General features: G+C 36.9%; 52 protein-coding genes, 1 tRNA gene and 2 pseudogenes (2 of these 55 cut by a window edge). 34 read left to right on the top strand and 21 right to left on the bottom strand.

The annotated features are described in order from the left end of the window. On the top strand, positions 1-263 hold the final stretch of the coding sequence (locus tag Q0874_RS08785) for a DUF1254 domain-containing protein (protein WP_299161991.1). The gene continues 1192 nt to the left of window position 1, outside the view; only the last 263 of its 1455 coding nucleotides appear in the window; its start codon lies beyond the left edge, outside the window; its stop codon occupies positions 261-263. 22 nt (positions 264-285) lie between these two features. Then, positions 286-1839, top strand: a complete 1554-nt coding sequence (locus Q0874_RS08780; protein WP_299161989.1) for a DUF1254 domain-containing protein — start codon at positions 286-288, stop codon at positions 1837-1839. Positions 1840-2261: 422 nt separating this feature from the next. On the opposite strand, the gene Q0874_RS08775 is transcribed toward Q0874_RS08780, so the two are convergent. The 3 genes from Q0874_RS08775 to Q0874_RS08765 form a co-directional block, all read right to left on the bottom strand. Next, positions 2262-2750, bottom strand: coding sequence for a DUF4440 domain-containing protein (locus Q0874_RS08775; protein WP_299161988.1), 489 nt, complete (start codon positions 2748-2750; stop codon positions 2262-2264). A 214-nt stretch (positions 2751-2964) separates the two neighbouring features. Next, a complete protein-coding gene (locus Q0874_RS08770; protein WP_299161987.1) occupies positions 2965-4338 on the bottom strand; it encodes a D-arabinono-1,4-lactone oxidase in 1374 nt (457 codons plus the stop codon). A gap of 13 nt (positions 4339-4351) precedes the next feature. Continuing rightward, positions 4352-6082: a hypothetical protein gene (locus tag Q0874_RS08765; protein ID WP_299161986.1), complete on the bottom strand. Its 1731-nt coding sequence runs from the start codon at positions 6080-6082 to the stop codon at positions 4352-4354. A gap of 321 nt (positions 6083-6403) precedes the next feature. Between Q0874_RS08765 and Q0874_RS08760 the strand changes: the two genes are divergently transcribed. The 5 genes from Q0874_RS08760 to Q0874_RS08740 all read left to right on the top strand — a co-directional run bounded on the left by Q0874_RS08760 (position 6404) and on the right by Q0874_RS08740 (position 12115). After that, positions 6404-7705: a DUF418 domain-containing protein gene (locus Q0874_RS08760; RefSeq protein ID WP_299161984.1), complete on the top strand. Its 1302-nt coding sequence runs from the start codon at positions 6404-6406 to the stop codon at positions 7703-7705. A gap of 232 nt (positions 7706-7937) precedes the next feature. Beyond that, positions 7938-8657: a DUF6090 family protein gene (locus Q0874_RS08755; protein WP_299161982.1), complete on the top strand. Its 720-nt coding sequence runs from the start codon at positions 7938-7940 to the stop codon at positions 8655-8657. A gap of 398 nt (positions 8658-9055) precedes the next feature. Then, positions 9056-10165: an AraC family transcriptional regulator gene (locus Q0874_RS08750; RefSeq protein ID WP_299161980.1), complete on the top strand. Its 1110-nt coding sequence runs from the start codon at positions 9056-9058 to the stop codon at positions 10163-10165. Positions 10166-10248: 83 nt separating this feature from the next. Next, a complete protein-coding gene (locus tag Q0874_RS08745) occupies positions 10249-11133 on the top strand; it encodes a CPBP family intramembrane glutamic endopeptidase (protein WP_299161978.1) in 885 nt (294 codons plus the stop codon). Positions 11134-11368: 235 nt separating this feature from the next. Next, positions 11369-12115: a DUF2268 domain-containing putative Zn-dependent protease gene (locus Q0874_RS08740; RefSeq protein ID WP_299161976.1), complete on the top strand. Its 747-nt coding sequence runs from the start codon at positions 11369-11371 to the stop codon at positions 12113-12115. A 94-nt stretch (positions 12116-12209) separates the two neighbouring features. On the opposite strand, the gene Q0874_RS08735 is transcribed toward Q0874_RS08740, so the two are convergent. Further along, positions 12210-12620, bottom strand: coding sequence for a nuclear transport factor 2 family protein (locus Q0874_RS08735; protein WP_299161974.1), 411 nt, complete (start codon positions 12618-12620; stop codon positions 12210-12212). Positions 12621-13719: 1099 nt separating this feature from the next. Here Q0874_RS08735 and Q0874_RS08730 point away from each other — a divergent pair. Next, a complete protein-coding gene (locus tag Q0874_RS08730) occupies positions 13720-13935 on the top strand; it encodes a hypothetical protein (RefSeq protein ID WP_299161972.1) in 216 nt (71 codons plus the stop codon). Between the two features lie 205 nt (positions 13936-14140). Here the strand turns inward: Q0874_RS08730 and Q0874_RS08725 are convergent, their stop codons facing one another. Continuing rightward, the gene (locus tag Q0874_RS08725; RefSeq protein ID WP_299161970.1) at positions 14141-14500 is read right to left on the bottom strand and encodes a four helix bundle protein; all 360 of its coding nucleotides are present in this window, start codon (positions 14498-14500) and stop codon (positions 14141-14143) included. A gap of 242 nt (positions 14501-14742) precedes the next feature. After that, a pseudogene (locus Q0874_RS08720) lies at positions 14743-15450 on the bottom strand (YifB family Mg chelatase-like AAA ATPase); the annotation flags it as partial. Between the two features lie 31 nt (positions 15451-15481). Here Q0874_RS08720 and Q0874_RS08715 point away from each other — a divergent pair. The 5 genes from Q0874_RS08715 to Q0874_RS08695 all read left to right on the top strand — a co-directional run bounded on the left by Q0874_RS08715 (position 15482) and on the right by Q0874_RS08695 (position 17997). Next, a complete protein-coding gene (locus Q0874_RS08715; RefSeq protein ID WP_299161968.1) occupies positions 15482-16387 on the top strand; it encodes a hypothetical protein in 906 nt (301 codons plus the stop codon). Positions 16388-16533: 146 nt separating this feature from the next. Continuing rightward, complete coding sequence (locus Q0874_RS08710) at positions 16534-16695, top strand: hypothetical protein (protein WP_299161966.1); 162 nt, start codon at positions 16534-16536, stop codon at positions 16693-16695. 10 nt (positions 16696-16705) lie between these two features. Beyond that, the gene (locus Q0874_RS08705; RefSeq protein WP_299161963.1) at positions 16706-16870 is read left to right on the top strand and encodes a hypothetical protein; all 165 of its coding nucleotides are present in this window, start codon (positions 16706-16708) and stop codon (positions 16868-16870) included. Between the two features lies 1 nt (position 16871). Continuing rightward, positions 16872-17375, top strand: coding sequence for a hypothetical protein (locus Q0874_RS08700; protein WP_299161960.1), 504 nt, complete (start codon positions 16872-16874; stop codon positions 17373-17375). A gap of 163 nt (positions 17376-17538) precedes the next feature. Continuing rightward, positions 17539-17997: a hypothetical protein gene (locus Q0874_RS08695; RefSeq protein WP_299161958.1), complete on the top strand. Its 459-nt coding sequence runs from the start codon at positions 17539-17541 to the stop codon at positions 17995-17997. On the opposite strand, the gene Q0874_RS08690 is transcribed toward Q0874_RS08695, so the two are convergent. Together Q0874_RS08690 and Q0874_RS08685 are read right to left on the bottom strand one after the other, a co-directional pair. Beyond that, positions 17994-18647, bottom strand: coding sequence for a recombinase family protein (locus tag Q0874_RS08690; protein WP_299161956.1), 654 nt, complete (start codon positions 18645-18647; stop codon positions 17994-17996). The genes Q0874_RS08695 and Q0874_RS08690 overlap by 4 nt on opposite strands. 419 nt (positions 18648-19066) lie before the next feature. Continuing rightward, positions 19067-21475 carry a thrombospondin type 3 repeat-containing protein gene (locus Q0874_RS08685; protein ID WP_299161954.1) on the bottom strand — a complete coding sequence of 803 codons (2409 nt, stop codon included), beginning with the start codon at positions 21473-21475 and terminating at the stop codon, positions 19067-19069. 306 nt (positions 21476-21781) lie between these two features. On the opposite strand from Q0874_RS08685, the gene Q0874_RS08680 reads away from it, so the two are divergent. Then, on the top strand, positions 21782-22573 hold the full coding sequence (locus Q0874_RS08680; RefSeq protein WP_299161952.1) for a DUF6090 family protein: 792 nt from the start codon (positions 21782-21784) through the stop codon (positions 22571-22573). Between the two features lie 81 nt (positions 22574-22654). Next, a complete protein-coding gene (locus Q0874_RS08675) occupies positions 22655-22891 on the top strand; it encodes a hypothetical protein (protein ID WP_299161950.1) in 237 nt (78 codons plus the stop codon). Between the two features lie 330 nt (positions 22892-23221). Here Q0874_RS08675 and Q0874_RS08670 read toward each other — a convergent pair whose 3' ends face one another. Further along, positions 23222-24154: a hypothetical protein gene (locus tag Q0874_RS08670; protein WP_299161948.1), complete on the bottom strand. Its 933-nt coding sequence runs from the start codon at positions 24152-24154 to the stop codon at positions 23222-23224. Between the two features lie 25 nt (positions 24155-24179). Continuing rightward, positions 24180-25721 (bottom strand): thrombospondin type 3 repeat-containing protein, encoded by a 1542-nt coding sequence (locus Q0874_RS08665; RefSeq protein WP_299161947.1) that lies wholly within the window; start codon positions 25719-25721, stop codon positions 24180-24182. A 300-nt stretch (positions 25722-26021) separates the two neighbouring features. Between Q0874_RS08665 and Q0874_RS08660 the strand changes: the two genes are divergently transcribed. Together Q0874_RS08660 and Q0874_RS08655 are read left to right on the top strand one after the other, a co-directional pair. Continuing rightward, entirely contained in the window at positions 26022-26258 is a 237-nt protein-coding gene (locus Q0874_RS08660) for a hypothetical protein (RefSeq protein WP_299161945.1), read from the top strand. 133 nt (positions 26259-26391) lie between these two features. Then, a complete protein-coding gene (locus Q0874_RS08655; protein ID WP_299161943.1) occupies positions 26392-26652 on the top strand; it encodes a hypothetical protein in 261 nt (86 codons plus the stop codon). Positions 26653-26756: 104 nt separating this feature from the next. On the opposite strand, the gene Q0874_RS08650 is transcribed toward Q0874_RS08655, so the two are convergent. The 6 genes and pseudogenes from Q0874_RS08650 to Q0874_RS08625 form a co-directional block, all read right to left on the bottom strand. Next, positions 26757-28454: a recombinase family protein gene (locus tag Q0874_RS08650; protein ID WP_299161941.1), complete on the bottom strand. Its 1698-nt coding sequence runs from the start codon at positions 28452-28454 to the stop codon at positions 26757-26759. 196 nt (positions 28455-28650) lie between these two features. Further along, positions 28651-29490, bottom strand: a pseudogene (locus Q0874_RS08645) (YifB family Mg chelatase-like AAA ATPase); the annotation flags it as partial. A 111-nt stretch (positions 29491-29601) separates the two neighbouring features. Then, positions 29602-32001, bottom strand: a complete 2400-nt coding sequence (locus tag Q0874_RS08640) for a penicillin acylase family protein (RefSeq protein ID WP_299161939.1) — start codon at positions 31999-32001, stop codon at positions 29602-29604. Between the two features lie 155 nt (positions 32002-32156). Then, a complete protein-coding gene (locus Q0874_RS08635; RefSeq protein WP_299161937.1) occupies positions 32157-34157 on the bottom strand; it encodes a cytochrome c biogenesis protein CcdA in 2001 nt (666 codons plus the stop codon). Further along, entirely contained in the window at positions 34154-35461 is a 1308-nt protein-coding gene (gene tilS, locus Q0874_RS08630; RefSeq protein WP_299161935.1) for a tRNA lysidine(34) synthetase TilS, read from the bottom strand. The genes Q0874_RS08635 and tilS overlap by 4 nt, the downstream gene beginning before the upstream one ends. Before the next feature lie 116 nt (positions 35462-35577). Then, on the bottom strand, positions 35578-36111 hold the full coding sequence (locus Q0874_RS08625; RefSeq protein ID WP_299161933.1) for an NADPH-dependent FMN reductase: 534 nt from the start codon (positions 36109-36111) through the stop codon (positions 35578-35580). Positions 36112-36235: 124 nt separating this feature from the next. Between Q0874_RS08625 and Q0874_RS08620 the strand changes: the two genes are divergently transcribed. Continuing rightward, entirely contained in the window at positions 36236-37420 is a 1185-nt protein-coding gene (locus tag Q0874_RS08620) for an acyltransferase family protein (protein ID WP_299161931.1), read from the top strand. Between the two features lie 72 nt (positions 37421-37492). On the opposite strand, the gene lpdA is transcribed toward Q0874_RS08620, so the two are convergent. Both lpdA and Q0874_RS08610 read right to left on the bottom strand, forming a co-directional pair. Beyond that, positions 37493-38899 carry a dihydrolipoyl dehydrogenase gene (lpdA, locus tag Q0874_RS08615; RefSeq protein WP_299161929.1) on the bottom strand — a complete coding sequence of 469 codons (1407 nt, stop codon included), beginning with the start codon at positions 38897-38899 and terminating at the stop codon, positions 37493-37495. A 130-nt stretch (positions 38900-39029) separates the two neighbouring features. Then, positions 39030-39491 carry an Lrp/AsnC family transcriptional regulator gene (locus Q0874_RS08610; protein WP_299161927.1) on the bottom strand — a complete coding sequence of 154 codons (462 nt, stop codon included), beginning with the start codon at positions 39489-39491 and terminating at the stop codon, positions 39030-39032. A 153-nt stretch (positions 39492-39644) separates the two neighbouring features. Here Q0874_RS08610 and Q0874_RS08605 point away from each other — a divergent pair, with 153 nt between their 5' ends. The 8 genes from Q0874_RS08605 (at position 39645) to ribB (ending at position 49156) form a co-directional block, all read left to right on the top strand. Then, positions 39645-40871, top strand: coding sequence for an aminotransferase class I/II-fold pyridoxal phosphate-dependent enzyme (locus Q0874_RS08605; RefSeq protein ID WP_299161925.1), 1227 nt, complete (start codon positions 39645-39647; stop codon positions 40869-40871). A 65-nt stretch (positions 40872-40936) separates the two neighbouring features. Continuing rightward, entirely contained in the window at positions 40937-42415 is a 1479-nt protein-coding gene (gene nhaC, locus Q0874_RS08600; protein ID WP_299161923.1) for a Na+/H+ antiporter NhaC, read from the top strand. Positions 42416-42531: 116 nt separating this feature from the next. Further along, entirely contained in the window at positions 42532-43038 is a 507-nt protein-coding gene (gene tpx / locus Q0874_RS08595; RefSeq protein ID WP_299161921.1) for a thiol peroxidase, read from the top strand. Continuing rightward, on the top strand, positions 43031-43396 hold the full coding sequence (locus Q0874_RS08590; protein WP_299161919.1) for a diacylglycerol kinase: 366 nt from the start codon (positions 43031-43033) through the stop codon (positions 43394-43396). Before tpx ends, Q0874_RS08590 begins: the two co-directional genes overlap by 8 nt. A gap of 63 nt (positions 43397-43459) precedes the next feature. Beyond that, positions 43460-45817, top strand: a complete 2358-nt coding sequence (locus Q0874_RS08585) for a DNA translocase FtsK (protein WP_299161916.1) — start codon at positions 43460-43462, stop codon at positions 45815-45817. Positions 45818-45820: 3 nt separating this feature from the next. Further along, entirely contained in the window at positions 45821-46465 is a 645-nt protein-coding gene (locus tag Q0874_RS08580; protein ID WP_299161914.1) for an outer membrane lipoprotein carrier protein LolA, read from the top strand. 25 nt (positions 46466-46490) lie between these two features. Next, entirely contained in the window at positions 46491-48017 is a 1527-nt protein-coding gene (locus Q0874_RS08575; protein ID WP_299163224.1) for an LptF/LptG family permease, read from the top strand. Positions 48018-48025: 8 nt separating this feature from the next. Continuing rightward, a complete protein-coding gene (gene ribB, locus Q0874_RS08570) occupies positions 48026-49156 on the top strand; it encodes a 3,4-dihydroxy-2-butanone-4-phosphate synthase (protein ID WP_299161912.1) in 1131 nt (376 codons plus the stop codon). 7 nt (positions 49157-49163) lie between these two features. On the opposite strand, the gene Q0874_RS08565 is transcribed toward ribB, so the two are convergent. Genes Q0874_RS08565 through Q0874_RS08555 form a run of 3 tightly spaced genes read right to left on the bottom strand, consistent with a single transcriptional unit; the run spans position 49164 to position 51815 of the window. Continuing rightward, positions 49164-50357 (bottom strand): DegT/DnrJ/EryC1/StrS aminotransferase family protein, encoded by a 1194-nt coding sequence (locus tag Q0874_RS08565; protein ID WP_299161909.1) that lies wholly within the window; start codon positions 50355-50357, stop codon positions 49164-49166. 59 nt (positions 50358-50416) lie between these two features. Then, a complete protein-coding gene (locus tag Q0874_RS08560; RefSeq protein WP_299161907.1) occupies positions 50417-51052 on the bottom strand; it encodes a nitroreductase family protein in 636 nt (211 codons plus the stop codon). A 7-nt stretch (positions 51053-51059) separates the two neighbouring features. Continuing rightward, entirely contained in the window at positions 51060-51815 is a 756-nt protein-coding gene (locus Q0874_RS08555; RefSeq protein WP_299161904.1) for a sulfite exporter TauE/SafE family protein, read from the bottom strand. 110 nt (positions 51816-51925) lie between these two features. On the opposite strand from Q0874_RS08555, the gene Q0874_RS08550 reads away from it, so the two are divergent. The 8 genes from Q0874_RS08550 to Q0874_RS08515 form a co-directional block, all read left to right on the top strand. Further along, positions 51926-52010: transfer RNA gene (locus Q0874_RS08550), tRNA-Ser, on the top strand. A 445-nt stretch (positions 52011-52455) separates the two neighbouring features. Further along, on the top strand, positions 52456-52623 hold the full coding sequence (locus tag Q0874_RS08545; protein ID WP_299161902.1) for a Lacal_2735 family protein: 168 nt from the start codon (positions 52456-52458) through the stop codon (positions 52621-52623). Continuing rightward, positions 52624-53028, top strand: coding sequence for a DUF2452 domain-containing protein (locus Q0874_RS08540; protein WP_299161899.1), 405 nt, complete (start codon positions 52624-52626; stop codon positions 53026-53028). After that, a complete protein-coding gene (locus tag Q0874_RS08535) occupies positions 53010-53318 on the top strand; it encodes a TIGR03643 family protein (protein ID WP_299161896.1) in 309 nt (102 codons plus the stop codon). The genes Q0874_RS08540 and Q0874_RS08535 overlap by 19 nt, the downstream gene beginning before the upstream one ends. Beyond that, positions 53318-54433 carry an FAD-binding domain-containing protein gene (locus Q0874_RS08530; protein ID WP_299161894.1) on the top strand — a complete coding sequence of 372 codons (1116 nt, stop codon included), beginning with the start codon at positions 53318-53320 and terminating at the stop codon, positions 54431-54433. Before Q0874_RS08535 ends, Q0874_RS08530 begins: the two co-directional genes overlap by 1 nt. Further along, a complete protein-coding gene (locus Q0874_RS08525) occupies positions 54430-55914 on the top strand; it encodes a cryptochrome/photolyase family protein (RefSeq protein ID WP_299161892.1) in 1485 nt (494 codons plus the stop codon). Before Q0874_RS08530 ends, Q0874_RS08525 begins: the two co-directional genes overlap by 4 nt. An 8-nt stretch (positions 55915-55922) precedes the next feature. Next, positions 55923-56333, top strand: coding sequence for a hypothetical protein (locus tag Q0874_RS08520; RefSeq protein WP_299161890.1), 411 nt, complete (start codon positions 55923-55925; stop codon positions 56331-56333). Positions 56334-56452: 119 nt separating this feature from the next. After that, positions 56453-57671, top strand: the 5' portion of a protein-coding gene (locus Q0874_RS08515; protein ID WP_299161887.1) for an NAD(P)/FAD-dependent oxidoreductase. Its footprint extends 32 nt past the window's final position; only the first 1219 of its 1251 coding nucleotides appear in the window; the start codon lies at positions 56453-56455; the stop codon falls past the right edge of the window.

Here is a 57671-nt window from a genome sequence, read left to right as displayed (position 1 = left end):
ATGATGGCAAAACACAATTGTTTGTAAATAACCGGCTAAACAAGTATTTGATCAACTCGGGTTCGTTTAATGACTTTGTGTTTGGAGAAGATGGTTCATTAACGCTGTATGTTCAAAAAGACTCACCTGGAAAAGATTTGGAGGCCAATTGGCTACCTGCACCTGACGGTCCGTTTTTATGCATCATGCGCCTTTATGGTCCCAAAGAAGCAGCACTTTCGGGTGAGTGGGTGAACCCTCCATTGGTTAAAGCAAATAATTAAAAAATCACACAAATTGAGTCACATGAAAAAATTGATTTTAATCTCGGGAATAGTTTTTACCGTTGCCGCTTGTCAGCAAGAATCAGCAGTTAAAGAAAAAAAGAGCGTTCAAACTTACAAGATGACCACCGAAATACCAACTGGTGTTTTAACTCCAGATAAGGTAGAAACAAGTATTGGAACATTGGAGTATTTTGATGGCGTTCCTTCCAAAGAAACATCCGAAAATGTATACGACTATTTAGACCGAATGCGCGGAGTAGATGCTTTTATGAAAGGCATACCAGGAGCTTCTGTGAGAGGTTTAATCGTGGGGCTGAAAGAAGCTGGTGTAGATGATTACAATAAAGTAGGGATAACCAAAACCTTGTTAGATTCTAAATCACTGCTCTTAACAGCAAACACATCTACCATTTATATTACACCCTATCTTGATGTAAAAGAAAATGGCCCGCTGGTAATGGAAACGCCTCCAGGCATGCTCGGTGCTTTTAACGATGCATGGTTTCGTTACATAGCCGACATCGGTCCATTTGGTGAGGACAAAGGAAAAGGCGGCAAGTATTTAATCTTGCCTCCTGACTATGAAGGTGAAATTCCTGAAGGTTATTTTGTGGTAAAGTCACCCACGCATAAAGTATTTGTTTTTATGCGTACATCCATTGCAAATGGCATAGAATCAGCCGTAAAGATGGTTGAAGAGAAGCTAAAAGTGTATCCGCTGTCTGAAATAGATAATCCTAAAGAAATGGAACTAGTCGATATTTCAGGTGTAGACTTTAATACGGTACATACCAATGACTTTTCTTTTTATGAGCATTTAGCAGAATGGATCAATGAAGAGCATGTTGATATGCTAGATGATGTAAAAAAAGGACTCTTTGCCTCCATCGGTATTGAAAAAGGAAAAGCTTTTGCTCCTGATGAGCGCATGAAAAAATTGCTTACAGAAGCTGTTGCGATTGGAAATGCTGCTGCACGCTCCATTACATACTATCCGCGTACCGATATGAATTTAGCAGGTGTTGAAATTTACCCGGATACAGAAAGTTCATGGATTATGGCTTTTGCCAAAAAGGACGTGTTCTTTACTTCGGAAACTGGAGGCTTTAATACCGATGCGCTGGACATGTTCCATTACAATTATACGGCCGTTACTCCAGCCATGGCCGTTACTATTGAAGGGGCGGGTTCTGATTACGCCATTTCATTTCTGGATGCAGAAAAAAAACCATTTGATGGCGCAAAAGAATATAAATTGCATATTCCGGCAAGTGTACCTGTGAATGATTTTTGGGCGGTAACCATTTACGATACACAAACGAGATCATTGCTTCAAACAGATCAGCAGTTCCCAACAGTTGGTAGTCTAACGGAAGGGTTTAAGCAAAACGAAGATGGCTCTTTCGATGTCTTTTTCTCCCCAAACCCTACTGCAGGTAAGGAAAATAATTGGTTGCAAACCATTCCCGGAAAAAGTTTTATCGTGATCCTTCGTGTATATGGTCCGTTAAAACCATGGATTGAAAAAACGTGGAGACCGGGTGAAGTTACTTTGGTGGAGAATAAATATTAACAAAAAAAATATTTAGAATCATAAAACGAATTAAAAGTTTAGTGTTCATTTTTTGCGTATTGGCCATAAAGTTTTTATAAAAACTTGATTCTCAAGAAGAATTATCAAAACAAGCAGAAAACCCATTAGCAGACATAATGAGTTTTCCTCTTCAAAATATTCTCAATATAAATTATGGGGTGTTTGATCGGAATCTAAATGTTCTATATCTAAAGGTAAGAAGTACAAGGTCAAAGCTGCTTCGTGTTTTCCGCATCTTACTTCATATTTCGTATTTCGTTAACCCTCCCGCCAGAAAGAGTGTCTGTCCTTGTGTGAATTTGATGGAACACAGAGCGACGCAACAAATTTACCTTCCCGGAATCAATAACTATATCCCATTGTTAGCAAAAATTTATTCAATGTATTGCACTATTTTTAGATTACATACCTGACTTAACAGGAGCTGTAGTCGTGCTCATATCTCGAACACATATATATTTTCCATCTCGTTTCTGGAAATAGGACATGTAATTTCCATTATCCTTTTCGTTACCAGAAGAATCGAATTCGGTCCAGGAACCAATCTCAACCGCAATATTACCTTCAGCAAATAAGTCTACAACCTTATATACATTATAATTTTCAGTTGTATCTTTTGCAATATTATCTGCAATATTGGCTCTGATGGCTGCCTTACCTGAAAGAGGTTGTTGGTTTCGGCTATAACTTATGGCGTCGTCGCTGTAATACGCAGCCACCGCATCAGCATCTTTCGCTTTTTCACCTGCGGCATAGGCATCTTCCATTGCTTGGATTTCAACCCTAACCATTTCCATATCAAGGACTTCCTCTTTTTCTGCAGTTGCACAGGCTGAAAATATTAAAGCCGTAAGTGCCAAAAATCCAAATAATCTAATATTTTTTCTCATAATAGTTATGTATAGTATTGGTTTGGATAGCAATATACAACTTAAGCATGGGGATAATGCGATTAATTACTTTTTTCATTAATTTAATTGGCCAAAAAACTTTTGCTTACAAAGTACTGAGTTAAAAAACATAGCTGATACAGGGCAAGTAAATAAAACCTGCGCTTTTTTAATCCCCTTTGTTTGCCCAAAAAGATTGCAATTAAATAAGGCTCTAAGAATAGATATTCAAATTTAAATAATCGTTTTTAAATTTACCGTCAGGGTCCAATTTTTTACACAGCGCAATGAATTCTGGTAATTTTTCATATCTCGAAGCCAATATGGATGGGGATATTGAAAAAAGTTTCCCCCAATGTGGGCGGTATTCAAAGGGTTCCAGTTCCTTTTCAATCATGGTAATCAATTCTCCAACTTCTTTTGGATTTTGCTTCCAGGTGAAATGTATGGCGACACAATCCTGTTGGTAACACGGACTCATCCATAAATTGTCAGCTGCTATGGTCCTGATTTCTGTAATCATCAATTGAGGATAAATTTCTTCCCGCCTTTTTTCCAAAGCCAAAATGGCCGCTAATGCCATTTCTTTTGGTACAAAAAATTCAGATTGCAACTCTTCCCCACTACTAGGGGTAAATCCCATTTTAAAATGTGGTAACCTGTCATACCATGGACCCGGAACACCCATCTGTTCCGTGCAATTCTCCGAAGAAAGTTCGGTAATTGGATGTAAATTACGCTCTGCAGCTATGGCTCCAAAATAATCATTCCCTAATTCTTCTATCTGGTCATCAACCTTCCTTTTAACCCAAACCTGACTTATTAAGTCGTCTTGCCAATCTGTAAACAGGCTTACGGAATAACCCCCGGAGAGTATGGCATCAAAATTCTCTTTTAAGGATTCAAGAGGCAGATTTTGAAAAACATCCTGTCGCACCTCAAAAGTCTTCTCTATATCCAAAGTAACTTTTGCTATGATGCCAAGAGCACCTAGATTAACAACGGCCGCATACAGCATGTTTTCATCCTCTTCCCTGTTTAACCTAATAATATCTCCATTTCCGGACACCAATTCAAGCCCACTAACGGCGGTTGCGAGGTTTCCATTACTTACTCCCGAACCATGGGTTGCAGTAGCACAGGCCCCGGCTACCGAGATGTGCGGCAGGGAGGCTAAATTATGAACCGCATAACCCCTTTCATGCAGTTCAGGTGCAAAATCTCCATATTTTGTTCCTGCCCCAACCGTGACCGTCATAGATTCGGTATCAATTCCTAACACTCCCTTCAGGTTCTTTGTAGAAATCTGGTTTAAGGGACTATCAGCAATATTGTTAAAGCAATGACAAGAACCTAAGGCCTTCTGTGTCTGAAGCCTTTTAATGAGTCCCTGTAGTTCTTCTACCGTATTGGGCTCATAGAGGTTTTTAGCCTTATAAGTATAATTCCCAGCCCAGTTTTTGCGCACTACTAAAGGTTCTGTTTCTTTTATCACTTTTTCCTTGTCGCCTTTGCATGAGGATAAAGGTACTAAGGCTGTTGCGGTGGCAAAAGTGGCAGTTGTTTTTATGAAGTCTTTTCTTTTCATGATTATGCTGTAATTATTTTGGTTCAATAATTAATTCCAAATTCTCATTAGAACCTGTCATTTCCCAATGTCCTAAAGAGATAGGTATATTCCCAATACTATTTAACTTATCAAAAAAGTCTTTAAGTATAAATGGTTTTTCCTCCTGTTCCAAGTATTTGGCATAGGCCGCCATGGCGTTTTCCAAAAGATACTTTCCTGTAATATAACTGGTGCCGTATCCTGGTTGACGCAGGTATAGATGCTGTTCAAAAATGAGTAACTCCTTTTCCGTTTTCATCCATCCCCTGGGTGTATACTCCGAGTGTATTCCCCCGGCCTCTTCCATCGTCATTTCATTGGCGTGCGCATATAATGACCCCAAACCTCTTGCAGCCCTCTGAGCGATCATAATATACACTATTTCCCTGGCCCTGGGACTATCGTTATAAAGGCCGGCTTCCATAAAGATTTCTTCAACGGCGGTAGCTGTACCTTCATTTCTGGAATCAAAAATATTGTATAACAATGGACCGCGACGTATTTCACTTTTATGAGGCTCAAACTCCATCCTGGCTAATTCAAACCAATGATAAAAATGCGAATACAAAGGCCTGGGGTCATAATGTTCTCCTATCAGGAAAAAGTTTCGTTTCTCCCTGGGGACATATTCACCAAGATGTTCGCGTAAGGCAGGCTCAAAATATGGCTTTACAGTTACTATCTCCTGCTCACTTAAAAAGCTGATAAGACTATTTGCAGCATAATGTGCCAACTTCTGGTAAGCTTCCGGCGAGTTAGCATCTTCTAATACCGGTAAATCTCTATTCTTATGTTCTTCCAGTTTTAAGGAAGTCCAGGCCCTTGCCAGCTCTCTTTTCAAGATCATAACCTCATCTTCCCATGTCAAAGGAACTAGGTGCACGTTTTGAAGGTACCATGTGTAATTTTCCTTACCAATACCTGAAGGTCCGGTTTTAAAACCCGACTGTTCCTCTAACCACAATACGAAATTATCAGTAGAAGCAATGGCCTGGTCTATGACGGATACTATTTCCTTATCAGCTTTAATTTCCTCTTTTTCCTTAAATTTTTTCAGGACCTTACTTTGTTCCTTTATATCTCTAATACCCGTAATCCACAAATCTTTTGCATTACCGGTCAGGTTTATTTTAGCCTGTTCGTTTAAACCGGGGATTACCTTAAGGTCTTTAATCAGGCGTGTTCGTTCACTTTCGGATAAAGGATAACTGTACGTCCATAATTCTGTAGTTCCGTGATGGGTGGGCCCTTCATGGGCAGGAACATCACTTTTGGCACTCCAAACAGACTTATAAAAGGCCGGATCTCGTTCCCAGGGCCTAAGAACTCTATAATTGAAATCATAGCCATTCATTTCTGCCCATACGATCATCCAGTCAACTTTTTCAGGAACAGACCAGGAAGTAGTATCTATAGCCAGCAGTTCTGCTCTTAACGTATTAAATTCGGGTTGTCTTTTCTCAAAAGCAGACAGCGTATAATCTGGTACGCCATTCAATTTAGGTGGATTTTCAAATGACCTCCATTTACTAAACAGACTTACCAAGGCATCATATTTATTGCTGGTGTATTCTGTTTGTGAGGGTGTCTTTTCCTGTTCCTGTAAACAGCTTACAAACAGGAAAGAGATGAGAATCATTAAAGAAAAATATTTCATATTGGTCATGTGTTTATTATTTCTAAATATATAAATTCCTTCTTCTCTAATAATACCCTTTCCCATTTAAATTGTTTTGACTTATTGTTTGTGTGAAAGCACCGGCGTTAGTATCTGGCTTTTTTGAAATATTTCCTTATCATCTTTAAACAAGACCTCCTTGCAGGACAATGATCTTTTGCCGGGTTGCATACAGGTACTCCCTGGGTGTAGAGCAACATCAGTCACTCCAACTATTGTGTGGATCTTCTTTTCAAATGATATGGAGTTTATTAAATTAAAAAGTCTACCTTGGTTCCTTTTCTAAAAATATAGTTCGTATGTACTAATTGCAATTGTTTGTAGTCATCACCACAAACGGACCTTAAAATAACCAACTTAAAAATTATGACCACAAAAAAGCCATCATTTACTCCTTTAAAATCTTCTGACCGGATACAGTCTCTTGACATCATGAGAGGAATTGTACTATTAGGAATACTATTAATGAACATTAATGGTATGGGTCTGGCCGGAGCCTATGGAGATCCAACAGTTTCTGGTGGTGATACAGGATGGAATCTTGCAACATGGATTACCACAAACCTTTCTTTTGAAGGTACAATGAGAGCACTCTTCTCGCTATTATTTGGAGTAGGGATGTTCATATTTATGGATAGGCTTGAAAAAAAAGGAGCAGGAATAAATGCCGCCAATATTTATTTTAGAAGACTTATTTGGTTACTTATTTTTGGGTTAATACATGGGTATTTACTGCTCTGGACAGGTGAAATTCTATACCAATATGCTCTAATGGGTTTTCTGGTGTTTTCATTTAGAAATTTACCTCCTCTAAAATTAACGTTTGTTGCATTATTACTCTTTTCCATTGGTGCATTATGGAATTATGTAGATTATAAAAAGGATATAAAATTCGTCGAACAAGTAGAACTTGTAAAAAACGATAAATTAGAAGGTAAAACATTAACGAGAGAACTTCAGGAAGTCGATATAAAATGGGAGAATCGGGAATGGGAAAGATCTCCGGAAGGCATTGCAGAATATAATACTAATATGCGTAAAGGGTATTTAAACGTGGTGGCATTTCTTGCTCCTCAAAATCAACATTTCGATGAAAATTGGCCATACAGATATGATTTATGGGATGTTCTTAGCATGATGTTATTAGGTATCGCTCTTTTTAAATGGAAAATACTTTCAGCTGAAAAATCGTATAAATTCTATGGTTTAATGGCAGCGTTAGGTTACTTGATTGGGCTCAGTATTAATTATTATGAAATTCACTCCATAATGGAAGGTAATTTTTCGCTCTTAAGCTTTTCTAAGGCAAATATCACATACGATTTAGGAAGGGTCCCTGTTGCTATTGGCCATGTTGGCGCAATCATGTTGTTTTGTAAATTACCTATCTTAAAATGGTTAAAAATCAGTCTTGCTGCTGTGGGTAAAACGGCACTAACCAATTATGTGATGCATTCAGTTTTTGCCATGTTTATTTTTACGGGTGCCGGTTTTGGGCTGTTTGGAACATTCCAACGTTTTGAATTGTTATATATCGTGTTTGCAATATGGATTTTCCAATTAATTTTAAGTCCAATTTGGTTAAAATATTATCAATATGGTCCATTGGAATGGATATGGAGAAACTTAAGCTATTTAAAAAAGCATCCTTTTAGGAAGGAGCTTTAATCAAGGTCTGAATTTCCTTTTAGTGCAAGCCTGCCTTCTCACAGACACGGGCGTCACGCTGGTGACTTATTAAAAACCAAGCCCCTTTAGGGGGGTATTCTCCGCCTCCAGATAGGGCTGTATCTGTTTTAATATACAATGTGGCAGACTTCTGTTAAAATATTATAAGGCCGATTTTAGATCTCTTTGATTTATTCATTAGTTTAGGCGATAGAACCAGCTTTTACTCTTTATGATCAACTTCCTGCGTAAAACCCGACAACAACTCCTTACTCAAAATAAAGTGTCTAAATACATTTTATATGCCGTTGGAGAGATTGTTTTGGTTGTAATTGGTATTTTGATTGCCCTACAGATCAATAATTGGAGTGAGTGGAAGAAGGATAGAATGATAGAAAAAAGTATTTTGCTTGAGCTCGTGGACAATTTAGAAAGAAATATTGCTCTTATTGATATTGCCAATGCTGAGATAATTGAGATAAACAAGGGCACTACAACAATTATAGAAATTATTGAGGAAAGAGAATCGTACCCGGATACATTAATTTATCATTTTGACAAATTGAATAGGTCAGGTTCATACTTATTAAAATTAAATACAAATGGGTATGAATCTCTTAAAAATATTGGTTTTGAAATTCTGACTTCAAAAATTCTTAAAAAAGAAATCTTGTCTCTATTTGAAATAAGTTATCCGAGCTATGTCCGAGAGACAGAAGTTATTAATGCGGCTTGGGGGGGTAATCCCTCGTGGTGGCAAGATTATTTTTACATTCGATCCTCAGAACCGGGCTTAATACCTTTGGATTTTAGTTCCCTAAAAGTAGATAAAAAGTTTATGACGATTGTCCGGGAATTAGAGGCTGGAAGAAAAAAAGTTCTTGAGCGGATGATATTGTGCAAGACAGAAACCCAAAAAGTCCTCCAACTTATTCAGGATGAATTAAAATAAAAAACGAACCGCCAATCGCGTTAGGCTGACTTGTCGGCAGACAGGCGTCACCCTCGTATCTTACCCTAACCAGCCCTCGCTGTCCGGGCTCCCAATATGGAAATTAAATTTGTGTTAGAAGGTTAGAGGTATTAGATTAATGGTACGTAGAGTTTTGCGCCTCTTACTTCATATTTCGTATTTCGCTATTCCCCCAACTAGTTGGAATGTAACGCTCGCGTCTTGCCCCGTATAATCTAAATACACTTTCTCAATTTACATAGGAAAGGTATCAGCAACTGTAAATCTTCAGATAAAAGTGGACCACTAAAGGCTATAATAATGAAGAACCTACTTTCCATGCTAATATTTATACCTATCTTAACTTTTAAGGAAATTGCCACTATAACTTTTGACGGATGGACCTAAGTCTAATTTCTTATCTCTCCTTTCTTATCACCTTCCAGCTTCTCTTTGTTGGCATCTTTCTGATCACACATAAAAAAGGAAACCGACGCAACAACATACTTCTTGGCACTTTATTTATTTTGATCGCCTGGAATATGGGAGACCTCACACTACAAATTAATGGTGTCTTTTTCAAATGGGAATTCCTGCAACATATCGATGACGGCTTTTTTCTTCTCTATGGTCCCATATTTTACCTATACGCCCAAGGCGTCATTTTTAGAGATTTCAAATTATCTGGTGGGAACCTATTGCATCTGATACCCTACCTGCTGCTTACTATTTCACTCCTGTCCTTTAGAAACTTTACGCCCAGCACATCGGAAGAAATCATTAAGAACGAAATGCCCTGGCAGTTCTACCTCATAAGTGCTTTAATGTATGCCCACATCTTTGTTTATCTCGGACTGACCTATAAATCCCTGTGGAAGTATCGTAAAATCATTAAGAACAAATATTCTCAAATAGATCAAATCAATCTGGAATGGCTTAGTTCCTCTCTTAAGACCTTTGGCATACTCACTTTTGTTTCACTTATTCAAAATTTCATAGCCCTGGCGGAAAATAGATCTGTGTTTATAGTCACCCTGGTATTTCTACTCATTTTTATCTTTTACTTCGTGAATAAGGTTATCCTTAAAGCACTCCGGCAACCAGAAATTTTTGCGGGTATTACTCAAAATGAAACAACCAAATACCAGGGATCAAATTTGACATTAGATCAAATTGATGAATACAAAAAGCAATTATTGGCTTTGCTCGTATCTGAAAAACCCTTCCTGGATCCTCAGGTGAGTCTTACCGATTTGTCTGAAAAACTATCCGTATCTACTAAGCACCTGTCTCAGGTAATCAATCAATCATTTAACAAAAGCTTTTTCGATTTCATAAATTCCTACAGAATTCAGGAAGTTCAACAAATCCTGAAAGAATCCAGGGATGATAAACTGACCGTTCTCGAAGCAATGTATCAGGCGGGATTCAATTCTAAATCTTCGTTCAATACAGCCTTTAAAAAAGAAACAGGACTTACACCCACCGAATTCCGAAAAATGATTTAACAAATGCGTTCGACATCCTGATATCGGTCGATTGTGGTTGAAATAGTTGATATACTTGCTGTATCATTTAAAAACTTAAAGTCATGCAGCAATTAAAAACTTCAAATTACCCTTCAAATGCTTTCGGACGATTTTGGATGAAAGTTCCCTTGGTCCTCCGTTCAATATTAATTGGTTTTGGTGTCAGCTCTTTGGGTGTTGGCATTTGGACTATTGTGGCTATGAGCCTTCCTGGCCCCTGGTCTGTGTTGCTTATGGCCACAATTCTCATTTTTTTCTGGATGTACTTCAGTGGTAAATGGAAGCCATCAAACACACAAGCGTTCCGCCGTTTTTGTATACGGCAAATCAACCTTAAAAAACCCGTTTGGATCTGGGGGTTGGTGGCTGCCTTTTTCATTGTTTTATTTCTCCATTCCAGCTGGATATTAACGTTTCGCATTGTTGAATTTCAACCTGAAATATTTAAAACCTTGAGCTTTATAAATGATGTACCAGCTTTGCAGGCCTGGTCAGCTATCATTGGGATATCAATGGTGGCAGGAATATGCGAGGAAGTCGGCTATCGGGGTTATCTTCAAAAACCCTTAGAGCAAAAATATGGCCCTATTGTGGCCATTTCTATTTCCTCGATAATCTTCATTGTTATTCATCTACATCAGGCCTGGTTGGTTAGCATTTTAGTGCCAGCCTTCTTTATCTCCTTTATGATTGGGTACCTGGCCTATGCAACCAATTCACTTATTCCAGGCATTATGGCCCATGTCACATTTGATATCATAAATGTATCCTATTGGTGGTCAGATGTTATGGGCACTTTTGAACGCAAGCCCATAAGCGTGACAGGTGTAGACAATCACTTTATCATTACCGTTATCGTGGTTCTTCTATCAACGCTATTATTCATTATTGCCATCAGGAAATTATTGAAACTGAAAGATGTAGCTCTACAACAAACTATAGTCTGAAGAGGTCTATGAAACTTTGTCATTAGCCTTAAACATTATTAGAATAATACGCTGGCTAACAACGCCTATAAATGAATCAAAGGTTATTTGGACTAATAATATTCGATATTCATTTATTATATTAGTTTACATTAGGGGAGTTCAACAATAACTACTTCTCATTGTTGTATGTAATTTCACTCAGTTCTGTTGTAACATTAAATCTTTTACATCGTCTTCAGGGTAAAGAAATAAAATGGATTTACTAAGAACTCTGATATTAACTATTCCATTATTACTGATTATTTCCTGTAATTCCAATGCAAAGAAATCACCAATAGCGAATGTGGATGTTGCCTTTCAAGAAGACTCTCTCCAATTTACGGAATCGCAAAAAGTTTTCATCCGTGAAGCAATAATCAATTCAGAAAAGGAAGTTCGAAATCTTTTACCGAATCTACCAGATAGTATAAAAGTCATTGTTGAAAATGTGGATTGGAATCTTGATATTGTTGGCGGAGTTACCGGCAGGACAGAAACCAATTCACCTCCTCTTGTTCGCATTCAAATATCGAATAAATACCAGGGAGGTATAGTAGTGGCAGCAAATTCGGCTTTAAAGTCTACCATTTTCCACGAATTTCATCATTTGTCGCGAGGCTGGGCAATACAAGATAATAAATTTGGTCCTGGAATCTCCAATGCAATGGTTAATGAAGGTTTAGCTGTTGCGTTTACAGAAATATATACAGGAAACATAATTGACGTAAACTCCTATCCTGAAGAAGCTGATAAATGGGTAAAAGAGATATTGTCACTTCCCCTGGATGCAAGTTATGCACAGTGGGTAATGGGTGAACACCCTGATGGTAGAACTTATATAGGGTATCGAACCGGAAATTTTTTGGCGAGACGAGCAATGAATATTTCAGGAAAGAACATTTTAGAATTAAGCAGTCTTATGCCAAATGAAATAATTAAACTTGCCGGATACGAACAATAAAATACTACATACAACAATACCTATAAGGTATTTGTACTTTTTTACTCCTTAAAAAACTAACTTTAAAAGCCTCTCGTTGGTGCGAACGTCGAGCTCAGCTGTTGGCATGCATCCCCATAACTTCCTGGAGTGCTGCGGTGTTAGTATATTGCTGAAACTTAGTGATCTTGCCCCCCTTAAAGTGCCAGATATGGCAAAACTGTGTATCTTGCTCCTTGCCCGTTGCCTTAAAGGTTCCGGTGTATCGGCCTTCAATAATTACGGTTTCTCCCGCATCGTAAAACAAATTCGGATGCACCTCGAAACCGTCCCACTCTACTGCCAAACGAGCAAAGAGCTGATTCAGTACCGCGTCCGGGCCAATAAAAGCCTCTCCACTAGGCATATATGGATTTCCTTCAGCTTCATGCCATTCAATTTCAGGATCCATGGCACCAAGTACGGCAGGTACGTCACCCCTTCCAAATGCCTCGTAGGCATTCTTAATTACATCTACATTACTCATATGAATATATTGATTAAAGGTTAATTTAAATTTGAAATCCTCTTTACCAACCACATATTTCCTTGGTTAGAACTCTTTAGGGGGCGCTAAAACGAGCCAAGGGTAAAGGAATTATCGATAAGATAATGCAATTATGACAAACCTCAAAACAATAACCGAACAACTCAACGAATACGTCGTGTCATAGGCCATATACCGTGAGGTTGTATTACTAAAAACACCAATATGGTTTTAACGGGAAAACTCGAATTGATTTCGTCGGAAAAATTAAGAATTTCACTGTATGAATGGCGTCAAGATTTACCACAGAAAGAAAATGCCTGCCAGATGTTATATAAATACTTCAGTATCTAAAATTCGTACTTCATAGTTTATCCCTCGTATTTCAACTTTCGCACTTCGAACTTCATTTCTCCTACTTATTTTCTAGTACTTTATCACTTGTCCCTCTTACTTTTGCTACCTCAACCACCCCTCTTTATTCAATTCCAAAATACATCCCGATAGCTACTTCTCCATAGTATTACGAAGGAGAAACTATAAGGACCAAATTCCAAAAGAGTGGGTATGCCAATAATTTATTGGAATTTGTTATTTGTCATTTGTTATTTGGTACTTGCCATCAGCCCAACCATCCTCCACTATCCACATTAACTTCTACTATAGTATACCTTATTATGCTTTAATATTATAGAGAAAAGTCTACACCAAAGGCTACATACTAATATAGGACATACCCCCTTCTAAGAATAGTCGATTTATAAAGCACCCCGCTCCTTTATAATGAGAGAAAGTTTAAATCAGGTTGAGGTATCTCAACTTTGAGGGTAAAACCACCATTTTCTTTAAGGGGATACAGATATCCATTATTGCGTGTCCCATAATTTGTCGTTATGTAAAATTACCTATGTGATTTCTATTGTTTTATAAAGTATTCGTGAATGCTACGCATTTGCCGCTAGCATACCGGCCTACCAATAGTGCCTATTAAATTATGTTAAATATTGAATAAATAGTACCTTTTTATACATAGTACTGTAACAAAATGATTTTTCCTGCGTCTATAGCTTAAAGACAACAATCAAAGAAAATTAAACCAATGAATCATCTGTCAATCCTTATAGTAACCAAAGCGATCAAAGTGTTCGGAATTACCTCTGCGGTTTATGACGTTTACTTTAGCTTGTTCAATACGATGGAGATTAATTTTAGCCTATTATTTTATACCCTGGCGATTGAAACCCTTTTTATCTATCTGAAATCTTCTCCCATAGAAATTCCATCATGGCTGGAAGTTATGGAAGATTTTATTTAATAATCAAGTATATCCCCGTTGGCCCGAGCCTACCTTCTCGGCAGACATAGGCGTCACGCTCATGTCATACTAAAAATCCATTAACCCCAAGTACATACCTTCGTTATCTATTTTTAAAATAGTATCATCTTCCGCATAATTTCTTGCACTGCAATATGGAATACGAATTACGAGATACGAGATAAGAAGTACGAAGTGAAGGCATTTAGTTTTGTTTGGTTCTGTTTTTTCGGGCAGTTTTAAGCGATGCCACTACTATCGACAGAAGTTCGTTCGCTTCTTTAATCAAAATTTGAATTTCTTTTTTATTAGGGTTCAAGACCTCTTGAAATAATTCCAACCAATAAATGGATTCATCCACTTCTTCTTCCACAATTTTAAGTTTGTATATAAAATCTGCTGTTGATTTAGCCCTCTGGGAGGCTCTATAATTAGCCCCTACTGAACTCGAACATCGTATTAATTGTCTTGCCCATGCATCATATTCACGAGATTTAGGAATATTTTTGCACAACTTCCAGCATTCAATGGTAAAACTTTTTGTTCTTATTTTCAGGTCTTGCAAAACATCGTTATTAGACTATTGAGAGAATTACCTTCCCGTAAAAGTTCCTTAAATGGTATTTAAATTTGAGATAGAAAGGTCCGAAGTACGAAGTAGTAAAATCGTTATTATAACATTGAAAGAACACCCCTTCTGAAAATTCCCATTTCCTACTTCATACTTCCCACCTCTTACTTCATTTTTCGCATTTCATCCTTCATAATTCGTCCTTCCTACTTCTTATTTCCAACCTCGTACTTCCACTATCCTAACCACCCCTCCCTGTCCAAACTCCTATATTGAATGGCTTCACCTATATGATGACCTTTGATAGTACCCATATCTTCTAAATCTGCAATGGTCCTGGCTACTTTTAAAATCCGGTCATAAGCCCGTGCCGAAAGGTTCAGTCGTTCCATCGCATTCTTAAGTAATGAGAGCGACGTTTGGTCCAAACTACAGAATTCACGAATCTGTTTTGTGTTCATCTGAGCATTGTAGTGCACAGTGTCCAATCCTTCAAAGCGTTGTGTTTGAATCTCACGTGCTGCAGTCACCCGTTTTCGAATATCGATACTCCCCTCCCCTTTGCGTTCGTTCGATAATTTCTCAAAAGGAACAGGCGTTACTTCTATATGGATATCAATACGATCCAGTAAAGGCCCGGAAATCTTTCCTAAATAGCGTTGCATTTCCATAGGTGAGGACGTTACCGGAGCATTGGGATCATTGAAATAACCGGACGGACTCGGATTCATACTGGCTACGAGCATAAAGCTGGAAGGATAAGTGACGCTGAACCGGGCTCTGGAAATGGTAACTTCCCGGTCTTCCAAAGGTTGACGCATTACCTCTAACACTCCCCTCTTAAACTCGGGCAACTCATCTAGAAATAACACCCCGTTATGGGAAAGGGAGATTTCGCCGGGTTGCGGGTAGGCTCCACCACCGACGAGGGCAACGTCTGTGATTCTCTTTTATGTGTAGGACTTGTAAAAGCCTATGAATACTAGAGTATTGCTGACAAATTACGAATATCACTACCTATTTAATATAGGTGGCGATGCTTTAGTAGCATTCTTTGCTACACTTCGTTCTTGCAAAAAAGACATAGTTTTTAAGAAAGTAGGCAGAAAAGGTTCTGTTTCTACGATAAGGCATTATACAGGATTATCCAGGACTACAATTAACAAGCATTTACCGGCACTTAAAAAATTAGGTATGGTAGTGGTTCAAAGTAATGGAAACATAGCAGTAAGGTCGAGGAAATGGACTAAAAAGAATCTGCCAAGATTAAAGAATTACAAATTTATTCCTATAAAAATACACAAGAAATTTACGGACACTAAGTGGTCTATTAATTATGTAAGAATACATACCAATATTAATAAACAACATAATGCGATTGAAAAGAAAGCTGAACGGATTGAACAACTAAAGCATCTCCAAAAAGGAACTATCAGAAGCTACAAGGAGTTAAAAAGAGCAAAACAACTTGCCAGACAACATAGCCTTGAAGGACTAAAGAAAAACCACCGTTTAACTAGCACTCTTTCTAATGCAAGATTTGCCAAATTAAGGCATCCAGAACTATCACGAACTTCAGGTCAGTATGGTAAACACAAGCTAATGAAGCTAGGCTATATTGGTCAGAATAGGAAGTTTGAAATCCTGGATAGCAATAACAGCAAAGCACATTGGCATTACTGGCATGATATACAAGGCATAAAAAACTGCTTTATATCAAAAGGCGGCATATACAGAGAAGTATCACCAGACATATTCTTGCTTGGCGAAACTCTTTTGGGGAGTTCGCCTGCGCATACACTCACACCTTCACAAACACATACAACTATACCAAAGGATAGTATAGATGCTTATGTTGATAGTAAAAAAAAGCAAGTTTGAAATGATAAAATAAATATAACAAATATTACAGGTAACTGAAAGTCAGTAGATGTAGTTTATAAGAAGTTAGACTAAAGAGTTTAATCATTACTTATTATACTATATATCAACATATTATATTACTTATATTAACTAATTAATTTAACATGATAAAAGAAAAGAATTATGGCTACATACGTTTAAGCAGACGTGATGAAAAAGCCTTAGAATTACTTAAAAAAGCTTATGAAAATGAAAGAATTAGACAAGAACAAAAGAAAAGGATGGAACTGATTAAAACCATTAAAGAATTTTTAGAAAAACATTAATAACAGCGATATGGAGCAAATACATACTACAAGAGAAGATCGAGGCTATATACGCCTCAATGAATATGAGAAATCTATCTTGAGGTTCATGGCAGCTAAGAATGGAATGTCTATGAGTCAATATCTCAGAACACTATTTATTAGAGAATATAACAATAACGAAAAACTAAAGTAAGATGGAAAAGTACATAGTAAATTTTGATCGTAAGGGCTATTTAAATGCTTGTGATAAATTGAAAGCACAGGTAAGCGATCTGAATAAATTGGAAAAAGTTAAGAACAGGCTATCCATAGGCTTAAAAATAAAGATAAATAGCCTGGATAAACTGGAAAAGCACCTAAAGCAAAAAACTGGGTTTGCCAACCTTCTATTAGCAGCTGATGCACTTGGTGTAAAAGAGGAATATGAGCAATATATATCATTAAACAGCATAATGTCTTTTGATAAAAAGCTAGTTGTAAAAGAGGATGGCAAATATGTGTTGAAAGAAGCTCATTTAGAGGATTTAAAGGCAAGTTACACAACCTATATACCGAAAGAACTTAAAGAGGAATACGATGCTTTATATAGCCTTGTAGGGCTTATAAATGGCTTAGAAACAAATAAGCGTAATGCATTGGTTAGAAACTCTTATGGCGAGTATTACATTAACAAACACCTATTCATAAGCAATCCATGAAATTCAGAGAAGCAATACTAAAAAGGTTTAATCGTGCCAAAATTAAGACTGTAGGAAATGAGAGTTTCATTTTCATTCCATATCCAATTAATATGTGGTATGGCTATGGAGAAAATAAAAAGAAGTTTAAGCGTAAAAGACAATTCAATAACTATAAAATGTAATGACTAGGAAACGACAATATGAAGAGGAAAAGCAAACCAAATTTGCGCAGGAACATTTAAATCTGAAGAATTGTTATTTAACAGATGTAGACCGTATAGTTTTCAATAATACTGAGAATGAATTTTATATGCAATACACTTACAACACAACAAATAAACCAATGATAAGCAAGTTTATAGAAGTTAAATATGATGCTACATCTTACTTTCAGAAGATGGTTAAAAAGGAGATACCGCCAAGCTCTCAGATACAAGCGTATTTATCTATGGTTGATGAGATCAACTATGCCAGGAACATGACAGAAAATGAAATGGTAGTATTCTGGCTTGTTTTACAAACAGAAGGCAACTATCCTTTTCATGTATTTGAGGTTATTCACGACAATGGTAAAGTAGAATTTGATTATCTAGGTACAGTCAATGATAATGTACAGTATAAGACGTTATTTGAGCCTTAACAAGCCTCTAATAATCTACTTACTTGTTTAGCATGAAAAGCCTTATTTCTTGAGGTTTTAAAGCCATTAGCATTAAGTTCCTCTGCCATATAGCTTAGTGTATGTCCTTCGCCTTTTAGAAGCCTTAGAAAGGCTTTAGCACGCTTATTATTGGGGTTTAGTTGCGCCTTTAATACACTTGCCTTTGCCCCTTTTATGCGTGCTTCTTTTGTTAAATTTTCAGGCTTTCCTAACTTCACTCCTTTCTTCTTTAATTCAGTTAATGCAGCCTTAGTCCTTTCACTTATAATCTTAGCTTCATGTTGTGCCAATGCCGCAAAGATGTGAATGGTTAATTCATTTGCCTCTGGCAAATCCAATGCCTTAAACTTTACGCCACTATCCATTAAGGATGAAACAAAGGATACGTTTCTAGCAAGCCTATCCAACTTCGCAATTAGTAGTGTTGCTCCTGTATCCTTACACATATTTATAGCCTTCTGCATTTCAGGTCTGAATCTTTTCTTTGTTCCTGTCTCCTTCTCTTCAAATGAATCAAGTACAATTCGTCCAGGTTTGGATACAAAAGAATTTACAATACTCTTTTGAGCATCTAAACCAAGACTTTGCTTTTTGGTACTTACACGATAATATGCTACAAATTTTTCCATGATACTTTCATTTAAAACAAAGATACAAAATTATTTGACATAACTTAAACGGACGTTCATGTTTTGTTATTTATTTCAAATAATCAAATATTCTGCATATCCTTTATTTTAAGTGGTTAAGAGAGTTTTTATAATTTTTTGCAATGTTTGTCATTACTAATGATATATCGTGTCTTAGAGGGGCTTAAAATGCTTCATTATTACACCAATTAAAAGTATTATTCCATCAAATAAAGTATAGGAACGTGATTTGAATATGCGTATTCTGAGTTAGCCACACTGTAGAAATCTAGCAAAAGCATTTAAACTAAACATACCTCATCTAAATAACTACTCCTTCAATTATTGAGATATAAAGGAGATATAAAAAACTCCCCAAAATCTGAGGAGTCTTTTTGAAATTTGTAATGAAAGATTAGTTAATACCCACAATCTTCAGAATAAATTGCCGTAGCATCTTTATTCCAACCACCTTGAGAGTTGGCATAATCTACATTATCAACTTGAATACAGCTTAGCAACGGGGTGTTCCAAACATTCACTTCGATTAGTATTGTATTATTACCATTTTTTAAATTTAAACTTGTTAGTTGATTACCAGTACAATCTAAATTTTCTAAAGCGACATTATTACTCAAGTCTAGACTAGTAAGATTATTGTCATCTAAGCCAAGAAAATCCAAAGCAATATTATTACTTAGATCTAAACTAGTAAGATAGTTTTCTCGGCAATACAACTCCTCCAAAGCAGTATTATTACTGACATCTAAATTGGTAAGTTGATTATAACCCAAATATAATCTTCTTAGTGCAGTATTTTGACTTACATCTAAACTAGATAGATTATTCCTATTAAGATTTAAGTATTCCAAAGAAATTGAACCGCTAACATCTAGTTCGGTCATTGAATTTGAAACACAATTTAAGGTTTTTAATGCTTTATTTTGACTTACATCTAAACTACTTATCTTGCTATCTTGACAATCCAACTCTTCTAATTTTTCAAAGTCTTCAATACCTATTAAACTTCTTAAGTTTCTATTTCTAATTCTCAAAGTTGTTACATTAATGATATTTGCGGTTAATACAGTATTATCTAAAACATCATCATATCCAAGCTCAATTAATCTCCGTTCAAATTCAATGTCGGGAATATAGGTTTGACTGGTTAATGAACATCCATTGGAATCAACTCCTTCGCCATCTGGCGTATTTGGACATTTATCTAGATCATCATTAAAACCATCTCCATCTGAATCCTTCTGGCTATCAGAACAGCCATTGACATCTACGGTTTCACCCGAAGGAGTGTCGGGACATACATCTATGTCATCCGTTACACCATCGCTGTCCGTGTCGATTTGACTATCGGAACAACCATTAACATATACCGCTTCACCTGTAGGAGTATCGGGGCATTCATCTAACTCATCGTTAATCCCGTCTCCATCGCTATCAGAGCAACCTTGAGAATCAACCGTTGCCCCTGAGGGCGTATTAGGACATTGGTCAACATCATCATTGATCCCATCACCATCAGAATCCTTCTGACTGTCTGAACATCCTTTTACATCTACAGATTCACCATCAGGCGTATCAGAACATTCGTCTGCACTATCAAATACTCCATCTTCGTCTGTATCTGTTTGAGATGCGGAACATCCTTGACTATTAACACTCTCCTCATTAGGTGTATTAGGACACTCGTCAAGGTCGTCACTTACTCCATCGGAATCACTATCTTTTTGACTGTCTGAACAACCTTCAGCATCTGCTGTTTCTCCATCGGGGGTTGCTGGACATTGGTCTTTATCGTCTGTTACGCTATCCCCATCTGTATCGTTCTGGTAGAATGAACAACCGATTGAGTTTACACCTTGACCGTCTGGTGTGTCAGGACACTGATCCAAAAGGTTATTTACCCCATCGCCATCATCATCCTTTTGACTCTCAGAGCATCCTTGTTCATCTATAGTTTCTCCTTCGGGTGTATCAGGGCATTGATCCAGATCATCCGTAAGCGTATCTCCATCGGTATCTACTTGTGTATCTGAACAACCTTCTGCATCTACTGTTTCCCCTTCAGGGGTATTCTGACATCTATCTAAATCGTCTGTAATGCCATCATTATCGGTATCCTTCTGGCTTGGAGAACAACCAAACTCATCAGCTGTTTCTCCCACAGGTGTATCAGGACATTCGTCTATATTATCAGGAATGGTATCTTCATCTGAATCGCTTTGAGAAGCTGAACAACCGAACTCATCTACCTCTTCTCCTTCTGGTGTTTCAGCGCAAAGATCAATAGCATCATTTACACCATCTGCATCAGAATCCTTCTGACTATCCGAACATCCATCATCTCCTACAGTTTCTCCTTCAGGAGTTTCCAAGCAAAGGTCTGAAGCATCATCCACCCCATCGCCATCACTATCATTCTGAATAGTAGAACAACCACTTTCATCTACATCTTGACCTGGTGTAGTATTAGGACATTGGTCTAAAGCATCAGTAACACCATCATTATCGGCATCAGGCATCTCAAATACGGCAATGACCTCCTTATCCGAGTTCATATTCATTTTTAATGGGTTGGTAGTTCCAGTTACACTACCGCTCCAATTCTTAAAAGTATATCCACTTGATGCTTTCGCAGTTATAGACACCTCTTCTCCTGAAACATAAGAGGCACTAGATGGACTTACACTTCCTCCTTCAGCAGGACTTGAAGAAGTTGTTAATTCATATATTTTAATGTCCTCTTTAGAACAAGAATCAATTAGGATAAATAAAAGAGAGATAAATACTATATGTAATATTTTTTTCATTTCGAATAATTGAGATCAAACTACAATCATCGCTTAGTAAGTATAGGAGATATGGAGAAAAAACAGTTGCGGGAATCCCCAAAAAACTTAATACAATGATTTCCTTGGGGAACTCTTAATAATACGCTAACAATAGTAGGTAGTATGAGTTTATGGTACAATGATAAGTATCATGTTTTGGATAAATGGTGTTTTTATTATGTGATTCTGTGTAATTAACCTAAAGAATTATAGCATCGGAACAGGTCTATCTGCCATATTCAATAATTCCTTATCTTAGGAAGAACAACCAACTACTTCCTTCCCATGATCAACTTCTTTAGACGCATACGCAAAAAACTGGCTGATGATAACAAGCCTCTAAAATACATGAGGTATGCTATTGGGGAGATACTTTTGGTGGTGGTTGGGATATTGATTGCGTTGAGTATTAATAATTGGAATGAGGATAAGAAGGTCATGAAGTATGAACTAAAAATTCTTCAAGAACTGTACTCAACTATTATAAATGATATTGAATTTCAAAAGATACAAATTGAAGAAAATGAATCTGCCATCGCCTCGGCTGAAATAATCATTAAAAGTTTTAATGAAAGTTTTTCCTATTCAGATTCTTTAAATTTTCATTTTAAAAATCTTCTTAACAGAAGAATTAGTTTAGTTGCGGATAATGCCTATCAGAATGCGAAGCAGTATGGATTGGATTTCATGGAAAATGATTCACTAAAACAAGAACTTATATGGACCTATGAAAGAAATGCTAAAATACTGGATGATATAAACGAAAGAGATAATCTCTATGAGAATAACGTAGCAATACCCATATTCACAGAACTCTTTGACAGGGTTGATTTCTCTGATGATTTAAGCAGGTTTGAAATTATTAGAAGTATATCGCTGTCAGGTATCGCACAAGAATCATCATATAAAAAAATGTTTCCGTTAGATTATAAAGCATTGAAGAAGAATAACAAATTTAAGAGCATAGTAAAATCAACAATTTCGAGAAGAGAAAAATTAATTATGTATCAAGAAATTAGGCTTATGAGAATGAATAGATTAATAAAACTTTTGGAATTGGAGATTGCTTCAAGATAAACGGGAAACTGAACCAAAAATTTTTCAATACTCTTTCTTTTCCTACAATATAGTTACACTCAACATAATTAATTTAGTTCTATGACCCTCTACGAATACAAAATGCTTTCTGAAGATGAGCAGTACGATACTGTGTTTTCCAAAGGCAAGTTCCTGGATATTGTTATAGAAGGCACTACAAAATATGTCCTCTATGCCTTAGAAATGTTCTTTGTTGAGGTAATCTGGGACAATGAAAAGGATGAAATAATAGGCATAGGACAGTTTAAGGAAGGAGATAGCCTTGATAAGTATTCTAATGTTCCTAAGGAGATATGAGGATTAAATGAAACATCTTTCGTGTGTGAAAAACTAACCTCGATTTAATTTATAGAATATTTCACAGCACTTCCCACAGATGATGATAGTACCAAACGGTTAGGTTGTTTAATGAGTTCACGAACTCACTATCCTATCTAATTGTAATGGATTGTTCTTCTGAATGTATATGAGTTTATAGATTTGGGTTTGAAACCAAAAAATCTAGTAAGAAAAAAGTCATCCTCGATTTGAAAACCCCCATTTATGAAGGTTTGAGTTATTTAGATGTTGGCTATACAAGAAACTTAATCAAGTTTGTAGAAATGGTATATTCTGGTATTAAAAGTATTAATTGTTTCTACTTTTCCTTTGATATCCTTTTCCCGAAAAATTTGACTGATTAGGGATTAAACCATTATAATAAAAACTAATCTGGTTATTAAGAGAATCAACACCTACAAATTTTATTATAAATTTATCCCCGTATTTAGAGATGTCAAATTGTCCTTCCTTAATTTGGATCATTCCGTCTATACTTCCATCCCCATCATTATCCTCAACGTTTTCCCTAAAGATTTGATAATCTCCATAATTGCTAGATTTATTTGAATATGTATATGGTTGAATACAGGTAGAACTTTCATAATCATAAAATTCATTATCCCAAATAAGTTGAAATTCTCCTTCCTCAATATCATTAGGGCTGGGGGTGAAAATATCAAAATATAATTCCAACCCTTCACCTTGAAGTTCCCCAGAATTATCTAAATAACCATCAGGTCCATAAAACATTAATTCAGTCCCGTATCCCTCATAAGTTATACAATCATCATTTGCTGAACCAATACCACCCCAAGTGTAGAAATAACCATTAGATATTTCATATTCAGAGTTTCCAACTTTCAGAACCATATCATTATCAGCAGTTATTTCATAAGAAGTTCTTGAAAATGAACCCAAATTATTTGATGCAGTATACGTGATTTCAATGACATTCATATCATCAAATAAATCATCATCTTGATTTTCATCAATACCTTCAGTTTCTTCATTCGATTCTGTTGAATTGGATGTAGATGAAACCGCAATTGTTCTATTTTCTTGTGTCCCTTTAGAACTGGATCTGGTTTGTACAAAATCTGACATTTGAACCGTAAAGGAAGGTGACCAATCACTGAATGATTCTTGAGCTGGAGTTTCATCATTTTCTTCATCTTTTGAACAGGATGATAAAATAAAAACGAGAATTAAAATTTGAGATATTAATTTGATTTCTCTCATTTGATATATCAGTTAAAATTTTGGATTAATTATTACTTGAATTATAGATGTTTTGAATTTCTTGAACGGTTAGTTTACGATTCCAAATACCAATATCATCAATTTTTCCTTTTGAAAAGTTCTTTCCCTCTCTATCTGCTCCTATTTTTAGGTCATAATCAGTAATCATATTTTCGGTTATACCACTACAGTCATCATTAACTATAATACTACCATTTTTATAAACCTTTAAATTTCCTATTAACCTATCAAACACAAATACATAATGAGACCATTGAGAATGACTTAAGGCATCCAAATTAAAGTCAAAACATCCGTTCATAGTCTCATAAGCCAATTCATTTTTAGTTCGGGTTATCTGCCAACCAAAATATGGTTGACTGTTAATTAAAGCGTGTCTTGATATGATACCTCCGAAATCCATGGGCATATCTGAATCAGAATTATAGTAGAAACTAACAGAGAAACTTTGATTAGCTTGAAAATTAAGAACAGTTGGATTTGTAACATTTATATAATCATCTACACCATCAAAGTAATAAGAAGAATTATTATTTCCCTTTCTATCTGTGGATAATACTGGACCATTTATAATACCATTATTATTATTTCCGGTTCCATCATTTGAATTTCCATTAAATGGATACCAAGCAACAATACCATCCGTTGGAAGATAGGTGGGTATCTGTGAAGAAGAACAACCCTCAAAATCAACTGTTTCACCACTAGGAGTGTTGGGACAGGTATCTACATCATCAGTTACACCATCTCCATCTGTATCTTTTTGAGAATCAGAACATCCGTTGGTATCAACAGTTTCTCCAGAAGGAGTATTTGGACAGGTATCTACTTCTTCACTTACTCCATCTCCATCAGTATCCTTTTGAGAATCAGAACATCCGTTGGTATCCACTGTTTCTCCTGATGGAGTATCAGAACACGTATCCAAATCATCAGTAACACCATCATTATCAGAATCCTTCTGAGAATCTGAACAACCGTTGGTATCCACTGTTTCTCCTGATAGAGTATCAGAACACGTATCTACATCATTAGTTATACCATCTCCATCTGTATCTTTTTGTGAATCTGAACAACCATCAGTATCAACTGATTCACCACTTGGAGTATTTGGACAAGTATCTAAATCATTCGTAACTCCATCGGAATCACCATCAGTTTGAGAATCTGAACAACCTTTGGTATCAACGGTTTCTCCGTTTGGGGTGTCTGGACATTCGTCTATATCATCAGTTACTCCATCACCATCAGAGTCTGTTTTTTCAAAATTGACAGTAATATTTTTATCGGAATTCATTGTAACAGATATTGTTTTTTCAACACCATTTACATCCCCACTCCAATTTTTTAAAACATAGTTTTCGGATGGTGTTGAAGTAAGGGTAAAAGTCTCTCCGGAATCAAAAGTTCCCGAAGAAGGAGAAACAGTACCACCTTCGGAAGGGGAAATAGTTGTGTTAAGATTATAACGTTTTATCGGGTCATCTTCTGAACAACTACTAATTACTAACAGTAAGATGAATAATCTGATTATTGTATTCCTCATGATAAGTTTAATATTTCTTTCAAACCTATCGTTAGAATATCGAAATACAAATAATTAGTTGTGAAACACCAATATTGTGTATATCAACTAGGATATAATGTCTTTTGAACCCATGATATAGAACCTAAATAAAGGTTCATACTATTGAAAACAAAATATATCCAAATAGTAAATTAATTCATTACTATTTTACTCGCATCAATTTAATTCAAAGAGTATTTTACAGCACTTCCCACTGATGCGATGTAAATAATATTAATCCTGCATTTTAGTTGCACTCAACATAATTAATTTAGTACCATGACACTTTACGAATACAAAATACTATCAGAAGATAATCAATGGGATACCGTATTCTCAAAAGGCAAGTTCCTGGATATTGTCATAGAAGGTAATTCTAAGTTTGTGCTTTATGCAATAGACAAGTTCTTCGTTGAGGTTATTTGGGATATAGAAAAGGATGAGATTATAGGTATAGGACAGTTCAAAGAAGGAGAAAGTTTAGATAGATACAGTAATGTACCGAATGAGATTTGAACATAAAAGGGTGGTAAAATTTTATTAAATAGGTTACTAATCAATAACTGACCTGCTAAATATTATATGACTAATATCATACATCTTCTAATATTCTGCCATTACATTTAACCAATAAACTAAATAATAAATCATGGGATTTTGGGGAGATAATAAGGGCGAACAACTTGTTAAAAAATTAGCAACCTTTAAAATTTACACATCTGACCTTGCCTTTAAAGGTGAGATATTGGAAAGTCGTTTTGTTCTTATGGCTGGAATAAATATGTATGACGCTTCAAATATGTTGATTGATGAATGCAAAAAAGAAGGTTTTGATGCAATAATCGGTGCTGGAATCGCTGGCGGAACGGGAATGTATCTTTATGGTACTGCCGTTAAATTAAAGAAATAGCTTTTACACAATAGCATTGAAACATCTAATTTAAGGCTATTTAGATGCGTTTTAAGCTACGATCTCTTTTCTAAGGTTAGGTATTATTTAAGTTATAAAAGCTCTTAAATCGTCTTTTTTTGCTTCTTTTTGAAGAAATATTCGGAATGATCACCTTCAGATGCATCAATTAAACTCAAATGTATATCACCATCTTGAATCAAAGTTGGCATAATATGGTTATTCTCTTTTCCACCAGGTAATTCGCTTGCATCCAATAAAATACTATATCGTTCTTTGTAATTCTTGGAGATAAATTTTATTTGGGGTTGCATTCCTTTTAATACAAAGTTTATAGGAAGACAATAAAACCCATCTTCATAAACAACCATTATTGAACTTATATACTTATCTATAAAGGCTTTCTTCTCATTGAATTTAGTGGTATCTATTGCTTTATCAAGGTCAGCTTCAGTTTCAATCTTAATAGTATCTAAATTATTATTAATACTAAGTTTTTCATCTATATCATAAATTTTACTCTTTAATCTTTTCTTTTCTGAGTCTATTTTGCTTCGCTGAACTGCTAATTCGGTTTCAGTAATCTCATCATCCATTCGTAATTCAATGGCTCTATTCAGACGTTTATCCAGCTTTGATGATTCCTTCTGAAATTCTTTACGTTTTGCTTTAAGACTGTCTAATTCTGACTTATCTGATTGTTTTTCAATGTATTTAATGAATAGCTTTCTAAATTCACCATCGGCAAACAAGTCATTCCATACAATTCTTTCAATAAATGGTCTATTTATAGCACGGTTACCGCACTTTTCGTGTTTAGTTCTTTTACTGCTACATTGGTAAAAATTATCTCTTTTGGCTACACGACCATGATAGTTTCTTCCACACCTACCACATCTTAATATACCCCGAAGTAGGTAGTCATATTTCTTGGCATTGCCATGCTGTGTATTTCGATTCTCCTTCAAATGGTCATTTACTTTCTGCCAATAGGATGGCTCAAATATGTTGGGAACGTCATAAAGCTCTCCCATGTACTTGCGCTCTCCTTTATAGACCGTATTTTGAATAATGCCTCTAACGGTTTTATCGCTCCACTTGATATTTTTCCTATCTCTTATTGTTTTGGTTTTATTAACTGGATGGTGAACTAGATTACTGTCTTTACCGCCTTTACTGGCTATTTTATTATAGCGAGTGGGTATATTATCGTCATTAAGTATTTCCGCTATTTTTCGAGTTCCTTTACCTTCCAGGCTTAAAGCATAGATACGTTTTATTATTACTGCTTCCTCATCATCAATAACCATTATTCCATTTTCATCCTTAGTATAACCGTAGGGATAAGTGCCTGCTCTCTTTCCTTCTGCTGCATTGCGTTTCAGAACAGCTTTTATCTTCTTTGAGGTAGTTCTTCTATATAAGGCATTCATTTGACTCATCATGCCTCTCATAAAATAGACTGTGGGGTCGTTTAAGTCTATTAATTTGCCATTTTCATATAATTCTATATTATTTTCAACAATTAAATTGGCAAGAGTGAACCATGTAATTTCTTCTCTTTCCGTTCTGTCTTGATTCCAAACATAAACCGCTGTAATCTTACCGTCTTGTATCTCGTTTATCATCCTTTCAAATGCTGGACGTTTGGAAATGTCTCCACCACCTGAAATACCTTTATCTATGTATATGTTGTAATTTAAGTTATTTGCAGTGGCAAACTCTATTCCCAAAAGCTCCTGTTCCTTTATAGATTTTTGATTTTCACGGTCTACAGAAATACGGCAGTATATGGCGAGCATAATGATGATAAAGGTTAATAATTATTTATAAGTGGGATATAAATTTCTTGACTATATATAGCTATAGTATTAATTTTGAACATGATACGATGTACGCTTGAATTTAAAACAAAAACACAAGTTTTCTGTTATATTAATATAACACTATTGAAAGCACTAAGATAATAAAAATTATTACCGACACAAAAAGGAATTTCACATCTGAAATAGTATGGTGCGGACTTCTGAACGGGCGCTGACACATCAATCCCATGTTCTTAATCTTCCCCACCACGCTATGAATTTTCGTGGTTTCCAAAGCTTCCTGTAACGTCATAGGAGGTAAAATGGAGGGTAATCGTTTCGCTAGCATGGTTTTTCCTGCACCCGGAGGTCCAATCAGAATAATATTGTGCCCCCCGGAGGCGGCGATTTCCATGCAACGTTTTATGCTTTCCTGTCCTTTCACATCCGAGAAATCGTATTCCGGAAAATCCAGGTTTTTATAAAACTCAGCCCTGATATCCACATGGGTTTGTTCCAGGGCTTCCCTTTTATCAAAATAAGCAATTACTTCCTCGATCTTATCAACCCCATATACCTCCAGACCCTCAACAATAGCCGCTTCACGGGAGTTTACTTTGGGAAGAATAAAGCCTTTAAAGCCTTCTTCCCTGGCTTTTAGGGCAATTGGCAGAGCGCCTTTTATGGGCTGAAGACTGCCATCCAGGGAGAGTTCTCCCATAATGATATATCGCTCTAATTCCTCTGCAAAAATTTGGCCCGAAGCCGAAAGGATACCAAGGGCAAGGGTGAGATCATAAGCGGAACCCTCTTTTCTCAAATCGGCAGGGGCCATATTGATGGTGATTTTTTTCCCGGGAATTTTATAGCCGTTATTGAGTAAGGCAGCTGCAATTCTGAAATTACTTTCCCGAATGGCATTGTCGGGCAGACCAACCAAATGATAGCCTATTCCCCCGTCCACATTTACTTCTACAGCAATGGTAGTTGCTTCTACTCCAAATACAGCACTACCATAGACTTTTGAAAGCATACTTTTATATCTATGCTATAATTTATTTTATAAAAAGAACATAGATAAAGACCTTTGCTGCATAAAGAGTGCGGACAAAGTATTATCTCATAAATAAAAAGTATGTATGGTTTAATTTTCTTTGGGTGATAACCGCAGTAAAGACTTCGAAGTAGTCATAATTTCTTCCTTATTCATCATCATTTTCCTGAATTCACCATTGATAAACATTTGTGCCTGATCTTTGTAATGGGGGCTAAATGGGTTCCCGGACTGACCGGTAGGTAAAATACTCATGCTATTCTCAATATCCGAAAAGTCAACAATACGTCTTGTAGATGGCCCTGTAGTTACTTTATTCTGACCATCTTCAGTGTATGGGAAAAACATATTATTGATCACCTCTCTGGTTCCATGTACAGGAAATGGGCCCACATTAAAAAAAGAACGGAACATTTCAACCTGACCTATTGGATGGCCATGTTCCAGGGTATGTACTTTGTCCCAGGACCATTGTGAACTCCTCTCCCCAAACTCCTCTTTTAATGATTTCAAGGCCATTACAAAGGAGGTTAGAACAATATCTTTCTTGCTTTCTATTGTCTCTTCCGTTCGGGTATTATCCCACCAAACTGATGTTTTTTTCCGGGCCATTGGAGCTATCAGCCGTTTATGAAAATGGGTCGTCAAAAATTGTTGAAAAAGGTCAGGACCTAATTCATCTTCAAATGTATTTTTAAGGAAAAAGTAAATCCATCTGTGAAATATAGTAGCTTCCACACTATTTAAGGGAGAATCACCATCCCAGGAGCTTAGTTTATCCAGAAGGTTAATATCCTCTTCGCTTAACTTCTTAACATTGACAAGTTTGGCAAGGTTTGTTATAATTTCGGGATTTACAGAAGAGGTGCCATCTATGATCATATCCATCATTGAATTTTTGTCCCAATCATCCTTCGCTTCTAATAATTGCACGATACGCTTTGCCCGGTTTTCAGGTAAATAGTACCCGGGGTATTGCATCCCGGCAATGGAATCTGGCTGGTTATTGGCTGAGTAGACATAGTTCCAGGGCGGATTAACGGCGGATGGATTCTCGCTAAAATCCAGAAAACGCAATGGTTCATAAGCACCGGAAGTTCCATCCATAATTAACTTGGTCTGAGCACTATCTGGCATCTGGTATAATTTTGCCGCTGCCCACCAGGCCACATTACCTTCTTTGTCCCCATACATAATGTTTAAGCCGGGAGCATGTATGTCTGGCAAAGCTTTTTGAAATTCCGCGATATTCTTAGCGTGGCTTAACCCATATAATGCATCCAGCACTCTATTTTCCAATTTAGTATAGATCCAGGAGATGCTAATAGGTTTATCACCTGAAATTTTATTGGATATGCTGTCCATTACGGGTCCGTGATACGTTTTCTTATAACTAAAGGTTACATCAGCGCTGTCTTTTATTTTAATGAGGTTAGAAACAATTTCATAATTCTCCCAACCCTCTTTGGTTTTATATTTTTTAGGGTCAGTAGGATGTGTTTCCTCATAATAAAAATCAACGTCATCATTTTCAAACATAGTAACCCCATATGCCAGATTTCTATCATGTCCGAGAACTGGAAAGGGTATCCCTGCCATGTAATAGCCATATTTTTCGTAGCCCGAAGCACTAACATGGGCTTCGTACCATACGGATGGTTGGGCAAACCCAATGTGTGGATCATTCGCCAGGATTACCTTTCCTGATTTTGTTTTTGCAGGGGCCATTACCCAACTGTTACTCCCCTCGAGCTGAGGAATTGGCAAATTAGTCAATGCTTTTGAGATGGAAGCAACCATTTGAGCCTCTTTAGAATTTTCAGGTGCAGACTTATAATTCCTAATCCATTCGGTATTTATATCCACATCAATTTCCAAATCTTTAAGGTATTCAGGGCCTAATTTATTTTTGATCTCGGTTAGTAATGGATCTGTTTTTTGGGCCATTGCAAAACTAAATGCCATATAGCCAATGGAATTATAAACATCCCTGAGGCTAAAAGGCTCCTTGACAATACCCGTCAGATAAAACTCAACCGGCGTAGGCCCATTTTCTATAAATTGGTTTATCCCATCCAAATACGCCTCGGTAAGCTGTATTGTCCTATTCGTAGGTTCCCGCTGTTCGATAGTTTTAGCAGAGGCCTCATCAATACCCAGGGAAAGAAAAAATTTATCCGTTGATAGTAATTTAGAACCAAAAACCTCTGATAACCCGCCTCTGGCCACCCTTCTCAACAATTCCATTTGCCAAAGTCTGTCCTGGGCATGCGCGTAGCCAAGGGTTCTGATTGCATCCTCTTCGTTTTCACCATAAATGTGGGGAATACCATAGGAATCATAGTATACAGATACTTCACCAGACAGATTTAATAGTTGTTTTTCACCTTCATAGTCGGGTTTCAGGGTTTGTATGAAGATGAATACGACAAGAAATATAATTCCCAGTAATGCCAGTAAAATAAGGAGGATTTTTTTTATTTTCTTCAAGGGTAAGTCTTTGATGTTAAAGATAAAAAAATAGGCAGCTACTTAAATTATTCTAATCTTTTTTTTGATCCGTTTGTTATAAATACGTTCACAGACTTTAAAAAACGCGATTTGGATATTGAGTGATAATCTCAGTAGCGAAGCGTATAAAAGTCCTATGGTAATGCGCTTGTCAATTCGCCTTTATTAAGCTCATCAAAGTTTTTAAGCCCAAGTTGTAACCAATTTCTATAGGTTTCACTATCCGCATTTTGAATTGAAGAATTTAGGACCTCCAGATCAGGTGATAACAACACATAATAGGGCTGAGATGCCGCCCCGAAGTTCAATGTTTGAAAAGTACCCCATTTCTCGCCAATAGATTCAATATTTTTCACCCTTCCTGAATCAAACTTATAATCAAATCTTTCGTTTTCGGGGAGTAATTTCCTGTCGTCTATATATAGGGAGATCAGTACATAATCCTCATTAAGTATCTCGTAAATATCAGGCTCACTCCAGACGTTTTCTTCCATTTTTCGACAATTAACGCAGGCCCATCCGGTAAAATCAAGTAAGATAGGTTTACTTTCTTTTTTGGCATATGCCAACCCTTCTTCAAAATCTTTAAAACAATTAAGTCCAAGCGGGCAATTATTTTCTTTTTCCACAACGGAATAAAAATCCGGAGGTGGAAACCCACTTAATAATTTAAGGCTGGTAATATTAAAAACACCTAAAACCAAATAAATGGTAAAAGCAGCAGTTAAAATGCCAAATCCTATCCTGGTTTTAGATAACTTTTGTTTTGGCCCTTCATGTGCAAATCTGATAACTCCAAATAAGTATAACACCAAGAGAACAAAAAGAAGAATCCAGATCCCCAGGAAAATTTCTCTTTTAAATAAACCCCAATTGCCAACAAGGTCTGCATTAGATAAAAACTTAAAAGCCAGTGCCAATTCTAGAAACCCAAGAAATACCTTAACGGTATTCATCCAGCCCCCGGACTTAGGCAAGGTGTTTAGCCATGTCGGAAACATAGCAAATAAGGCAAAGGGTAATGCAAGAGCAACTCCAAATCCCAGCATACCCGCAGACAGATTGTATGCGACATCACCTTCAGCCAAAGTAGTGCTTCCTAAAAGACCTCCTAAAATTGGCCCGGTACAGGAAAAAGATACTATGGCCAGTGTTAATGCCATAAAAAATATTCCTAACCCTCCTCCTACCTTGGAAGATGCGCTATCCATTTTAGTGGACCATGAACTGGGTAATGTTAATTCATAATACCCGAAAAAAGAGAATGCAAAAAATACAAAAACAACAAAAAAGGCAATGTTGAGCCATATATTGGTAGCTATTGTATTAAGAATCTGCGGATCTACCGAATCAAATAAATGAAAGGGCAGGCTAAGTAAGAAATAGATTAAGACAATATAAAAACCGTATAAAGAGGCCTGAAAAATACCGGCAGATTTCTTCTTAGAATGTTTGGTGAAATAAGAAACTGTAAGTGGGATCATTGGAAATACACAGGGAGTCAGCAATGCAATCAGGCCTCCTAAAAATCCAAGACCAAATATCATCCACAGACCAGAGCCTTTATTAAGGCTGGCACTATTATTTCCTTTAAGCTTTTCTTTATTTTTTAAGTTGAGCTTTAAAGCAGAACTAAGGGCCAGGTCTTTGTCGTCAAGTATTGCTTCTTCAATAACTACATTCCCGCCGCTCAGGGATATCCTAAAAGTATGCTCTTTTGGAATACATACTTCCTTACATACCTGATAGAAAAGCTCCACATCTATTTGGGATACCGCCGTATTGAGCATCCTGATTCTTTGCGTAAAGACTGCTTCATCTAAAAAGAATGTCTCGTTTACTTCAAAAATATCACTGTATTCTGTAGTTGTTTCACTCTCCTTGGCCGTGCCTACCAATTCATAATCTTCACCACTCTTCAGAAAAGTGAATTCACTGGGTAAAGAACCATTTTCATCTGTAAACTGAGAAAAAATATGCCAGCCGTCAGCGATTTTTCCTTTAAAGATTAATTCATAATCATTTTCCGCTAGTTTATTAACTTCATGCGACCAAACTACAGGATCTTCTTCGTTCTGACTAAAGCCTGCAACAGCAAAGGTTATAAAAACAATAAATGCTAAAACTATTCTCATTCCGTAATGGTAAATCTTAAAATATTTTTTGTTTTGGGTGTTACTTTAAAACGATCATCCCCTCTTCTGCCTATAATCCATACTATCGCATCACCTGAGCACAAAAGCCATTGTTTTTCTTTGGAGATCAGATCCAATTTTTCGTCTTTATAAAACTTTGAGACCTTTTTTGTGCCGTTCATCCCGAAGGGGTAAAAGTAATCTCCTTTTTCCCATTTTCTGATGCTAAGCTTATGGTTTAACGTTTCTTTATCAACATATAGTATCCTTTTAGACTGCTCACCCATTGCTTTGACCTCATCAATTTTCATATTTATGGGTTTGGTAATAGTCCCTGAAACCGCATCGATTTTAAATTTTTCAACTGTTGAAGGGTGCAGCGGCTGTAATAGCAGATACTGCCTGTCTTTTAGCAGTCTGTGTGTTTGAGAATAAATTTCCTTTCCGCTTGTAGCTGTCAGAAGCCCTACTACATCGTTCCATTCTTTAAAACCATATTGATGAAATAACTCATACATATAGACCTTTATCGGATCTAATTTTAAAAGAGAATTTATGGGGATTCTAATTAAATCATCCTCTTGCTGAAAAAGCTCCTGTTTAATTTCCGCAAGGTAATTCTCAAGAAGAGCCGCACTGCCTTCCAGGTTTGCTCTTGTGGCTTCATAATTCCCAAGAAAGCCGGGGTGCAATTCCCTTAATCTGGGAATAACATCTTCTCTGATTTTATTTCTGAGGTATTTTTTATCAAGGTTGCTGTGGTCTTCACGCCAACTTATATTCTTAATTTCAGCAAATTGCATGATTTGTGCCCTGGAAAAAATCAAAAGTGGCCGGCTTATATTCGAAGTTTTGGCGGGGATACCTGTAAGCCCTTTGATACCCGTACCTCTGGACAAGTTAATAATAAAAGTCTCTAAATTATCATCTACATGATGTGCCGTAACCAGGGTTTTTATCTTGTTCTTTTTCATTAATTCTTCAAACCAGCGGTACCTCAATTCCCTTGCTGCCATTTGAAGTGAAACTTTATTTATATTTACATAACTATCTGTATCAAAATCTTTTATATATATTTTTTTTCCGAGTTTTCTGGCTAAATCTTCTACAAAAAAGGCATCCATGTCACTTTCATAGCCACGCAATTGAAAATTACAGTGAACAATGGAGAAGTCCATTTTATTTAAGGAACAAAGATGGGCTAATACCACACTGTCGACACCCCCGCTACAAGCAACTAAAAAGTGGTTTTCAAGGAGTTCCGGAAAATTTACTGCAATATGTTCTTTAAACTGGTTTATCACCTTACAAAATTAATCAAAGTTGCAAGGGCAACCAATCTTTTCACCATATCTATAAAAGATCATTTGCAAAAGCATGGATATAGTTAATCTGAAAAGATAAGTTATCTGTAAAGCCTTTAGACTTTGGATAAAAATTGGGCCAGGGCCATTTTATGCTTTTCTGCAAGCGCACTATCGGTGATGCCCTTCTCCGGGTCAAAATTTTCGTAAAAAGAGGGTAAAGAAAAGGTTGTGCTGATATTTGCACCAAATCTTGGTAATAATTTTTCGATAGTTTCCAAAGATCCAATTGCGCCACGCTTACCAGGGGAGGTTGACATAAGCAGCACTTCGGTATCTTCCAAAAATTTTTTTTCCAGGCGCGACAACCAATCCAAAACATTTTTAAAATATGCAGAAGGGTTACTGTTGTGTTCATTAACAGAAATAATTATCCCATTGGCTTCCATAATATAGTTGCGCAATTCTACCAGTGAATTAGAAAAACCCATTTCCCGCTCATTATCTTCACTATACAAAGGGAATGGATAATTAGCCATATTTAAAAGTTGTACTTGTTTGTCGCCAATTAAACCTACGGTATATTGCACCAATTTGAAGTTAATTGAGGTTGAGGAGTTGCTTCCGGCAAACGCTAATATTGTTGACATAAGTGAATTTTTAAAGTTGACGAAAATACCTCAAATAAGGCTGAATTGCGAGTAATTTAGCTAATTTTGCATTTTTAAACATCCAAACGCGCTGTTAAACAAGTATATAGGGTAGTTGTTAGGTATGAGAAGTAAAACTGCAAGACTGTTTTTTATAGATGCCATGAGAGCCTGGGCAATCCTTATGATGCTACAAGGGCATTTTGTGGATGGACTGCTGGAAAATTCATTCAGGGATCCTGATAGTATAATATTTAGCATTTGGAGCTATTTCAGGGGTATCACAGCTCCTGTGTTTTTTACAGTTTCCGGATTTATTTTTACCTATCTGTTAATTCGTGTACCAGAGAAAGGATTTGACAATCCAAGAATAAAAAAGGGAATTAAACGCGGTATTCAACTATTGTTTATTGGGTATCTTCTCCGTTTGAATATCTTAGGATTATTCAAGGGCGAATTGTATACTTCCTTCTTCCTTGTTGATGTCTTGCATATTATAGGCTTATCAATCCTGGGTATTATTGGTTTGTATTTGTTTAGCAGTAAACTAAAAAATTATGTCTTCCCTTTATTATTGCTTAGTATAAGCTGTTTGCTTTTTAGTTTTGAACCAATATATTCCAAATGGACCTTTCAGATACTGCCGGATGCTTTGGCTAATTATTTTACCAGAACAAATGGGTCTGTATTTACTATAATACCATGGTTTGGATATACTGCTATTGGAGGCTTTTTCTCTTATCTGTTTACTCAATATAAAAATTCTCAATCTCTTTATCCTGCAGCTATTTCTATTGCGGCACTTACAGGTATATTGCTAATCTTTTATTCATCAGATCTGTTTTTAGCAGTCTCATCAATAACCGGGATACAGCTGTTTGAAGCTATTTCCGCAAATAATTACCTTTTTATCAGATTGGGAGACGTACTTATTGCCTTTGCTGTCTTTATGCTATTGCGTCAGTTCATTACAAGCAGGACTGTGTTAAAAATAGGTCAGAACACATTATCCATCTATATTATTCATTTTGTTATTCTGTATGGAAGTTTTACCGGACTTGGATTATATCGATTCTTTTACCAGGCCTTGTCGCCCGCCTTATTGATTCCCGCAGCCATAGCTTTTATGTTTGTATGCTCCTTTCTGGCTTTGTTTTATACCAGGAATGAAGACCAAATTAAACAAGGTATAAGTGCCGGGCTTATAGATCTCAGAAGTAAGCTGGAGCCATGGGTAAATTATACGCAAAGGATATTAAAAATAAGTATTTACAGGATACTTAGAAGCATTGGATTGGTAAAGAGCTAAAAATGACTGCCAACAATTCCAGGTCATATTAAATTTAGTAAACCTTAAACTTCTCAGAAATAATTCAACTCATTAAATATGCAAAGCTCTGTCATCCGTAGCGGCCAGAGCAGCTTCTTTTACTGCTTCGGCATAGGTTGGATGTGCATGACTCATCCGCGAAATATCCTCGGCTGAAGCTCTGAATTCCATAGCAGTGACTGCCTCGGCAATCAGATCGGCACATCGGGCACCTATCATGTGTACTCCAAGGACTTCATCTGTTTTCTTATCTGCAAGAATTTTTACAAAACCATCGATATCCATACTAGCTCTGGATCTTCCTAAAGCGCGCATTGGAAATTGGCCTGATTTATATTCCACACCGGCTTCTTTTAATTCTTCTTCAGTTTTTCCAACTGATGCTACTTCCGGCCAGGTATAGACAACGCCGGGAATTAAATTATAATCAATATGCGGCTTTTGACCGGCAATAATCTCAGCGACCATAGTACCCTCCTCTTCGGCTTTATGCGCTAGCATTGCACCTTTAACTACGTCACCAATGGCGTATATATTAGGAATATTGGTCTGTAAATTGTTGTTCACTGCTACCCTGCCCATATCATCCAATTGAACACCTGCGGCTTCGGCATTTAAACCATCGGTATAGGGCCTTCTACCCACTGATACCAGGCAATAATCGCCTTTTAAAATCACTTCGACTCCCTTTTTGTCATCGGCTTTAATGATTACTTCATTCTTCTTGCGCTCAACCGACTTCACCTTATGTGAAAGCAGAAATTTTACTTTTTGTTTTTTCAGGACTTTTAAAAGCTCTTTGGAAAGTGCTGCATCCATTGTGGGAATAATTCTATCCATATACTCGACAACGGTAACTTCAGAGCCCAATCGCTTATACACCTGACCCAATTCTAACCCAATCACACCACCGCCAATAATGATCATGTGTGCAGGTATTTCCTTTAATTTTAAGGCCTCTGTAGAAGTGATTACACGTTCTTTGTCCAGTTTGATAAATGGCAGCGTTGAAGGTTTAGAGCCTGTTGCAATAATTATATTTTTGGCTTCTATAGTCTGCGGCTGTCCTTTTGATGGTTCTATTGTGATGTGGGTGTTGTCCTTAAAACTTCCTTTGCCCTCAAAAACATCAATTTTATTTTTATCCATCAAAAACTGAATCCCCTTGGTAGTTTGATCTACTACTGCTTGCTTACGCGCAATCATCTTTTCAAGGTTTATTTTTATTTCTCCGGGGATTTCTATGCCGTGATCTTCAAAATGTTTTATCGCTTCTTCATAATGATGACTGGAATCTAACAGCGCTTTGGAAGGAATACAACCCACATTAAGACAGGTTCCTCCCAAAGTTGAATATTTCTCGATTATGGCAGTTTTCATGCCCAATTGTGCGCATCTGATAGCAGCAACATACCCACCTGGTCCAGAGCCTATAACGGCCACATCATATTGATTCATAGTCTTCTTTTTTTAAGTAAAAGATTGTTTTATAAAGGGATATTCAGATAATAAGATCACAAAAGTACAAATGTTTTTGTTTAGGACATAAGAGAAACAGAGCTTAAGAAAACCCAAACTGCAAGTTTAATTAAAAGTGTAAGGCGGTGCTGTATTTTACCTCATTAATCACAAAAGAACTCTGGGTGCTTCCAATATTTTTAATAGCCGTCAGCTTGGTCACCATAAACTCTCTGTAAGTTTCCATATCACTTACATTAACCTTAAGGATATAATCATAATCCCCGCTAATATGATAGCATTCCGAAACTTCTTCCAGCTGAACTACTTCCCGTTCGAACTGAAGCACATACTCTTTTATATGTTGTATCAATTTAACATGACAGAGTACCATAAAAGCCTTGTTTACCTTATTCTTATCAACCAAAGCCACATACCTGGTAATCACACCTGTTTTTTCCAACCGTTTTATCCGCTCATATACCGCAGTGGTTGAAAGTCCAAGTCGGTTTGCATATTCCTTGGTTGTCCTTTTACTATCCTCTTGAAGGAGTGCCAATACTTCCCTGTCTTTTGCGTCTATTTTAATCATGATTTATTTACATTAAAAACTACTTTATCTATATAAAAATAAACTTATAATCTATTTTATCACATAAATATAGTTTTATTTTCTATTATATTCAATTATTGTTGTTTTTCAATCTGTGTTTCAATAATTTTATACGACAAAACTTAAGCTGTTATGAAACATAATGCAACAGACAAAATTCAGGAATTGCACAATTTTGGCGAATTCGGGGGTGTAAATCCGTCTATATCCGACTCGTCCACTTATACTTTCCTATCCGCTAAAACTATGTTCGATACTTTTGAAGGGAATACTGAAGGTTGCTACTTATATAGCCGACACTCCTCCCCTTCCAATCTCTATTTGGGAGAAGCTCTTGCAGCTCTCGAAGGAACAGAAACGGCAAATGTCACCGCAAGTGGCATGGGAGCAATTACAGCCGTTATCCTGCAGTTATGTAATTCGTCAGACCATATTGTCAGTAGCAGGACTATTTATGGAGGCACTTATGCTTTTATGAAAAATTTTCTTAGAAAATTCAATATCGATACTTCATTTGTAGACATTACAAAAATTGAAATTGTAGAAAAGGCAATTACTGCGAATACCAAAATGATATTCTGTGAATCTATAAGCAACCCTTTATTGGAAGTAGCTGATATAAAAGCGTTGTCTAAATTGGCCAAAAAGTATAATATTCCTCTGGTTGTAGACAATACTTTTTCACCCTTATCTATTGCTCCGGGAAAATTAGGGGCGGAGATAGTGATCCATAGCCTGACTAAATTTATAAATGGAACCAGCGATAGTGTTGCAGGGGCGGTTTGCGGGACAAAGGAGTTTTGCCTCAGCCTAAAGGATGTACATGATGGAGCCGGGATGCTTCTCGGCAGTACTCTTGATAGCCTCCGGGCATCTTTTATTCTAAAAAATATGAGAACGCTTCATATCAGAATGAAAAAACATAGCGAAAATGCGCTATACCTGGCCAAAAATTTTGAGAAAGACGGGCTTAGGGTGGTCTATCCGGGTCTTAAATCACATCCCGGGTACCATACTATGAAAAAGCAGATGGTTTCCGAATATGGGTATGGGGGTATTATGACCATAGATGTAGGTAGCCTTGAAAATGCAAATAGCCTGATGGAGTTAATGCAAAAGAAAAACCTTGGTTATTTGGCCGTTAGTCTTGGATTCTATAAAACGCTGTTTAGTGCACCTGGCACATCCACTTCATCGGAAATCCCCTTGGAAGAGCAAAAAGATATGGGCTTATCTGATGGACTTATCCGCTTTTCTATTGGCTTGGATAATGATATTAAGAGAACATATAAATTAATGAAGGAATGCATGCAAAGTTTGCACATCCTCGATCATAAAGTCGCATCTCCTGTTGCATAGATGATTTAGGGGTTTGCAGAACAGCGGCCAAAGTTGTAATATTACGAATCAACTAACCCAACCATATGGCCGATAAAAAATCCAATAAATACAGACAACAGGAACATATAGTTGAAAACCGGGAACTAAATATTTGGGAGGCATTAATCCCTGTTATTGCCCTTGTAGGAATGCTTGCCTACAACGTCTATGTTTTTGGAGACGATGCTATTGGTGGTTCTAATCAGTTTATTTTGTTAATGGGTGGTGCCGTAGCCGCTATTGTTGGTTTTTTTAATAAGGCTACCTATAAACAGATGTTGGCAGAAGTGGCCGAAAATGTGAAGTCCACTACCGGTGCTTTATTAATACTCCTGATGGTTGGGGCCCTGGCAGGAACCTGGATGATAAGTGGGATTATCCCGGCAATGATCTATTATGGCCTTCAAATTCTTAACCCTACTATATTTCTTGCGGCCAGTTTAATTATTTGTGCCATAATTTCAATTGCGACAGGCAGCAGCTGGACTACCTCGGCTACCGTTGGTATTGCCCTTATAGGAATTGGGGATGCCCTGGGCATTCCTATGGGTATGACAGCAGGTGCCGCGCTTTCGGGAGCTTATTTTGGTGATAAGATGTCACCCCTGAGTGATACCACAAATCTTGCCCCTGCCATGGCTGGTGGCGATTTATTCGGACACATCAGATATATGACCTATACCACCATTCCAACAATAACCATTACCTTATTGGTATTTATAATTATAGGCCTGAATCTCGAAACGACTGGCATAGCTGACACAGAAAGTATTCTGAAATCTATTGATTCAACCTTCACTATAAACGGCTGGTTGTTTCTGGTTCCATTAGCGGTGATTCTTATGATTATAAAAAAAGCACCTCCACTTGTCGCCTTGCTTATTGGCACTTTACTGGGTGGAATTTTCGCTTTGTGGTTTCAACCCGATATCGTTGCAGGAATTACAGGTGCCAAAGAATTAAATTTTGAATCTGGGTATAAAGGAATATTGAATGCGATTACAATTAAAACCTCCGTAGCAACAGATAACCCGGCACTTAACGATTTATTTTCTGCAAAAGGTATGTCGGGGATGTTAGGTACCATATGGCTTATTGTATGTGCCATGGTATTTGGCGGTATTATGGATGGAATAGGCGCGTTATCAAGAATTACTAAGTCCTTACTTGGGCTGGCCAAGACAACATTTGGGCTTTTTGCAAGTACAGTAGGAAGCTGTCTTGCACTTAACGTTACGGCATCTGATCAGTATCTTGCCATTGTAGTTCCGGGAAAAATGTTTGCCAAGGCATATGAAGACCGGGGGTTAGCCCCTGAAAATCTAAGCAGGACTCTGGAAGACTCCGGAACGGTGACCTCCGTGCTTATCCCCTGGAATACATGCGGAGCATATCATAGCGGAGTATTAGGTGTAGGTGTTGCAGATTATTTCTTCTTTGCTATTTTCAATTGGTTAAGTCCAATTACCACACTTTTCTTCGCTGCCTTGGGAATAAAAATTAAGCATTTGGCCTCCGCATAGGCTTCCTGAATAAGTAAACCTGATTTATAATTGAATGATGTTTAACTTTTCCATCTTTCACCTATCATTTCAATCATTTATTTTTTAATTTCACACAGAATTTTAAAAATTATAAAATGGCTACTGTAACACTTAAGGGAAATGCAATACATACATCAGGAAATCTTCCGGAGATTGGGACCACTGCCCCAGACTTCACTTTAGCAAAAAGCGACTTGTCAGATAGTAAGCTGTCTGATTACAAAGGAAAGAAAGTAGTAATGAATATATTTCACAGCATAGACACCGGAACCTGTGCCAATTCTGTTCGTCAGTTCAATTTAGAGGCTGCGGAGTTAGATAATACGATAGTTTTATGCATTTCAAGAGATTTACCTTTTGCCATGAACAGGTTTTGTGGCGCTGAAGGAATTGATAATGTTGAAACACTATCTGACTTTAAAGATTGGAATTTTGGTAAATCCTATGGTCTGGAGTATATAGATGGTCCAATTCAGGGTTTACTTTCAAGAGCGATTGTAGTCTTGAATGAAGATGGCAAGATAATTTATACGGAGCAGGTACAGGAAACTGCAGACGAACCAAATTACAAAGCGGCTCTCGAAGCTTTAATGGATGCCTAGAGAAAATCTGATTGTTAACCGGATAAAGGGAATTGGGTATGCTTTTCGCGGAGCCTGGCTTTTAATCCGTACGGAGAGTAGTATTCAAATCCAGGTAGTCATTGCATTTATTATGACCCTTGTCGGGTTTTATTTTGAGATATCACAAACCGAATGGATTTTACAGATATTTGCAATTGCATTGGTGCTCGGTGTAGAAGGCCTGAATACTGCTATTGAAAAAATGTCAGATTATATACAACCTGAATTTGATGAGAAAATTGGGTTTATCAAAGACATATCTGCAGGAGCTGTTATGCTGGTTTCATTAGCAGCAACCATCATTGGATTTATCATCTATGTCCCAAAAATTATTTAGGACGATTGTAGATAGTCCTTCCTTCGTAAATTTGTATTTTTACCCCAAAGAATAGATTATTCAATGGCAAAGAAGAGAAAAAAAACAAGGCCCGCTTCTTCTAAAAAAGGTTTTTCTTTTAAGTTGTCCAAACAAAATAAAATTATCCTGGGAAGCCTTTTGGTACTTCTCAGCATTGCCCTCTTCTTTTCATTTACCTCCTTTTATTTCTCATGGCAGGCCGATCAAAGCCTTCTTACCGAATTTGCAGACAGGAATGAGCAGGCAAATAACTTATTGAATAAATTTGGAGCAAGCGTTAGCCACTTCTTTATGTATAGAGGATTTGGCGTGGCCTCTTTTATTTTTCCCGTTTTATTATGTATTACAGGCTTATACATGTTTTTAAGCCTTGATAAAAAAGGGTTGTTAAGCAAGTGGATTTGGGGATTGGTTTTTGTGATATGGCTCTCAATCGCGCTGGGGTTTTTCGCTTATGAACGCCCTTTATTGGGAGGCCTTGTAGGTTATGAAATGAATGATTTTTTACAGGATTATACAGGTAAAATTGGGGTTTTATTGCTTTTGGTATTTGGCCTTACCGTTATTCTGGTTCGCCTGTTTAAGTTCTCACCTGAAGGTATTGCAGCCTTTTTTAAGCGAAAGTCTAAATCTCTGGCTACAGAATTTCAAAATAGTAGTGGAGAAGAGATCCTAATGGATATTGATAAAGAACTCCCTATCGTCGTTGACACCTATACCCATAAGGAGGATATTCCCCCTTTAATTACAGAAGTGGACAACCCGGGAGATAATGATAGTACCTCAGGGATGCCTCCTAAGGAAGATTCCATAGAAATGGAAGTAGAGAAAATTACGGAAGAAAAAGAAGAAAAGGATATTCTCTCTGAAAAATTAGTTGCCGATTTTGGCGAATTTGATCCCACTTTGGAGCTAGCCAATTATAAGTTTCCACATCTGGACCTGCTTGATGCACATGGTGCGTCTGGAGGGATTACCATAAATCAGGAAGAGCTTGAGGAAAATAAAAATAAGATTGTTGAGACTTTAAAGAACTACAAGATTGGCATAGCGCAGATAAAGGCTACCATTGGGCCAACGGTTACTTTATATGAAATTGTTCCTGTTGCGGGGGTGCGTATTTCAAAAATAAAAAATTTAGAAGACGATATTGCCTTGTCTCTGGCAGCTTTGGGTATTCGAATTATAGCCCCAATACCGGGTAAAGGAACCATCGGTATTGAAGTTCCTAATAAAAATCCATCTGTTGTATCTATGCGCTCTGTCATAGCGTCCAGCAAGTTTCAAAAAGCTGAAATGGAATTGCCCATAGCTTTTGGCAAGACCATAAGCAACGAAACCTTTGTGGTAGATTTAGCAAAAATGCCTCACTTGCTAATGGCCGGCGCAACGGGTCAGGGTAAGTCTGTTGGTTTAAATGCGGTTCTGACTTCATTGCTTTATAAGAAGCATCCTGCAGAAGTAAAATTTATCCTCGTTGATCCGAAAAAGGTAGAACTTACCTTGTACAATAAAATTGAAAGGCATTATTTAGCAAAACTACCTGATTCTGAAGAGGCTATAATAACCGATAATACTAAAGTGATTCATACCTTAAACTCTTTGTGCATAGAAATGGACAACCGTTATGAAATGCTAAAGTTGGCCATGGTTAGAAATATTAAAGAATACAATGTAAAGTTCAAAGCCAGAAAGCTTAATCCAAACGACGGCCACAAATTTTTACCTTATATTGTATTGGTTATTGACGAATTTGCCGATCTAATAATGTCTGCCGGGAAAGAAGTAGAAACGCCGATTGCAAGGTTGGCACAGTTGGCAAGGGCAATAGGCATCCATTTGGTAATTGCAACACAAAGACCATCAGTAAATGTTATTACGGGTTTAATTAAGGCAAATTTTCCGGCCAGGCTTGCCTTCAGGGTAACTTCAAAAATAGATTCAAGGACTATTTTGGATACCCAGGGAGCTGATCAACTAATTGGACGGGGCGACATGCTTTTCACTCAAGGTAACGATATAACAAGGCTTCAATGTGCATTCGTGGACACACCGGAAGTGGCAAAGATTACAGAATTCATTGGTTCACAACGCGCCTACCCTGAAGCGCACCTATTACCGGAATATGTTGGGGATGATTCTGGCACAGGTATTGATTATGATATTTCTGACCGGGATGCCTTGTTCAGAGAGGCTGCAGAAGTAATTGTTAATGCACAGCAAGGCTCTGCATCGCTAATACAGCGCAAGTTAAAATTGGGTTACAACAGGGCCGGTAGAATAATAGACCAGTTAGAAGCAGCAGGTATTGTAGGGCCCTTTGAAGGAAGCAAAGCAAGGCAGGTATTGGTTTCCGATATTTACGCCTTGGATCAGTTATTAAGTAATGAAATAAAATAAAAAATGAAATATTCTATTCTTATCGTGGCATTCGTTTTTTCAGCCATTTATGCTCAGGCCCAATCTTCAGATAAAGCTAAGGCTCTTCTGGATGAAGTCTATAACAAGGTTATGAGTTATGATAATATTGCGGTAAATTTCAAGTTTGCTTTACACAATACTGAGGCAAATGTAGATCAGGAGACACGTGGAGACGTCACCCTGGAAGGCGAAAAGTACCTTTTTAATTATTTAGGTTCTCAACAGTTATATGATGGTGCTAAAGTATATACCATAGTCCCGGAAAATGAAGAAGTTACAATAGAGGATAAATCTGAAGAGGAAAATACGATAACACCTTCAAAAATGCTGACTTTTTATAAAAAAGGTCACAACTATGAATGGGATATATTACAGAATGTTCAGGGCAGAAAAATTCAGTTTGTCAAGCTTATCCCTATTGATACAAATTCTGAAATAACATCTATTCTGCTAGGCATCGATGTAGAAACCAAACATATATATAAACTCATTGAAACCGGTAAGAACGGCACAATCACTACGATTACTGTTAATTCTTTTAAAACTGATCAGCAATTATCAAAAACCTTATTTACTTTTGATGAAAACAAGTACAAAGAAGAAGGGTACTACATCATAAGAAACTAGACCATTGCGGATATTAGATAAGTACATTTTAAAACGATTTCTTTATAATTTTTTTAGTTCGTTCCTGATATTGATGTTTATCTTCGTATTTCAGACGATATGGCTATTCATTGATGATTTGGCCGGTAAAGGATTGGATATTATTATTATTGGTAAGTTTCTTTTTTACTTATTGCCAAACCTAACAGAAAAAGTACTGCCTCTTACGGTACTTCTGTCTTCTATATTAACTTTTGGAGCTTTTGCCGAGAATTATGAATTTGCCGCAATGAAGGCATCCGGGATTTCTCTGCAAAGGGCAATGTTGCCTCTAATAATTTTAGTGATATTTCTTGGTGGAGTAGCATTTTTCTTTGCGAATAGTGTAATTCCGGCTTCCGAACAAAAAATCTATAACCTAAGGCGAAATATTGCAAAAGTAAAACCAGCAGCTGTTATCGTAGAAGGCGTTTTTAGTGATGTTGAAGGGTTTAATATCAAAGTAGATGAAAAGTATGGTGAGAACGATAAATATCTGAAGGAGGTAGTCATTCATAAAAAGACAAATCTTGAAAAAAATAATACCGTTATTAAAGCCAAGACGGGCGAACTTAGAAGTAGCCAGGGATCTGATATCATACAATTGGTCCTAACTGATGGTCATTATTATGAGGAAATTGCGGTAAAAAGCGGTTCGGGAAAGGATAAATCTCCATTTGCACGGTCTAATTTTGAGACATATACCATAAATATTGAAATCCCCCAGAATGATCAGGATCTGGAAGAAGAACGTAATGTGCGAACCGATAAAATGAAAAATGTATCCAGACTCAATAAGGATATCGACTCATTACGGGAAAACAATGTGAAAATAGTTGCTGCTTTTTCTAAGAACATTACCAATAGAATGGGTGCATTTCTTCCTCTATCTCAGATTGATACGACACTAAAAACTACTAAAACTAAGGTTGATACGACACTAAAAACTACTGAATCTAAAATTATTTTGGATACCGTTTTAAAAAGTACAAAAAAGGAGGTGCTACCTATTCTTGTTCAGGAAAAAGATACTGTGCAAATAGACAATGTATTGGATCTTTACAGGGAAGACCGAAGAATTCATATTGTTAATGCAGCAAAGAATTCGATATCAAATATTTTAAATTCTGTGCTCGGTAAAAAAGAAGAATTACAACGGCGATATAAAATATATAATATGCACATATTGTCTTTACACAAAAAATTCGCCCTTGCCCTTTCCTGCATAATCCTGTTTTTTGTTGGTGCGCCACTTGGCGCTATTATTCGCAAAGGAGGGCTTGGTTTACCCATGGTTATAGCAATTGTGCTCTTTTTAACCTATTATTTTATCGGCGTTTTTGCCGGTAATTATGCAAAAGAGGGAAATATTCATCCCATATTTGGAGCATGGCTTTCTACGCTAATAATGTTACCTTTGGGCATATATTTGACCAAAAGAGCTACTGCTGACAGGGGACTAATGGATTTTGGCTATGTTATTGAAAAAATAAAAGATTTTTTTAAAAAGAAAATTAAAGTTACAGCATCATGATTGCAACTATGGAAGATAAAATCCAATTAAATACTATTGAAGAGGCCATTACAGACATACGAAATGGAAAGGTGATTATAGTAGTAGATGATGAAAATCGCGAGAATGAAGGCGATTTTATTGCCGCCGCTGAAGCAGTTACCCCTGAAATGATCAACTTCATGGCCAAGCACGGACGCGGACTTATTTGCGCGCCACTTACAGAACAACGCTGTGAGGAGTTGGATTTATCAATGATGGTAGAGAACAATACGGTCTTACATCATACTCAGTTTACAGTATCCGTAGATTTAATAGGACATGGTTGTACTACAGGAATTTCTGTTCAGGACAGAGCAAAAACAATAAAGGCCCTTGTAAATAATACCACCAAGCCACAGGATTTGGGTAGGCCAGGACACATCTTCCCTTTAAGAGCGAAGAATGGTGGAGTTCTGAGAAGAACAGGGCATACTGAGGCTGCTGTAGATTTTGCCCGATTAGCCGGATTTGAAGCTGCCGGGATCCTTGTAGAAATTCTGAATGAAGATGGTACAATGGCACGATTGCCGCATTTGGTAGAAGTCGCCCGTAAATTCGACCTTAAACTTGTTTCCATTGAAGACCTGGTTGCCTATAGAATGCGCCATGATAGCCTAATAGTTAAAAGAGAGGAATTTGAAGTGGAAACCCGTTTCGGACATTTTACTTTACACGCCTATCAGCAAACAACCAACGAACAGGTTCACCTCGCACTAACCAAAGGTAACTGGGAGCTGGACGATCCTGTGCTTACAAGGATAAACTCTACCTTGGTAAATAATGACATTCTGGGTACCCTTACGCATAATGCGGATAAGAAATTAGATGATATGTTTAAAGCGCTTAATGAAGCAGGTAAGGGAGCCATAGTATTTATAGATCAACAAAGCCAGTCCTATAATATTCTTAAACGTTTAAAAGGATTGCAGGAAAATCAAAAAAATGGAATTATTAAGGCTCCCAAAATTGAAATGGATACCCGCGATTTTGGAATTGGAGCGCAAATCCTCCATGATTTGAATATCACCAAAATGCGACTTATGACCAACAGTGACCAGGCAAAAAGAGTAGGTATTGTTGGTTATGGCCTGGAGATTGTAGATTATTCTCCCTATTAATTAAAGTTTATAATTCCTTTTTTATTATTGCGGCCATCAATTCAGCTCTTTTGGCTACTTCATCCTCATCCCATCCGAGTTTTATAAGACATGATATGGTTCTGCCCATCCAATGATCTGATTGTTTAAAATGTCCCTCAGGATAATCCGGAATTCCATCAAGGACTTCTCTTGCCACCGGAGCTAAAGATTTCATAGTTCTAAGATGATCCCATTTCTTATAATAGTGCCAATTGTTATTATACCAGTAAAAACAGGCATCCACACCCGCAGGACCAAATGCCGCATGTGTTTTCTGGGTGATGGTCTCCGAAGGAAGATAAAAATTCAGAAATGAATAATTCTCAACACCACCCTCCGGGACTCTTCGGAAGCTGACTCCTTCAATAGGCTCCAGGGCGTTTCTTAAAATTGAATAATTTCTCTTCTGAATTGCAAGAAAATCATCCAGACGCGCAATTTGAGCTAACCCAACAGCGGCATGAAGCTCAGAAATCCGGTAGTTATAACCCAGAAAAGGATGGCTTTCTGCTCCCCTGTCGTTTCCAACATGGTCATGCCCGTGATCTGAATAATGATCGGCATTTTTATAGTAAGTCTCATTGTTGGTAATCATAGCCCCACCTTCACCGCAAGTAATTGTTTTCACATAATCAAATGAAAAGCAACCCAGATCTCCAATACTTCCCAGGGGTTTTCCTTCATAGGTTCCTCCTATTGCCTGACAGGCATCTTCAAGCAATATAAGTTTATGTCTGTCACAAATTACTTTCAGGGCACCTAAATCGGCCATAGATCCACACATGTGAACCGGCATAACAACCTTGGTATTTGGGTTAATTGCTTTCTCAACAGCGGAGGGGTCCAGGGTAAGTGTATCATCAATATCAACCATGACAGGGATCGCTCCTAAAGCGAGAATAGATTCAAAACTGGCCACAAATGTGAAACTCGGGATGATGACTTCATCACCAGCTCCTATTCCTGCACTTGCCAGGGCAACAGTTAAAGCTGCCGTACCACTGCTTACCAGCTGTGCGTGCTTTGTTTGCATTCGTTTTGCCAGTTCCTTTTCAAGCTGCAAGGCTTTCCAATGGCCATTTCGCATACCGTCAAACCCGTAGCGCATGAGTACGCCCGAATCCAGTACATCCTTTACTTGATCTCTTTCTTTATCTCCAAATAGTTCAAAACCTGGCATAGCAGTATTTAATTTATTATGATATTGATTTATACTCGTTTATTTTGCAATTTCTACGCCTAAGATATGTAAATAATACTATTTTCCATATCGCGTCTGACTTTCTTAAATTCGGAAAACATGTCGTCTTCCGCTCTGTATCCTATGGGAAGAACGAGAACAGACCTTAGATCTTTTGAACCTAAATTTAACAACTCATCATAGCTATCCGGAATAAAACCCTCCATTGGACAAGCATCCAGTTGTTCTACGGCACATATGGTTAGTAAATTCCCCATGGCCAGGTAAGCCTGATTAGTCGCCCAATGTTCAATTTGTTTAGAATCCATTTTGTTAAATTCGCTTACTAAAGCATTTTTAAATGGTTCTAAAACAGAATCACTGGTTCCTCGTATTTCCTTTACCTTTTTAAAATACCCGGAGATATAGTCGGCATCTATTTTCTTCTCTATGCACAAAATCAGAACATGTGAAGCCTGGGCAACCTGCTCCTGACCGTATGAAAATTGAACCAATTTTTCCTGGAGGTCCTTATTTTTAAGTACTACCATTTTTATTGGTTGCAGCCCATATGAAGTAGCGGTAAGATTAAATGCCTTTTTTATTCTTTCCAGTTTAGAAACTTCTATCTCTCTGGAAGAATCAAACTTTTTTACCGCGTAACGCCATTCCAAATCCTTAATTATATCTGCCATTTATTTTTCAATTAAAAAACCATAATTTGATTGCCATAATTATGACCATAAATATCAAAAACATTTTCACATATCCATCGCCTTTCCCAACTGATATTCTACTCGATAACCACGCTCCTGCCCCGTTACCAATGGCCAATACCAATCCAACTTCCCATATGACCTTATCGTTAAAAATGAAGACCGCAAGAGCGGAAAGAGTATAGATAAATACAACGGCCACCTTGGTAGCATTGGCTCTCACAAGGGACATATGGTTAAAGTAATGTAAAAACAATAGAATTACGAAGCCAATTCCGGCATTGATAAAACCGCCATAAATTCCGATAAAGAAAAACGCAATAATACCTACCCATAAATACTTACCGGTAAGACGTTCTGTAAGATCCTCTAGACTAATTTTAGGTTTAAAAACAATTATCAATACCACTGCGAGCATGATAATAGCTAAAATTTTATTGAATGTTTCACCTTTAATATCTACGGCGATGCTTGCACCCAAAATAGATCCGAAAAGCGCTGAGATCCCCAAATAAATATTGAATGGAAAAGTGGAGACGCCTTTACTCTTAAATCCGGCTACACCTATTGCGGTCTGAATTACAATGGCTACCCTGTTGGTTCCATTAGCCACACTGGGAGGTAATCCCAAAAAGATTAAAAAAGGCAATGAAATTAAAGATGCCCCGCCGGCTACCGTATTAATAAAACCAACTACAAATCCTACTAGTACGAGCAGTACATAATGATACCATTCTTCCATGTGGCAAAAATAGGATGTCGCAAATAAATAATACTATAAACGGCAGAAGAAAATCGTCAACAAACTTTTTAAGGTATAAAAAAGGTTAGTATATTTGCGCTCGCATTAAGGGAGGAATGGCAGAGTGGTCGAATGCGGCAGTCTTGAAAACTGTTGAGGGTCACACCTCCGGGGGTTCGAATCCCTCTTCCTCCGCAACCAAGCGTAACTTCGTTACAGCTTGAAAGAAAAAAATCCCATCAAGCTCGCTTGAATGGGATTTTTAATTTTAAGATGTCAATCCTGCAAGGGTTGGAAGTTACATTTGCAGGATGTGAGGTTGTAGGGAGCACCAAAGGTAATCCCTCTTCCTCCGCAAATAAAACGCGTCATCAATCAGATGAAGCGTTTTTGTTTTAAGGAGAAATCAAACAACGTTTGAAATTTCGGAGTAAATCAAAAACAGGGTCGTGTAAGCAAAGTGTTTTGTTTCATTGAACTCCCGTTTGGGATTTACGAACCATACAAAAGCTAATTACAAAAATTCAGAGGCCAGTTGGGGTCATTATAATTTTTTGTTTAACATATATTATTTTTAGTTAAACATTTTGTATCTTTGAGCGATGCTTCCAAGTAAGGAATCGCATTTAACATCTGCTATATGTTTGGATTATTTAAAAAGAAATCAGAAAAAGATAAGTTACACGAGCAATATCAAAAGCTTATGAAAGAATCCTATGATCTTTCTACCAGTAACAGAAAATTAAGCGACCAAAAGGCTTATGAAGCGGAAGAGATTATGAAAAAAATAGAAGCGCAAGAGTTATAGATGACCGATAAAAAGAAACCAGATAGTGTTGTTTTTGATAATGAAATGCAAAAATACGATGCTTTTCTAAAACCATACGCGACGAATGTTGGCGCACCGGTAATTACAACACCAGATACTATTGCTTGGAAAAACAGAAGCATTAATAACCTGAACCACAGGGTTCAAACAAGATATCTGGAAATAAGAGCGCAGTATGAGCAATTAATGCAAGAATTTGAATATAACAACCTGATTTATAGCGCAAAGTTTACCTTTGAACCCCTTATAGGTGAGGTCTATCATTTATACAAAAGAGATAATAACGAGACTTTTTTATCCATTATCGCACCGGATCAATGCAACTTTAATTCACTGGGAAGTTTCTATTTAAATACTGATCAAATTTGGGAAAAAGTAGTTTAGAAATTATATTGGAAAAAGAACTGACAGAAAGACAATTAGATAGGATCATCGAAATGGCCTGGGAAGACAGAACACCCTTTGAAGCCATAGAATTTCAGTTTGGACTGCCAGAAAAAGAAGTTATTAAATTGATGCGTGGCAATCTTAAGGAATCTAGTTTTAAACGCTGGAGAAAACGTGTTAATAGTGGCGTAAGTACAAAACACTTAAAAAAACGAAGCGAAGATATCACGCGCTTTAAATGCTCGAGACAAAGAGCTATTTCCGGTAATAAAATAAGTAAGCGTTAATGTATGATAAAACAAATACAAAAGCGTATTTTCCAACAACATTTGAAGCTATACTCGAGAGAATAGCAACAATAGATCCAGTTGCCTATGGCCCGTCTAGAAACTATCTGGATGGTGCAGTAAGTTATCTATCGCCTTATATTTCTCGAGGTGTTATTTCCACTAAGTTTGTCTATCAAGAATTATTAAAGCGTGGTTTTCATCTTGATTCTATTTTAAAATTTGTTCAAGAATTAGCGTGGCGGGATTATTGGCAACTGGTATGGATTGCCAAAGGCGATGCTATTAATCAAGACTTAAAGCAACTACAAGTGCCAGTTATTACCAAGGGGCTTTCTATGGCTTTGCCTGCTGCGGATACGGGTATTCAAGCTATCGACAATGCTATTGATCAATTTTACAAAACCGGCTACCTGCATAATCATTTACGAATGTACATTGCATCGATTGCCTGCAATGTAGCTCAAAACCATTGGAAAGCACCTGCGCAATGGATGTACTATCATTTGCTAGATGCAGATTGGGCAAGCAATGCTCTTAGTTGGCAATGGGTGGCAGGCACAAACAGCAATAAGAAGTATTATGCAAATCAGGAGAACATCAATAAATTTTGCCATAGTAATCAAACAGGAACTTTTCTTGATATATCCTATGATGATTTTGAAAACTTACCCATACCAGAGGTGCTGCTTGCTTCGGAAATTTTAGAGTTAACAACACCACTTCCTGAGCAAAAACCCATAAAAATAAATACAGCACTTCCAGCGCTTATTTATAATTTCTACAACTTAGACCCCATTTGGAAAAAGGAGCTTTCTGCAAATCGAATTCTCTTGCTGGAACCTTCGCATTTTAAGCAATATCCTGTGTCTCAAAAGACTATTGATTTTATAATTGACCTTTCAAAAAACATAGGGAATATGCAACTATATGTGGGAGAATTTAATGAACTTACGACTGCTTATAAATTTGGGAGCATCTATTATAAAGAGCATCCATTAAACAAACATTACAAGGGCATTGAAACCAAAAGAGATTGGATTTTTTCTGTAAGAGGCTACTATCAATCTTTCTTTGCTTTTTGGAAAAAATGTAAAAAAGAAATTGCATTTTGAATCGAGAAGCCATCAATATTATTTTTCCTCATCAACTTTTTCAACGTTCTCCACTTTTAGAGAATGGTCTTACTATATATCTAATTGAAGAGTTTCTATTTTTTAAACAATACAATTTCCATAAACAGAAAATAGCTTTTCATAGAGCTACAATGAAGCATTATGAAGTCTTCCTGACTTCTAAAAATATTGATGTTGTCTATATAGAATCAACACAGCATATTTCTGATATCCGAAAACTAATTCCGCACCTGGCACTAAAGGGTGTTACAAACATTAACTATATCGACCCGGTTGACAATTGGCTACAAAAGCGAATTGTAAAAGAATGTACCTGCCATACCATAGAAAGAACTGTCTTCGATTCCCCATTATTCTTAAATACTAAAGAAGATTTGCAACCCTTTTTCCGAAGTGATAAAAAGAAATACCATCAAACCTCCTTTTATACAGATCAGAGAATTAAAAGGCATATTCTTATTGATTATGACGGAAAGCCTGCAGGCGGTAAATGGACATTTGATACCGAAAACAGAAAAAAATATCCGGCAAAAAAGACACCTCCGGCCATACAGTTTCCAGATGTTGACAGGTTTTATAAAGAGGCTTGTGACTATGTAGCCGCAAATTTTTCAAATAACGTAGGTCAACTCACAGAACACGCTATGTATCCTGCAAATTTTGAAACAAGCCAAAAGTGGTTTCAACAGTTTCTAGAACAACGTTTTATTGAATTTGGTACATATGAAGACGCTATAGTTGCAGAGTATTCCATCTTAAATCACAGCGTATTAACACCAATCCTCAATGTAGGATTGATTACGCCAAAAGAAGTAATAGAGCAAAGTATCTCTTTTGCAAAAGCGAATAACATACCCCTCAATTCCTTAGAAGGTTTCGTACGTCAAATTATAGGTTGGCGCGAGTTTATACGTGGCATTTATGAGAGCCGGGGAAGCGATGAACGCACGCGTAACTTTTGGGGATTTAACAAAAAGATCCCTAAATCATTTTATGATGGAACAACTGGTATTTATCCTGTGGATCAAACTATCAAAAAATTACTACAGACGGGCTATTGCCACCATATAGAACGCTTGATGGTATTGGGTAACTTTATGTTATTATGCGAATTCGACCCGGATGAAGTGTACCGCTGGTTTATGGAACTCTTCATAGATAGTTATGATTGGGTAATGGTACCAAATGTATATGGAATGAGTCAGTTTTCAGATGGTGGACTAATGGCCACAAAACCCTATATAAGTGGCAGCAACTACTTATTGAAAATGAGCGACTACAAAAAAGGCGAATGGCAAGCGATATGGGATGGGCTCTTTTGGCGATTTATGGATACGCACCGTAGTTTTTTTAAACAAAACCCAAGATTAGGAATGCTCGTTTCGATGTTTGATAAAATGCCTGTTGAAAAACGGCAACAACATATCGATAATGCAGAAAAATATTTAACCAAGCTCTAGTATTACCTATGGAAACAGATACGATAAGATTGCTTTTTGACGCAGGACTTGTTGTCCTTATTTGGATGATACAACTCGTTGTATATCCTGGTTTTCTGTATTATGAAAAGGATAATTTAATGAAATGGCATAAACACTATACTTCAAGACTTTCTTTAATAGTAATTCCCTTAATGTTTGGTCAATTGATTCTTGCTGTTATTCAATTGGTCCAATTTCAGGCCATTGAAACAATCGTTAGTCTTACATTAGTAATTGCAGTTTGGGCTTCCACCTTTTTACAATTTGTTCCTATCCATAATCAAATATTTAAAAATAACAGCAACATAACACTCCTGAAACAATTAGTGAAACGGAATTGGTTGCGAACAATCTTATGGACACTTATATTCTGTTGGAGTATATATAACAAGCTGTAACTAAAAATTCTTTCTGGTTTTTGGTCTGATTTTGAACGGTATGCTTTTAGAATATTTGACAATAATAAAAACACTAATTTTCATTATCATTTACGAAAATATAGTAAACAATAATAGATATGAATAAACAAGACTATAAAATACATATCATTGGCGCCGGAGTAAGCGGACTTGTAGCTGCGAGAGTTTTAGAAGATAATGGTTATAGTCCTGTTATTATTGAAGCTACCGACAGAGTTGGTGGAAGAGTTAAAACAGATATAATAGACGGTTACCAATTAGATCACGGATTTCAGGTATTACTTACGGCATATCCCGCAGCACAGAAATATTTGAATCTCGACGCATTGGAATTACAGAAATTTATTCCTGGAGCAACTATCTTTCATAATGGTAAGAAAAAAAATATTGGTGATCCTTTAAGAAATTTATCCTTACTCATTCCAACATTGTTTTCGGGTATTGGAACGTTTTCGGACAAATTGAAAGTACTCAGGCTAAACAGACTTTTAAAGAAAGTGACCTTAACTGAAACTTTCGAAAAAACTGAAAAAACAACATTTCAATATTTATTGGATTTCGGTTTTTCAGAGGAAATGATTTCTCAATTCTTTAAACCTTTCTTTAGTGGAATATTCCTCGAACCTGAATTGGAAACATCAAGCAGAATGTTTGAATTTGTTTATAAAATGTTTGGAGAAGGCTTTGCCACATTGCCTAAAGCTGGTATTGAAGCTATCCCAAAACAACTAAAGGAAAATTTAAAACAAACGACCTTTCAATTCAACACAAAGGTCAAATCTGTGGAAGACCACAAAATATTTCTTGCAGAAGGAACAGAACTGGAGAGCCACTTTACAATCATCGCTACAGAACCCGGTGTACTTGTATTAAATCTAAAAAATAAAGAGACTAAGTGGAAATCTTGTGATACGTTATATTTTGAAACTAATAATAGAACTATTGAGAAACCGCTTATTGGTCTTATTTCTGATAGTGATGCCCTTATTAATAATATTTTTTACCATACTAGTCTGGCGTCAGAATCAATAGGCAAGAAGGAATTATTATCTGTTACCGTAGTAAAGGAACACGGTTTATCGGAAGAAGCATTAATAATGCGAATTCAAAAAGAACTTCAACAATATTGTGGTTCAGATTCTTATACGTTTATAAAACACTATTGCATAACTCAGGCTCTGCCAATACTGGATGGATTACAATACGAAATGCATCCGTCAGAAACCAGATTGACTACAGGTATTTTTCTTGCCGGAGATACGCAACTGAATGGTTCATTGAACGCCGCAATGATTGCAGGAGAAAGAGCAGCATTAG

Origin of the sequence: uncultured Eudoraea sp., from assembly GCF_947490415.1 — a bacterium.
Lineage (GTDB): Bacteria > Bacteroidota > Bacteroidia > Flavobacteriales > Flavobacteriaceae > Eudoraea.
This window is presented reverse-complemented; position numbering and strand designations above follow the sequence as displayed.

Coding starts and splice junctions, on each gene's coding strand:
- Q0874_RS08710 (WP_299161966.1), top strand. CDS start 16,534: ATGATAAAAGAAAAGAATTATGGCTACATACGTTTAAGCAGACGTGAT.
- Q0874_RS08690 (WP_299161956.1), bottom strand. CDS start 18,647: ATGGAAAAATTTGTAGCATATTATCGTGTAAGTACCAAAAAGCAAAGT.
- tpx (WP_299161921.1), top strand. CDS start 42,532: ATGGCTACTGTAACACTTAAGGGAAATGCAATACATACATCAGGAAAT.
- Q0874_RS08620 (WP_299161931.1), top strand. CDS start 36,236: ATGAGAAGTAAAACTGCAAGACTGTTTTTTATAGATGCCATGAGAGCC.
- Q0874_RS08675 (WP_299161950.1), top strand. CDS start 22,655: ATGACCCTCTACGAATACAAAATGCTTTCTGAAGATGAGCAGTACGAT.
- nhaC (WP_299161923.1), top strand. CDS start 40,937: ATGGCCGATAAAAAATCCAATAAATACAGACAACAGGAACATATAGTT.
- Q0874_RS08565 (WP_299161909.1), bottom strand. CDS start 50,357: ATGCCAGGTTTTGAACTATTTGGAGATAAAGAAAGAGATCAAGTAAAG.
- Q0874_RS08650 (WP_299161941.1), bottom strand. CDS start 28,454: ATGCTCGCCATATACTGCCGTATTTCTGTAGACCGTGAAAATCAAAAA.
- Q0874_RS08770 (WP_299161987.1), bottom strand. CDS start 4,338: ATGAAAAGAAAAGACTTCATAAAAACAACTGCCACTTTTGCCACCGCA.
- Q0874_RS08780 (WP_299161989.1), top strand. CDS start 286: ATGAAAAAATTGATTTTAATCTCGGGAATAGTTTTTACCGTTGCCGCT.
- Q0874_RS08530 (WP_299161894.1), top strand. CDS start 53,318: ATGTATGATAAAACAAATACAAAAGCGTATTTTCCAACAACATTTGAA.
- Q0874_RS08775 (WP_299161988.1), bottom strand. CDS start 2,750: ATGAGAAAAAATATTAGATTATTTGGATTTTTGGCACTTACGGCTTTA.
- Q0874_RS08670 (WP_299161948.1), bottom strand. CDS start 24,154: ATGAGAGAAATCAAATTAATATCTCAAATTTTAATTCTCGTTTTTATT.
- Q0874_RS08715 (WP_299161968.1), top strand. CDS start 15,482: ATGAATACTAGAGTATTGCTGACAAATTACGAATATCACTACCTATTT.
- Q0874_RS08705 (WP_299161963.1), top strand. CDS start 16,706: ATGGAGCAAATACATACTACAAGAGAAGATCGAGGCTATATACGCCTC.
- Q0874_RS08765 (WP_299161986.1), bottom strand. CDS start 6,082: ATGGGAAAGGGTATTATTAGAGAAGAAGGAATTTATATATTTAGAAAT.
- Q0874_RS08685 (WP_299161954.1), bottom strand. CDS start 21,475: ATGAAAAAAATATTACATATAGTATTTATCTCTCTTTTATTTATCCTA.
- Q0874_RS08700 (WP_299161960.1), top strand. CDS start 16,872: ATGGAAAAGTACATAGTAAATTTTGATCGTAAGGGCTATTTAAATGCT.
- Q0874_RS08740 (WP_299161976.1), top strand. CDS start 11,369: ATGGATTTACTAAGAACTCTGATATTAACTATTCCATTATTACTGATT.
- Q0874_RS08545 (WP_299161902.1), top strand. CDS start 52,456: ATGTTTGGATTATTTAAAAAGAAATCAGAAAAAGATAAGTTACACGAG.
- Q0874_RS08585 (WP_299161916.1), top strand. CDS start 43,460: ATGGCAAAGAAGAGAAAAAAAACAAGGCCCGCTTCTTCTAAAAAAGGT.
- Q0874_RS08730 (WP_299161972.1), top strand. CDS start 13,720: ATGAATCATCTGTCAATCCTTATAGTAACCAAAGCGATCAAAGTGTTC.
- Q0874_RS08560 (WP_299161907.1), bottom strand. CDS start 51,052: ATGGCAGATATAATTAAGGATTTGGAATGGCGTTACGCGGTAAAAAAG.
- Q0874_RS08580 (WP_299161914.1), top strand. CDS start 45,821: ATGAAATATTCTATTCTTATCGTGGCATTCGTTTTTTCAGCCATTTAT.
- Q0874_RS08735 (WP_299161974.1), bottom strand. CDS start 12,620: ATGAGTAATGTAGATGTAATTAAGAATGCCTACGAGGCATTTGGAAGG.
- Q0874_RS08635 (WP_299161937.1), bottom strand. CDS start 34,157: ATGAGAATAGTTTTAGCATTTATTGTTTTTATAACCTTTGCTGTTGCA.
- Q0874_RS08520 (WP_299161890.1), top strand. CDS start 55,923: ATGGAAACAGATACGATAAGATTGCTTTTTGACGCAGGACTTGTTGTC.
- ribB (WP_299161912.1), top strand. CDS start 48,026: ATGGAAGATAAAATCCAATTAAATACTATTGAAGAGGCCATTACAGAC.
- Q0874_RS08695 (WP_299161958.1), top strand. CDS start 17,539: ATGACTAGGAAACGACAATATGAAGAGGAAAAGCAAACCAAATTTGCG.
- Q0874_RS08665 (WP_299161947.1), bottom strand. CDS start 25,721: ATGAGGAATACAATAATCAGATTATTCATCTTACTGTTAGTAATTAGT.
- Q0874_RS08610 (WP_299161927.1), bottom strand. CDS start 39,491: ATGATTAAAATAGACGCAAAAGACAGGGAAGTATTGGCACTCCTTCAA.
- Q0874_RS08680 (WP_299161952.1), top strand. CDS start 21,782: ATGATCAACTTCTTTAGACGCATACGCAAAAAACTGGCTGATGATAAC.
- Q0874_RS08745 (WP_299161978.1), top strand. CDS start 10,249: ATGCAGCAATTAAAAACTTCAAATTACCCTTCAAATGCTTTCGGACGA.
- Q0874_RS08540 (WP_299161899.1), top strand. CDS start 52,624: ATGACCGATAAAAAGAAACCAGATAGTGTTGTTTTTGATAATGAAATG.
- Q0874_RS08605 (WP_299161925.1), top strand. CDS start 39,645: ATGAAACATAATGCAACAGACAAAATTCAGGAATTGCACAATTTTGGC.
- lpdA (WP_299161929.1), bottom strand. CDS start 38,899: ATGAATCAATATGATGTGGCCGTTATAGGCTCTGGACCAGGTGGGTAT.
- Q0874_RS08755 (WP_299161982.1), top strand. CDS start 7,938: ATGATCAACTTCCTGCGTAAAACCCGACAACAACTCCTTACTCAAAAT.
- Q0874_RS08760 (WP_299161984.1), top strand. CDS start 6,404: ATGACCACAAAAAAGCCATCATTTACTCCTTTAAAATCTTCTGACCGG.
- Q0874_RS08655 (WP_299161943.1), top strand. CDS start 26,392: ATGGGATTTTGGGGAGATAATAAGGGCGAACAACTTGTTAAAAAATTA.
- Q0874_RS08660 (WP_299161945.1), top strand. CDS start 26,022: ATGACACTTTACGAATACAAAATACTATCAGAAGATAATCAATGGGAT.
- Q0874_RS08555 (WP_299161904.1), bottom strand. CDS start 51,815: ATGGAAGAATGGTATCATTATGTACTGCTCGTACTAGTAGGATTTGTA.
- Q0874_RS08625 (WP_299161933.1), bottom strand. CDS start 36,111: ATGTCAACAATATTAGCGTTTGCCGGAAGCAACTCCTCAACCTCAATT.
- Q0874_RS08590 (WP_299161919.1), top strand. CDS start 43,031: ATGCCTAGAGAAAATCTGATTGTTAACCGGATAAAGGGAATTGGGTAT.
- Q0874_RS08750 (WP_299161980.1), top strand. CDS start 9,056: ATGGACCTAAGTCTAATTTCTTATCTCTCCTTTCTTATCACCTTCCAG.